The organism is Streptomyces sp. NBC_01571, from assembly GCF_026339875.1.
Classification (GTDB): Bacteria; Actinomycetota; Actinomycetes; order Streptomycetales; family Streptomycetaceae; genus Streptomyces.
Window position 1 is genome coordinate 57672 of sequence record NZ_JAPEPZ010000001.1, and the last position, 57671, is coordinate 115342.

A 57671-nucleotide genomic window follows, 5' to 3' on the forward strand; every position below is an offset into this window, starting at 1 on the left:
CGCATCCGCCGAGGAGATTCATGGACATAACTGGCACGGACACCGGAGATTCGCACGTCTCCGGTCCCCAGACGTGGTCTGGCGTCCTGCTTGGACCAACCCTGGAGGACGTGCAGACGGCTGTCATTGTCGTTGACGACGGCGGACTCATCGTCTCGGCCAACGACGCGGCCAAGAGTGGGCTGGGCCACAGCTTCGAGGAGCTCGCCGGGGAGGATTTTCACGAGCTGCTGCATCGCGACAGTCACGGGCACGCCACGCCCCGCACGCGCTGTCAGCTGAGAAACGCGATTCTCGCCGGGAGAACCGAGCACGGCGACTTGGAGTGGTTCGCCCGCGGGGACGGCACGCTCGTCCAGATGTCCTGGCTCGTCGCGCCCTACTCCTGCGGATCGGACAAGGCGGGTGCGCTGGTGCTCTTGTACGAGTCGAATCGGGGCGTATCTGACGAGGGCGTCAAGGTCCCAGCACCGCTGACGGAGCTGGACCGCCTGGCTCTGCTGGCGGAGACGACCACTCAGCTGACGTCCACCTTGGATGTGGAGGAGGCATTGCGCCGGCTGGCGGTCCTGACGGTGCCCCGGCTCGCGGACTGGTCGGTGATCGATCTGCTCACCGAAAAAGACGAGGTACGACGCGCCTTGGTGACGGAGTACAGGGACGGAATCCTGGTCGAGCGGGAGGACCTGCAAGGGCCCATGCCCCCCGTTCCGGAGGAGTCCCCCATGCCCCTGTCGCGGGCTCTGCGCGGCGCCGCCTCCTCGCTCGCCGGCCCTGCCACCTATCAGGGTCCGCCCGATTCCGGAATCGCTGTCGAGCAGGGGCGCTTGTTCACCGAGACGGGCATGCACTCCGCTGTCATCGCGCCCATCCGAGGTCTGCGCGACGTGCTCGGAGCGCTGACCCTGGGACGCTCGAGACATCCTCGCGCCTTCACCGCCTCCGATCTGCCGCTGCTGGAGGACATCACCCGCCGGGCGGGCCTGGCCCTGGACAACGCGCGCCTGTACCAGCGCCAGCGCAAGGTCGCCGAAACCATGCAGCGCCACCTGCTGCCCCAGCTCCCCACCGTGCCCGGGGTGGACATGACGGCACGCTACGTACCCGCTGCGCACGCGTCCTCCGTCGGCGGTGACTGGTACGACGCCTTCGCTCTGACCGACAGTTCCCACGCCTTGGTCATCGGCGACGTCGTCGGACACGACCTCGACGCCGCAGCCGGCATGGCGCAGGTCCGCAATATGCTGCGCGCCTTCACATGGTCCCAGCCTGAGGCCATGCCCAGCGCCGTCGTCACCCAGCTCGACAACGCCGTGAAACACGTAGCCGAGGTCCCTATGGCGACCATGATCCTGGCCACCCTTTCTCTCGGTGACGACGAGCTGTGGCAACTGTGCTGGACGAACGCCGGCCACCCTCCGCCGCTGCTGGTCAGCCATGACGGCCGTGCCCGCTACCTCACCGACGTCCACGGCATTCTGCTCGGGACCGGGGTGACCCGGCCTCGCCCCGATGTCTTCACCGTCCTGCCGCCCCGCACCACTGTCCTGCTCTACACCGACGGCCTGGTCGAGTCACCACACCACTCCATCGACCACGGACTGGAACGGTTGCGTCGACACGCTGCCTCTCTTGCCCACCGCCCCCTGGATGCTTTCTGCGACCTGCTACTGGAGCAGGCCCGGCCCGGCGACAACGACGACGACGTCGCCATGCTCGCCCTGCGCACGCCCGCTCGTGCATAGACCGGCGGCCACGATCAGCACATAGCGCCCCGCGGCTACTAGGGTCCGTCTTCAAACTGATCTTGCCCAGAGCAGGAATGACGCGAGACTGACCGCTGCCTCGTAGGAGGCGGCGGTCTTGTCGTATCTGGTGGCGATGCCGCGGAAGCCTTTGAGGCGGTTGAAGCAGCGCTCGACTACGTTGCGGCGGCGATAGATCTGTCGGTCGAATGCCGGTGCCGGCCGCCGCGACGGCCGCGGCCCAGCCGGTGTCGCTGCTGGTCGGCTTTCTCCGGGATGGTGCACGCGATACCGCGTTTGCGCAGGTAGGCGCGGAATCCTCGGGAGCTGTAGGCCTTGTCGGCGATGACCTGGTCGGGTTTGGAGCGGGGCCGGCCAGATCCTCGACGCCATCCAAGACCTGCTGAACTGTGAGGGCACGTGTCAGAGGCTGGCGGGACGAGGCAGGCGATGTGCCCAGGTGCCGAGGGCGCCGACGCACGCTACAACGTAGGGGTGAGGGACGAGAACATCCCTGCTGAGGATGCAGGGCCGCACCGTGCGGCGAGGCCGGGGATCGACTACCAGGCGTTGTTCGCGGTCACTCCCAGCCCCTATATGGTGCTGGGCCCGGATCTGGTGATCGCTGACGTCAACGAGGCGGCCTGCCAGGTGACCGGCTGCACTCGGGAGTATCTGCTCGGACGGCACCTCTTCGAGGCCTTTCCTGGCAATCCGGCGGACCCGGATGCTGAAGGGGTGCGAAAGCTGCACGCCTCCTTGCACCGGGTGCTGCGCTCGAAGGAGCGGGACACGATGGCGCCGATGAAGTACGACATTCCCGTGGCCGAGCAGCCCGGCGTGTTCGAGGAGCGGTGGTGGTCCGCGATCAACACTCCGGTGGTCGGGCCGGATGGGCAGGTGGCGTGGATCATCCACCGGGGGGAGGACGTGACCGCGTTCATCCTCTCCCACCCTCGCCTGCAAGAAGGCGAGGCGCTGAGCAACGCGGAGGCGATGGAGGTCGAACTGTACGTGCGGGCGCGCGAGCTTCAGCGGCTGAACGAGGAACTGCGCCAAGCCCACGCCCGGGAACGCCAGGTCGCCGTCACCTTGCAGGAGGCCATGCTCCACTCGCCCCACCTGGCCCGGCACCGGGACACCGCGGTGCGCTACCTGCCCGCCGCCGGGTCACTGAACGTGTGCGGCGACTGGTACGAAGTCATCGACCTGCCCGAGAACAGATTCGCCGTCGCAGTCGGCGACGTCGTCGGCCACGGCCTGGAAGCCGCCGCCGTCATGGGCATGCTCCGCAGCGCGTTGTCCGCCTCCGTCCGGGCCGTCGAAGATCCCGCGAGGGCCCTGGACTGCCTGGGCCTGTATGCACGCTACGTGGAGGATGCGATGGCCACCACCGTCGTCCAGGCCATCGTCGACACCCGCGCTCGCCGCGTCACGTACAGCAGCGCCGGCCACCCGCCCCCGGTCCTGCTCCACCAAGACGGAACCTGCGCCTTGCTCGATCAGGCCACCGACCCTCCGCTGGCAGCCCGTCCCAAACACGTTCCCCGCCCCCAGGCTGAGCTGCCCTACACCCCCGGCGACACCCTCGTTCTCTACACCGACGGCCTCATCGAACGCCGTGGCGAGGATATCGACGCCGGCCTGCAACGCCTCACCGACGCACTCGCCCGCTATACCCGCCACCAGCCCGAACACCTCGCCGACGCCCTGCTCGCGCACCTCGGCGTCAGCAGCGGCGCCCGCGACGACATCGCCCTGATCGTCCTCCGCCTATGACCCGGACCGCCAGCTGAGCACCACAGATAACCCCTCCAACTGAAGCGCCCAGTCACCGTTGAATTCAGAGATCGCGTATTAGCGCCTCATCAGTAATCGAGATCCAGATAGTCAGCGTCATTTGTTTCGACATCTGACAGTCCCAGAGCACGGCCTGTCGACGATCAAGTTTTCCCCAGGTTGGGCGGTTTGAGCGTCGTGTAATTCCCCATCCCGAATTCTCCTAATTGGCCATGGGTAGCGCGGAGGTCGGGATCGAGGGACCTGGTCGTCGCGAAGCTGGTCCTCGTCCCGTAGTTCGGATGGCCGATGGGCAGCCCGGATGGCGAGGAGAACGTTCGTCGTGGTCGACATCACCGAGATCTACGTCCACTGGTACGCAGGCCGCTCGAAGAGCGAGCTGGCCGCGTCCCTGGGGGTGGACCGCAAGACGGTCAGAAAGTACCTGGCCCCGGCGGAAGCGGCCGGGATCAGCCCGGGCGGGCCTCCGATGAGCGAGGCCGACTGGTCGAAGCTGATCAAGGAGTGGTTCCCCGGACTCATCGACAGACGGCTGAGGCAGGTGACTTGGCCGGACATCGATCAGTACCGCGACTACATCAAGAGCCTGCTCGGGACGGTGACCGTCACGACGATCCACCAGCGGCTGCGTGACGAGCACAAGCTGCAGGTGTCGATCTCCTCGTTCCGGCGCTGGGTGCACGCGACACTTCCAGACGAGGTGGCGAAGTCACAGGTCACCGTGTTGCGCGACGAGATCGAGCCCGGATCAGAGGCTCAGATCGACTACGGCTTCCTCGGGCAGTGGATCGATCCGCGGACCGGGAAACGCCACCGGGTCTGGGCGTTCGTGATGGTCCTGCCGTGCTCGCGGCACATGTTCGTCCGGCCTGTGCTGCACCTGGACCAGCACGCATGGACGGAAGCGCACGTCGCAGCCTTCCGCTACTTCGGCGGCGTCCCGCGCCGGCTCGTCCCGGACAACCTCAAGACCGGTGTCGACAAGCCCGACCTCTACGACCCGAAGATCAACAAGGCGTATGCCGAACTCGCCACCCACTACGGAGCGTTGGTCGATCCGGCCCGGGCGGCGAAGCCGAAGGACAAGGCGCGGGTCGAGCGGCCGATGCCCTATGTCCGCGACTCGTTCTGGCGAGGCCGGGAGTTCACCTCGATCGAGCACATGCAGACCGAGGCCGTGACCTGGAGCCAGCAGGTCGCCGGTCGGCGCAAGTGCCGGCCACTGGGCGGGGCCGCCCCGATGACCGTGTTCGACGCGTTGGAGGCGGCCGAACTGCTGCCTCTGCCGCCGACTCCGTTCGTGCTGGCCCGCTGGTCGACGGCCACGGTCGGCCCGGACATCCACATCAAGGTCGGCCGCACCCTCTACTCGGTGCCGTGGAAGCTGATCGCCCGCCGCGTCGACGTCCGCTCGACCGCCACGATGGTCCAGGTCTTCCACGACGGCTCCCTCGTCAAGACCCACGCAGCCCTTGACCAGGGAAAACGCACCGACAAGAGCGACTATCCGCCGGAGAAGATCGCCTTCCAGATGCGGACGCCGGTCTGGTGCCGCAGTCAGGCGTCCGAGGTTGGCGACGCCTGCCGCGAGGTCGTCGACCAGCTGCTGGAGGTGAACGTGCTCTATCGGCTCCGCGCTGCCCAGGGGGTCCTCGGGCTGCGGAAGAAGTACGGCGAGACGCGGCTGGAGGCCGCCTGCGCGAGGGCCATCGCGGTTGGCGACCCGTCCTACCGCACCATCAAGGGCATCCTCATCGCCGGCACCGAAACCGACCCCGAGCACGAGACCAGCGGTGATGCCGGGGCTGCCGCCTTCCTGCATGGCCCCGCCCGGCTCTTCGCCACCGTCGCGACCCCCGACGCGACGGATGACGACCACGACGACCAGGTGCACGACGAAGCCGAGGTGGAAGCCCGATGACCGTGATGGACGCCGCCCTGCGGGAGTCGCTCAAGGCCCTGCGACTGTCAGGCATGCTGGAGACCCTCGATGCTCGCCTCGCCCAGGCCCACGGAGGCGAGCTCGGCCACCTCGACTTCCTCAAGGTCCTCTGTCAGGACGAGATCACCCGCCGGGAGACCGTCGCGTTCCAACGGCGTTTGCAGCGGGCTAAGTTCGAGCAGCAGGTCACCCTGGAGGAGTTCGACTTCACCGCTTCCTCGAAACTGCCCGCCGCCCAGATCCGCGACCTGGGAGCCCTGCGCTGGCTCCATGCCGGCGAATCGGTCATCCTCTTCGGCCCCGTCGGCGTCGGCAAGACCCACATCGCCCAGGCCCTCGGCCACCTCGCCGTCCGCCAGGGCGCCCACGTCCGCTTCGCCAAGACCAGCCGCATCCTCGCTGACCTCGCCGGCGGCCACGCGGACCGCACATGGGAGAAACGCGTCCGCGAACTCGTGCGCCCCGACGTCCTCATCCTCGACGACTTCGCCATGCGCCAGCTGTCCGCGGCCCAGGCCGACGACCTCTATGAACTCGTCTCCGAGCGGCAGGGACGGTCTCTGATCATCACCAGCAACCTGGCGCCCAGCGACTGGTATCAACCCCGTCGTCGCCGAGTCCCTCCTGGACCGGCTCATCAACACCAGCCATCAGGTGATCATGAACGGGCCTAGCTACCGCCCGAACAAGCGGCCCAGGAACCCCACCGACAAGATCAAATAGGGAAAACCGGTGGACGTCGTCGGGATACGTGGCAGTAGAGGCGCTCCCTGGCGGTCCTTCATCCGGACGCGGCGTTTCGGCAATCAGTTTGGATGGCTGTGCCTAAAGCGCTCCGCAGTGAACGCGCGCTTGCCGGCCGCGGTCCCCATCGTGGCCGTTGGGGCGCCGGTGGAGTGGGGACCTGCGTCGGTGCGGCGTGTCGCGGTTTCCCACGAAATCCGGTGGAGTCTCAGCGGCCGGAAGTGATTGGGTCCTCCTCAATGCTTCGCTGACACGGCCCGGCACAGTGCGAGGCGCAAGGTCCGAATCGCAGGCGTGGTCTAGCCCGCGTGTCGTCGAGTGATGGAGGTTATCGCGGTGGCTGGTTATGGGGCGCTTTCCGACGTATACGAGTGGCTGATCGGGGACGACAGGTTGACCCCCGCCAAGGCAGCCGCGGTTTACTACAGCGATGTCGTGGGCTCTATGCCGCCCAACGCGCGCGTCCTCGACTGCGCGTGTGGAACCGGCCAGCTCGCCGTCGGCCTTGCGAGTCTTGGCCTTGACGTGGTTGCCGCAGACGCCAGCAGTGGGATGGTTCGCCGGACCGAGAAGGCCGCCGACGAGCAGGGTGTCTCGCTTCGAGCCCTCCGCGCGAGCTGGGACGAGCTGCCCGACCACCTGGAGGACTCCACGTTCGATCTGGTGTTCTGTGTCGGCAACTCGCTCGGGCACGCTGAGGGCGCAGCCGGGCGCCTGACCGCACTGGACGCGATGTCGCGGCTGCTGAATCCGGGCGGACGCCTCGTGCTCACGTCACGCAACTGGGAGCTCGTGCGCTCCGCCGGCTCACGGGTAGACGTCCGCGATCGACTCATCCGCCGCAACGACCGCGATGCGGTCGTCAGCTACTACTGGCAGATCGAGCAGCACTGGGAGCAGGAACACTTCCTCGAGATCGTGGTCGCCCAGATCGAGCCGGATGGGGCAGTGCGAGCCTGCTCGGAGCGGTTGTCCATCTGGCCCTACCGGTACGAGGACCTCGTGGCGCAGTTGCGGAGCGTTGGGCTCACGGTGCAGTCCACCACCTTCGACCCCGAGAGCGATGGATACCTGGTGGTCGCCAGCCGTGACCAGGCGCGAGGCACGTCTGAGCCGGCGCGCTGATCCGCCTTTCGTCGTCGTTGCCGACCTGCCAGCTCGCGACCGCCTGCAGCGCTTCGCGAAGTGTTCAGCGCTTGAAGCGGTTGCTGCGGGTGCGGTCCTCACCTTGCATCTGACCTGCTCAAGCTGAGGTTGGAAACAGCTCACGGTCTGCCTCACCGTCAGCTCACGTCAGTAGCTGGGGAATTACGTGAACTTCCGCCTGGGGAATTTCGCGGTCGTCCACACGGCCACCGCCATGCTGGAAATACACTTCGTTGAACCCTTCGGCAATGATTCCGCGCATCTCCTGGTAGCTAGCCCCCTCACCACGGGCCTCGAACAAGCGGCGGGCATACTCCGACGGAAGGTGCACGGTAAGTCGCCGGAAGCGTCCGTCGTCGGTACTGCCGACCGCCGCGGTGTAGCCGAAACGAGCCCTCGTCTCCACCTTGATGCCGCCCGTGGCGGCGGCCTGGCGGTGCCGGCGCTCGCGTACCAGCGACTGCCACCGCTGCTTCACCGCGTCATCGATCTTCGCGGCAACGTCGGCGGGAGGGTACTTCGGGAAGAGTTCGGGCTTGGCGTAGAGGTCGGCGTTGCCGCCACTGTCGGGGATGGCGACGAAGTTGAAGACCGCGCGCTGGGGGCGGGCACGTTGCGGGCTGATCCATCCTCGGGCCCGGTGAGCTGCTTGAGCGTCTCACCGGAGTCGGGGATGTACACGTCGACGTAGACGAGGGACTTCATGTTCTTGTTGCCGGTGGCGGCGTTGGAGGTCCGAGGTGGCCGGTTGACATATTTCGGACCGGTGTGAGGCTGAAGAAGACACGGTTCCGCCGTCGCGTCACATAGAGCCTGACAATGCCGACCACCCACCAGTTCGCAGCGGCGACAGATGAACCTAAACCCTGCTCCGTAGGGGAGCAACTCCGGGACGCGAAATGAGGCGATCGAATGGACCGGGTTCCCGAGGTGGCCGTGGTAGGAGCCGGCATCGTCGGCCTCTGCACCGCCTATGCACTGGCCGAACGCGGAACGACGGCGCGGGTGTATGAAAGCGGCGTTCCAGGCCACGGGCAGTCCAGTGGCCAGTCCCGCATCTTCCGCCACGCGCACGACGACGCCCGCCTGGTCGAATTCACCCGGCAGGGCCGCGCCGTCTGGAACGAGTGGGCCGACCGGTTGGGCGCCGAACTGATCTCCCAGGACGGAGTGGTCGCCCTGGGCGGTCCCGTTCCTGAGAGACTGCGCATTCTGCAGGATGCCGGCGGCATACCGGTCCGGACCGTGGACAGCGCCGAGCTTCACGCCCGCATGCCGCTGCTCGCCGACTACCGCGGTCCCGCGATGCTCGATGAGGACGGCGGCGCCATCCGCACCCGTGTCGCGGTCGAGAGCCTGGCCAACGCGCTGGGTGACTCTGTGGTGACAGACGAGGTCATCTCGCTGCATCCGACGGGCCGCGGCACGGTGGAGGTGCTCAGCGCCGTCGGCCGCGAAGAGTACGCAACGGCCGTGGTGTGCGCGGGGCTGAGCACCGCGCGGCTGGCACGCAACGTGGGGCTTTCGCTACCCATACGGCCGGCAGCCCACGTCCGCCTCACCTTCCAGGTCAGGGGAACGCCCCCGGAACGGGTCGCCTGCCTGCAGGACAGCAGCGGCGACTTCGGCGAGGTCGGCGTCTACGCAGCCCCCTACCCCGGCAACAGCCGATATGCGGTGGGCCTCAGCCAAACGGTCGAGGTACGGGAGGATGGCAGCTTCACGGACCCCGAAGCACTGGTGGCGCTCAACGACCGCGCCCGCGCGTATGTCTCCCGCGCATTGCCCGGCCTCGACCCCGAGCCCGTCGAGTACCTGCACTGCTGGGTGACAAGCCTGCCGTGGAGCGAAGACGGCATGGCGGTCTGGGAAGCCGACAGAATCTTTTTCGCCGCCGGGCACAACCTGTTCAAACAGGCACCTCGACTGGGACGGGCATTGGCCAGCGCGGCCATGGCCGAAGAACTCGAGGAGAACCTGCGTCCAGCGGCAGCACTCGGCCAGCCCCGCTGAACACCCCAACAGTTGGCGCATCCCGCTCCGACGACGCGGTACCTACGAGGGGCGAGGAAGCCGGTACGCCCCGGCCTTCCCGGAGGCAGCTATTTCGTGTCCCCGTTTCAGAGAACTCTTTCGTGTCCGGTGGGTTGCGCTCATTCACGATCTTGAAGGTTTGACGGCACAATCTTTCCGCTTGGAGAGCGACGTACGCCTTACGACGTACACCTTCGCGGTGGGGGCCGGCTGAGGGCCATCGACTCCTTGCTCAGCCGCGGTACACCGCCGGCATCCGTGTGGTGGGTGACCATGGCGATCTACAGCATGATGTGCCCGCACCTGGGGGATCGCGAAGACTCCCTCCTACGCTGGTCGCCCGGCCCGGGCCGAGGGACGCGTCGGTGATCGCGGTGCCATTCGGAAAGATCCCGATCACCTCGGTGCGGCAGCGGCAGCCGCGCGACGCGGACGGCCTTCGCTGGATGAACCATGGGCCCCTGGAGGTGGGCCTGACCGCCGAGGACCTCGCGACATCTGGTCGCGGGCCGCGGCGTCGGCGAGTTCAAGGCGTCCAGGCCCGCCCAGGAGCGGAACGCGGTCCAGCGGTCCGTCTCCACCCGGGCCCGGGTGAAGCGGAGCACCCGGGCCACCGCGGAGGTGAGGTTGTCATAGCGGACCTTGCCCCTGGGTATGCCGCCCAGCACCTGGCAATACTCTCCCGCGCCGTCGTGAACAAGACGGGCGACTTCCCCGCAGGCACCCGCTCCTGACCCCCGCGCCATCCAAGCGCCCGGCCGCCGACCCCTGCTCAGCGGCCGGGCGGACCCATGCCCCGACCAGCCTGGCACCCACACGGCCTGGAGGAGTGGAGGCAACATCGTCTGACTGGGCGGCAAGGGCTCGCGGGGCCTCGCCGGTATCCGCGGCGGCCACGTCCGTGAAGCCGCTGACCGCAGGCGCCATCGCCACCGCCGCGACTCCCGTCCCGCCCGCCAGCAACGCCCGCCTGACCAACTGCCAGGCAGCCGCACGCACGTCTCGCGGGACAGCAGTCACCGGAGTTCGACGGAGTAGTTGCTGCCGGAGAATTCCCAGCCGTCGGTGCCTTCGCCGATGTCGGCGACGATGACGTCGTCGGTGAAGCGGTCCTCGAAGTCGTCGTCGCGCAGGTCGCCGGCCAGCCAGAGCACCTCGATGTCGCTCCAGTCCCCGCGGCTCGCGTCGATGCGCAGAGGGGCGGCACGGCGGGTGCCGCGTTCGCGTTCGTCGGCGCCGGTCTTGACGAGGCCGCTGATCTCGAACTGGCCGTCCTTGATGTGGTCGGGGATGGGGTCGGCGGGGACGATGGCGACATTCTCGTACGCGGTGTGGATGAGGTCGCGGTAGCTGCGGCGGACGTTGTACTCGGGATCCGACAGCCACTTGAAGAGGGTGTCAGGGCGGACGTCGAGGCCGGCGGCGTCCAGGGCCTCGTAGCCGCGGCGGGTGCCGGTGAGTTGGCCGAGCTGGGCGTGCCAGTGCTTGGCGCTGTAGGAGGCGAGGCGGTGGCGGGGGGTGACCTGGGCGCGCAGGAGGTCGTTGAGTGCGGCGCCGAGGGAGTGGCCGTGTCCGGTGGGCCCTGCCATCAGTCGTCACCTTCGGGGATGAACTCGCCGGGCTGGAGGAACTTGGCCTTCACCTGGCCGAAGCCGGTCCCGACCCGGTACGTGCCGGGCGGCGTCTCGTCGGGGGTCCAGAAGATCGCGGCGTCGACGTTGCGCAGAGCGACGAGGGTGTGGCCCTCCTGGACGGCTTTGAAGGCGTTGAGCCAGTGCCGGACGGAGGCTTCGGCGACCATGCTCATGCGCCAGTCCGGCCGCCAGAACGGCGACCGCGACTCGGGCCGCTTGGGCCACAGCAGACGCAGTGCGATCGACAGGCGGGTCTTGTAGTTCTTGTACGGCTCGCCACCGGCCTGGATGAGCTCGGTGCGGGCCTCGCGGGCCGCGGCGTAGAACGGCTTGAACAGCGACTCGTTCGCCTTTCCCGTCCAGGAGTCGTGGATGGTCACGGGCGTGGTGAGGTGGCCCTCGCGGTGCAGGCGCTCCAGCTGCTTGATGTGCGGGGTGGTCACCCATACCCGTCCCTCGTCGTCGGGCCGGTCGATGAGCCGCCCGAGCGGGTGGGGCATCCCCGGGTGGTCCCACTCCGGAATGCTGATCTGGTAGATCCCGGCCTGACCCCGGTCGAAGGCGTCAAGGTGGCCGGTGTGCAGGAGCTTGTTCGGAGCGAGGGGGACGGCGGAGCAGGCGGAAGGGAAGGAGCCGTTGCGGTCGATCAGGCACAGCACGCCGTCCCCGAACGATGCGGGCACGTCGAGCTGGTCGCGCCGCACGCGCTTGCCGTTGCCGCGGACGTGCGCGACGCGGGTGCTGGTGACCTCGGGGTGGACCCAGCGGGGCTCGCCGTCCATGTCCTCACTGATCAGCGGCCACGGGCCGTCCTCCCGGTCTTCCTTTCGGATCACCGGGACCGGGTGCATCTTCGAACGCGTCACCGAGTCCTTGAGGATCCTCAAGGCCGGGAAGACCGTGCCCTGCGGCTCGTCCTCCTCGTCGCCCGGGACCAGGCCGTCGTCGTCGTCCCGACGGTCGTCATCGTCCGTGTCCGCGACGGCGCTGCTGCCGGCGGCAGGCCGGGCTGGTTCCGTGGGAGAAGGCTGCGCGGTTACGGCGACGGGGGCGGGCGCGTTGTAGGCGTGCAGCGCGGCGGCGAGGCGGCGCCCCTCGGTGTGGTCGGGCAGCCGGAGCCCGGCGGCGGCCAGGGCCCGCAGCGGGACGTGGAGTTCGTCGAGGTCCTTGATGTTGCCGGCGGCGAGCGCGGTGCGCAGTGCGGCGAGCAGGTGGGTTGCCTCGGCGGGCAAGCCTTGGAAGGCGCCGGAGGTGAAGGGAAGGGCGGCCGCTGCCAGTTCGCGGACAGTGTCGCTGCCCATCGTGTCCGGGACCGTGTCGCTGCCTGCACGCGTACCGGCGGCCGCGGTGGTGTCGGCGGCCGTGGGGGTGTCGAGGAATCGGGCGTGTGCGAGGTCGGGGCGCAGGCGGGCGTGGCCGATGATGCCCAGGTCCCGTTCGGCGACGGTGACGTTCGTCTCCCCGGTGTCGGGGTGCGCGGTGAGGGTGAGGATGACGTCGGCGTCCAGGAGGTTGACGATGGCCGGGTCGTCGGTGTCCAGGACGGCGAGAACCGGGACGTGCTGGGTGCGGGCCAGTTCCCGCAGGACCTGGCTGGCCGCCGGGAGGTGTTCCCCCGACAGCGGCAGGCGCGGGTTGCGGGCCCGCTGCAGGCGGTCGACGACGACGAGCGCCAGATCCCCGGCCACCGGCACGGTCTCGGCGATGGCCTCGGCGGTCAGGTCGCTGCCGTCGTCGATGAGCAGTGGCGCGTTGCGGAGTCGCTGGACGACTTCCTGTTCGTGCGGGGTGAGGGTGCCGGTCTTGAGGCGGGCGTAGTCGCCGCCTGCTTCCGCGGCGATGATGCGGCGGGTGATGTCGGCGCGGTTGGGGCCCGATGCCGCGTACAGGACACGGCTGTTGAGGGCGAGCGCCGTGTGCCGGGCCGCCCCGAGGCCGATCAGGCTTCCGCCGACCTGTGGAGGGGCGGCGACCAGGACCAGACGTCCGGGGTGCAGACCGCCGGTGGCCGCGTCCAGGCCCGCCAGGCCGAAGGAGAGGCCGGGAGCCGATCCGGAGGTGATGACATCGCCGAGGGCGTCGCCGAGCGTGGCGAGCCGGCGTCCGGGGTCACGAGTGGGCTGGCTGGTCACCACGCCTCCTGCGGTTGCCGCGGTATGCGCGGCCGTGTCGGATGGAGTGCTGCTGATCGGGCCGTTGGCGGGGAGCAGCACCGCGACGGGTGTGCTGTTCCTGCGGAGTACCTGGGGCTGTCCGCTGACTGCCCGGCCGATCAGGGTGCCGAAGTCCTTCTGCGCCGCGCTCAGTACCCAGGAGGGGAACGCGTCGGCCTTGCGTGCGGCCGGGAACCGGTCGAGCGGGGCGAGGAGAACACGGTCTTCCTGCTTCGAGCCGCGGTGGATCAGGGTGGGGACCCCGTCGTCGTTGGCGCGTTTGACCAAGGCGTACAGGTCCCTGCGGGCGTCACTCGCGTTCATCGCGGACTCTTGTGGTGACTGGCTCACTCACCCTCCCGGTACTCAACTCCCTTACAGGATAGCAAGAGTCACACACTGAGTTGACAAACGTCACACCTTTATTGATGTGATTTCACTAAAGTGGAAGGTGGGTGGGTGTTGGATCGGCGGCCTGCGGGTGTGCGGAACGCAGCCTTGCACGAAGGCCCGGTATGACGAAGGCCGGGGCCGTCAACCGGCCCCGGCCCGACTCACCGCGTCCCCAGGCGAGCGCGCCCATGCCGGGGAGACTCAGCCGCGCCCTGCTGGCCCCTGCTCGCTCGGTGTCTCCTTGTAGGCGAGGTGCCCGACGCAGGCGAGGTGCCCGACGGAGGAGAAGGCCTTGCCCGGGGCCACTGCGAGTTGCTCCGATCAGGGGGGCAACACCCGACCGTGTGCTTCCGCGCGCAGCTTGATGATCGTCAAAGGGCATCGTCGGCTTGATGTGCGTTCGATGATGCGCGAAGGCTGAGGTCCCGGCGTCAACTGGCTACCGGCGCCAAATGGCTAGTGGTCCACAGTTTCAGCCCGGTCCCGTAACGCTCTGGCGGGCCCGGGCTGACCACTTCTCGGCCCTGCCCGGGCTGGCCAGGTTCACGGGAGAGGGAAGAGAAGAGGGGCCCGACTGCGCCGGACCCCTCTTCACACGGTGGGATTCAACCCCAGGCTCTCGAAGGCCTGGGAACATCCACTCCGCGCTGTTCGTGTCAGCCGCGGACGACGTTCTCGGCCTGCGGACCCTTCTGGCGTTGGCCCAAGTCAAACGTGACCGTCTCGCCCTCGACGAGTTCCCGGAATCCGTTGCCGGAGATGTTGGAGTAGTGGGCGAAGACATCGAGTCCGCCGCCGACCTGCTCGATGAAGCCGAAGCCCTTCTCGGCGTTGAACCACTTCACGATGCCGCTGGCCCTACTGATGCCCTTCACATCCTGCCGGAATTCCCGGCTCGTCTGGGTGCAGGCCCGTCCGTAAGCGGACGGTACCCGGCGTCCGTTCTACCCCGCCGGCGGCTCAAGTACCCGGCTCTGCACGCGGCGTAGCGTGCCGCGTCCCAGCCTCGCACCTGTGCCGATCCGTGCTCCCGGTGCCCGGCAGGGCACCGGGAGGAGGCGGTCACTTGCCCTTGGCGGCTTCCTTGAGCTTGGAGCCGGCGGACACCTTGACGCTGTATCCGGCCGGGATCTCCAGCGGCTCGCCGGTCTGCGGGTTGCGTGCGGTACGTGCGGCGCGGTGCGTGCGCTCGAAGCTGAGGAAGCCCGGGATCGTCACCTTCTCGTCGCCCTTGGCGACGACATCGCCGACGCTCTCGGCGAGGGCGGTCAGCACCGCATCGGCGTCCTTGCGGGTCACCTGGGCGCGCTCTGCAAGCGCGGTGACCAGTTCGCTCCGGTTCATTGCTTTACTCCGTATTCCTGGATCAGCCCGGTCTGCGGCGTGCAGGCGGGACAAGCCGACCATGCTGCCATCGGCCACTGACAATGCGACCCGCGGGGCAAAGCAGCAGTATCAATCTCACCCATAAGTGAAATATGGATCCGCCTCGCGTGAGGGTGGCCCGGTGTCACTGGAGACCCGGCTCGCGGAAGTGGTGAAACTGCAACGGCGGCGCCAAGCCCAAATCTCCCCGCACGACAAGGAGAGCTTCTTCCTCGACACGCTGTCCGAGTACCGGTGGGCGCGCGACGCCGCAGGTCCGGCATCCACGACGCTGGACGGGCTCATCAAGCCGGTGATCGAGGTCTGCGAGTTCTACGGCGCCGTGCCGTGGCAGCTGACCTCCCGCGCGGTCGACCGGTACTTAGCCGGACCGGGCAAGCGGCCCAGTGGAGCGTCCAGCCGTGGCCGCCAACCCATGCACGAGTTCGTTAGGCGTCGGCGAGGAGCGGGTCGTACGGGGTGCCTGTGCGGCGGCCCGCCATGAAGGAGAGGAAGTCGCCCACGAAGGCGCTTTGGCCGTAGGTGCCGTCGGTGGTGGTGAGGTCGCGGTGGAAGGCGGTGCGGAAGAGGGTTCGGTATTCGTCCGCGTCGATGCTCCCGTTGCCGTCCTTGTCGGTGACGTCGAAGAGGACCTCGGCAACGCGGATGAGCGCGGGTCCGGCGAGGGAGGGGACGGCGGTGGCGTACTCCTCGGCGCTGACGCGGCCGTCGCCGTCCGTGTCGAGGGCCGCCTGGAGCTCGCGCCACCAGGCGGCGAAGGCGTCGTAGAGCCGGTCCTCCTCGGGTTCGTCCAGGTCGAGGCGGGTGGAGAGTTCGCGTGCCATGGCGGCGAGGTCAGGCCAGTCGAGGTGGCCGTCGCCGGTCTGGTCCAGCACTCGGCGGAAGAACTCCTCCGCCGAGCGTCGGTTCTCTTCTGTGCCCCCCGAAGGGTCCGGGTCGGGGTTGGTGTAGCCGCTCAGAGGTGTGAGGAGGCGGAGCAGGGCCGATGCCCGCTTCATGCGGGCACGCAAGGCGGTTACGGTGCGGGCGCGGGGGTCGTCGCTGTCGGGTGAGAGCGAGAGGGCTTCGATGATGCTTTCGGCGTTGATCCAGCCCTCGGGCAGGAATCGGGCGAGCCCGGCCGCGAGGTAGGCGCCCTGCATGAGGGTTGGGGCGCCGGGCATCTCGGGCAGGCCGGCCCGGCGCCGGTAGGGCTCGGGGAGCGAGGCGACGGTGATCGCGCCGAGGAGCGGACCGGCGACAGCGCGGCCGGCCGCCCACAGTGTCGGGGCACCGTCGAGCAGCGCAGGGGCGGGCAGGTGGTCGAAGAGCCGGTAGAGGATGACGCGGGCCGCCTCGGTGTTCTCCAGCTCGTTTTCGACGACCCGGTCGAAGTATCGCCAGAAGTCGTTCAGGTCCTCGGGGAGTTCTGCGGCGTCGCCGTCGAGCGCGGCGAGGAACGCGCGGTACTCGGCGTACATGCGCTCCATCGTGTCCTGGTCGAGCGGCTGGCCGCTCAGCCGGCACATGGTGACGGCGCTCTCGAAGAGGGTGGCGACCACCCAGGCGCGGGTCGCGCGGTCCATCGCGTCGTAGGCGCGGCCGCGGGAGTCGGAGCCGCTCATGCGGGCGTGCAGCCGGTTGAGTCGGGCGGCCTCCCGTTCGCGTGCCACTGGGTCGGTGCCGAACATGCGCCGCATGCTGAGGAAGGTGTTGCGCAGTCGGCGCCAGGGGTGGGCGACGAAGGTGGAGTTGTCGACGAGGGCGGCGCCGATCTGCGGGTGAGCGGCCTCCAGTACGGTGGCACGGATCATGGCCAGGGCCCAGCGCGGGTCGTCGAAGAAGGCGCTGAACTGCGATTTCGGGCCGAACAGGGAGGCCTCGTCGGCCGTTCCCGTGGTTTCGGTGGTCATGATGGGTCTCCGTTCGTCCGGGCGGGCACGCCGCCGAAGCGGCGGTCTCGGTGCCGGTAGGTGTGCAGGCAGGCGAGGAAGTCGGGAGCCCGGAAGTCCGGCCAGAGCGCCTCGGGGAAGATCCACTCGGCGTAGGCGACCTGCCAGAGCATGAAGTTGGAGATGCGCTGCTCACCGGAGGTGCGGATGACCAGATCCACATCGGGGGTGTCGGGGAAAGGCAGGTGGTCCGCGAAGAGCCGCTCGGTCACCTCGTCGGCGGGCGTCCCGCTGCGGATCAGCGACCTTGCGGCCTCGACGATGTCCCGACGCCCGCCGTGGTCGAAGGCGACGGTCAGCGTCATCCCCCGGTTGTCGGCGGTCAGCGCCGCCAAGTCGTCGAAGTCCTGCGCCAGTTCGCGGGGGATGCGCGGGTCGGCGACCCCGAGGAAACGGCAGCGGATGCCGCGCGCGAGCAGCAGCGGCGCATGCTTGCGCACAACCCGGCGCACCAGACGCATCAGGAATTCGACTTCGGTGCCAGGGCGGTTCCAGTTCTCGGTGGAGAAGGCGTACAGGCTGAGCCACTCCACGCCGGCGGCCCGGGCCGCCTCGATGACGTCGATGACGGTGGTCTCCGCGGCCCGGTGACCCGCCGTACGGGGAAGCGAACGCCGCTGCGCCCAACGGCCGTTGCCGTCCATCACGCAGGCCACGTGCCGCGGCCCCGCACGCGCCACCCCCTCGTCCCGCCGCTGCTCGCCGGGTCCGCCACCACGCTGTCGCCCGCCCGGCCGGTCCTCCGTCACCGCGCGTGCGCGCGGCACGCCATGGTCCGTCACGCTCGGCCCCGCCCCGTCCGGAGCGGCACGACCGGCCGAACCCCGCTCGGTCACGCCCACCCTGCCCCGCCGCTCCCGCTCGCCCACGCCCCACCGGCGCGTTCCCTCCCGGGAGTCTGACAGCGCGAAAGAGCCCCGCCCGGCCGAACGAGGAGGCGTCACCCTTGACTCGTACGATCGAATCCGTCCGAGTGCAAGAGCGGCGAACTCGCGCGCAGGTCCTTTCAAAGCTCCGATCGATGCGCGGGTCGGAGAGTGACCGCATCCAAGGATCCGCGAACTCGCGCGCTTCCCACCGGTCCAAGGCCGACCAGGACCCGGCCGACTGGCTGCCTCCCCGCGCGGAAACCCGCTGCACCTACACCGCGGACTGGGTTGCAACCAAGCTCCGCTGGAAACTGACCGTCGACGACCGGGAACGCGCCGTCCTGGCCGGCGAGTGCGGGCGGCACCCGGTGGAGGACAGGGCGGGGTTGCCCGCCTCGTCGGTCAACGGCGCACCCGATAGCGCAGGTGAAGCACCCGGTTGCCCTGAATCACCGCGTCAGGATCCTCCAGCAGGTGCTGCGCGTGGACCGACCCGAAGTAGCGCTTGCCGGACCCGAACACGACGGGTACGACGTCCATGCGCACCTCGTCGATCAGGCCCGCGGCAAGCACCTGGCCACCGACGTCGCCAGCGGCGACCTCGACCATGCGGTCACCCGCAAGCTCCTGCGCCTTGGCCACGGCAGCCTCGACGCCGTCGACGAAGTGAAACGGCGCCTCGGGGTCCCAGCCCTCGGGCATCGGCCGGTGCGACACGACGACCACGTGGTCGATCCCGCCCGGCGGCTTCCCGTCCCAGCCGTCCGTCAGGTCGAAGACGTGGCGGCCGACGATCGTGACTCCGATCTGGTCCCAGTACGGGCGGGTGTAGTCGTAGGACGTCTGCGACACCTTCAGCTCGCCGCTCTCGTCCAACGGGATGTCACCGCTGGACAACCAGTGGAACAGTGGTCCGGGCTGGTCATTCCCGTCCGCGACAAAGCCGTCCACCGACACCGAGCCGTACATGACCACCTTGCCCACGGGGCGCTCCTCTGCTTTGGGGTGCCCCGAATTAGCGTCTCGTGAGCTGTCGCAAGCTGTTCGGCGCCGGGCCGGCCAAGCCCCGCGAAGGCTACGCCAACTTCTCCGTCACCGAGCCGCCTTGCTCAAGTTCGTCCTCATCGAGGGCGTCCGCGAACACGCCTGTAGCCCGGCGAAGAACGCCGAGACCGGCTCTGCGTCGTCCCCGGCGGCGTCCAGCAGGACATACGGCGGCTCCGCCGGCTCCCGCCGAGCGTGCCCGGCGTCGGGCTCTGGCAGGGCCGCCCGTCCGGGCCGAGCAGGGTGTGGGTCCGCGGTGATCCGCCTCGGGCGTGGCCGCCAGTGGTCATGCCGCGTCGTGGAAGACGAGGCCGAGGGTGTGCCGGCTGCCGGAGCGGACGGTGCTCACGCCGTGCCGCATCGGCCCGTTGGACCATCCCCGCTTCGTGGCCACGGGGCGGTCACGTGTGGTGAAAACGAGGCCGTGTCCCTGCGGGAGGGTCGTCGCCGAGCCGCGGGACTGGGCGCGGGGCCGCTGCTCGGTCATCAGGAACTCGCCGCCGGTGAAGTCGGAGCCGGGCGCGTCGAGTCCGACGACGACCTGGAGCGGGAAGACCATCTCCCCGAACACATCGCGGTGCAGGGCGTTCCAGTCGCCTGGGCCGTAACGAAGCAGGATCTGCGCGGACTTCGCCTGGCCGGCCTCGTGGCACATCGCGAGCCACTTCTCCAGGCTGTCGGGCCAGGGCGCCGGTTTGCCGAGCTTCGCGGCCCAGTCCCTGGCCACCGGTAGCAGCCGGGGGTAGAACGCCTGGCGGAGCTCCGCGACGATGTCGGGCAGGTCGTGGGTGAAGTAGCGGTACTCGCCGGAGCCGAAACGGTGGCGGGCCATGTCGACGGTGGTGCGGAACCGGGGGGCCTCGTCGTACAGGGCGGCGATCCGCCGGCACTCGGCCGCGGTGAGGATCTGCCCGGTCAGGGCGTTCCCGTGCTCGTTGAGCTCGTCGGCCAGGGCGGTCCAGTCAGCCTGGGCGACCCGGTGCGCGACCGGCGCCATGAGCAGGGTGGTCTCGGTCATGGTGCAGTCCTTGGATAGGTGGTGCCGCCCCGGCCGGAATGGCGTCGGCCCGGGCGGCTGCGTCTCAGGCGGCCCGGTGCACGCTCTCGGCGTCGAGGAGCTGCCGCTTGCGCTCCAGTCCTCCGGCGTACCCGGTGAGCGCGCCGTCGGCGGCGACCACGCGGTGGCAGGGCCGTACCACCAGCACCGGGTTCGCGCCGATGGCTGCGCCCACGGCCCGCACGGCCTTCCTGGGGGCGCCCACCTCGTCGGCGATGCGGCGGTAGGTGGTCGTGGCCCCGTAGGGAACGGCGCCCACGGCCCTCCACACCCGCTGCTGGAAGTCCGAGCCGCTCGCCACGTACTCGATCTCGAAGCGTGTCAGGCTTCCGTCGAAGTAGGAGCGCAGCTGGGCGGCGATCTCGGCGAACGCCTCCGGTTCATGGGTCCAGCCCGCCTCGACGGTGGCTGCTCCCCTCTGCCCGGGCACCGACAGCGAGACGAGGGCGGTGCCGCCCCTTGCCGTGGCGGACTCCTCTCCCACCAGCAGCAGTTCGCCCAGAGGGCTGTCGATCGTCGCGCAGGCCGTCATCGGTCCGGTGTCCTTTCGAAGCGTCGTCCTCCGGTGTTCCGCCATCCACCTTGCGGCGTCGCCGCAGTCATGTCCGGCGGGATTCGGACACTGCTTTCGTACGGGACTGCCGGTGGCCGCCGGGCGGACGGTGTCCGGTCCGGGTCAGGTCGCGGGTTCCAGGCGCCGGTCGGCTGCCGCGTCCAGAAGTAGTGCATGGCGTAGGTGCGCCACGGGCGCCGGCACTCCGTGTCGACCGCTTCGGCGCCCGCCTGCCTCATGCCGGCCTGGCAGGCGACGTCGCATGTCAGCAGGAGGTCCGGGTCCCCGGGGCGCACGTCCGGATGTAGCCCGCCCTCCACGGCCCGAACCCGTGGAGGGCGGGAAGGGCCTTCTCCGCGGCGTCTCGGTCCACGCCGGTGTCGAGGCCCACGGAGGCGTGGCAGAGCGCGGCGGCGAGGACGCTGTCGGTCGCTCGGCGGGACCCGCGCATGCCGAGCTCGGCCAGGTCCGCATCGGCGGGTGCGGCCGCGGAGGGGAAGGCGTGGGTGACGGCTCCGCTCGGCAAGGGCCAGCGCCCACTTCAGCGAGTCGGCGCCGGAGCAGATCATCCCGTCCCAGGACAGGCGCTGGCTGGAGGAGCTGGAGGAGCACGACGACACGCCCGCCGACCAGCGTGCCCATCGCCCGAGCCCCCAGCCGGCCACATGCGTCGGCACAGCCGGGCGGCGGGAAGGCGTCGACCTGGATCGCGATCGACCGCAGTCGGCTGGCCAGCCCGGTACTGGAACGGTGGTTGCGCGCGGAGAGCCCCGGCACCTGCTCGACGAACGTCGTGCGGGTACAGCTTTTCCATGAGGTGATCCTTCGAAGTGGACACCCTGACAATGGATCTTGATGGTCCAGTGCGGGATGTCCAGGTGGGACGCAAGTCTTCGTATCCGGAGGAGTTCAGGAAGGACGCCGTCGCGCTGTACCGCGCTGCGGCCGGGAAACGGACGTACGTGGCGATGGCCGCGGATCTTGGCATCACCGCGGAGTCGCTTCGGACCTGGGTGCGTAAGGACGAGGCCCAGTCCGCGCCCGAGGACTGCGTGGCAGGGGGAACGCGGCGGAGGAGCTGGCCTGGCTTCGTTGATCTCTAGGAACAGCGTTTGGCGACCGGTTCCGGAGGCAGTTGCTGATCACCTGGCTCACGGATCTCGATGAGAAACGACGGGACTGCCGTGTCCACGAACGTGGGACGGCCGGCCTCTCGTCAGAGTGGCTGGCCGTCGAAGGGGTCGCCGGAGCCGGGCTTGAACGTCGTGCCGAGGTCGTACTGCGCGATCCCAAAAGGTTGAAAATCGGCATCGGCAAGGACGCGGTAGAGGAACTCCGAGGTGGACATGTCGTACCGTTGCCATGCGCCGACGTCATTGGACCGCGCGAGGATGGGGTACTCGCCCGGCCGCTCGGCATCGATCAGCCAGAAGTACTCGTCGGCCCATTCGGTGGAACCCCACTCAACCAGCCCCTTGCCGCCCGGCGCGTAGATTGCAGAGGGCTCGACGGCGGAGACGCTTCCAAGCGTGCTGTCCTGGTCGACCGACAGGTCGACCCGCCACTGTGTCAGGAAGTCGAACGCGGGGCCTTCGTCGCGCCCCAGAAAGTAGAGGGAATCACTGAAGACGCCGCCACCGAACACCTCGTAGAGCTCCTTGTAGTCCGCCGGTAGCGGAACACCCAGCTCTCCCTCGACCGCCGCCCAGTCGACGGAGATCCCGAGCGGCTCCCACCCGGTCAGTTCGATCACTCGCTGAACCCACATACAACAATCTTTTAGCACCGGTCTTCGTTCCGATGTCCCTCAACCCCCTCGAGCCCCGTGAGTTCAGAGAAACTGAAGCCTGTTCAGTGGGAACTCGGGGGTCGGTCCGTGTGCATCAGGTGGGGTCGCCCGTGGGTTCGGCGGGAACGCGGGGGTGTGCTTCGGCGAGGCGGTGGGCTTCGGGGGTGACCTCGGCATCGATCTGAGCTACTTCTTCGTCGCCGCCGTATTCGAGGAAGGCGTACTCGTCATCGAGTTCGGCGAGCCGTGCTGTCAGGGGCAGCTCGTGCCCGTAGCGCTGGTTGATCCGGAAAGTGAGCTCCCAAGGTTTCAGCTCACCGGCCATCATGCGTCGTGCGAGCTCTCGCGCGGCGGCTTCTCGGCCGGCCTCGCTGGCAATCGGATAGAGAATGAGGCCGAGCTCATCGAGCGCTTCGGGGAGCAAGTCGTGCACATCGTAGTCCGCCTCTGCGCGTGTGCAGGCTGCCAGCACCCTAACGACGTGGGGAGCGATTGAGGTCGGCGGCTGGCCTGGGGGCGTGCGTGGTGCTCGCGCTCGCCCAACCCGACCTGCCCCGGCAGCGCGCCGCGTACTGGGCCTGCGGGGTCGGAGTACTGGTCTGCTGGCCGAGCGGCGCGCTCGTCGGCGCGCTGGCGGCAACCTCATTCACGACACCGACGCGCTGGGGCTGGACGCCATGTTCCCCGCGGTGATCCTGGCGCTGATCCTGCCGGCCCTGCGGGAGCGGGGTGTGCGGCGGGCGGCGCTGACCGGGGCGGCGATCGCGCTGGCCACCACCCCCCTTCCTGCCGGCCGGGCTGCCGGAGCTGCTGGCGCTCGCCGGGATGGCGCTCAACCCGATCACCGCGGAGGCCATCTGATGCCGTACCACTTCGCCATGCTGGCCGCGCTGCTGGCACTGGCCGCCGGTACCTTCGCGTTCCGCCTGGTCGGGCCGTTGCTGTGGGCCAGAGTCGCCTTGCCGCCGCGCGCCAAGGACTTGCTCAAGACCGCGGCCATCGTGCTGCTGGCCGCGCTGGTGGCGACCGCGTCGCTGACAACGGGGCACGGCGCGGCGGGGATCGCCCGGCCGGCCGGAGTGGTGGTCGGCGGGCTGCTGGCGGCGCGCAAGGCACCCTTCCTGCTGGTGGTGCTGGCCGCAGCGGCCACCACGGCGCTGCTGCGCCTCGCCCACGTCAACTGACCCGCCGGCGCCGGGCACACGAGGAACGTACGCGGCCGTCGATGACCGGGAACCTGCCCCGGCGCGGCCCTCCGCACGGCCGGGGGCACCGGTTCAGGTCGGCCGGCAGGCCGGGGCACCGAGGGTGGTGTCATCCACAGGCTTATCGGGGCTCGGGTACGCCGCCTTCGGTCCGGGGACCGTCACCAGCGTCGTGCCCAGCGCCAGGCCCAGCGCGGGCAGCAGCGGGAACCGGCCGTCGTACGCGAAGCCGTGCACGGCGAAGCGGCTCAAAGCGGCGACGCTCACCGCCAGGCCGAACCAGAGCGCCCAGGACCGGCGCGGGCCGGCGTCCGGCCGTGTCCGCTCGTAAAGGAGCGTCAGCCAGTGTTCCAGCGGCCGCAGCGCCAGCAGCACCCCCGCCATGGCAACGCCGAGCACCAGCAGCCACGGCGCCCGTAGTTCCCACCATGCCGCGGACCCGAACGCGGGCTCGGGCGCGAGCCCGGTCAGATAGAACACGGCGGCGACGACCAGCACCGGCAGCATGTGCCAGAGGTAGAGCGTCATACTCGCGCCGCCCACCGGGCGCACCAGCCGCCATACCCGCGCCCGGTCCAGAAGCCGCCGCATCGCGGGCCCGGCCAGCAGGCACAGGCCGATCTCGGCCACCACCCACGCCAGCATGGCCGCCGACGGCGGATCGGTGTTGCCGGGGCTCTGCCCGGTCACCAGGATCAGGCTGACCGGGAACGGCCCGACGGTGATCAGCGCGGCGAAGGCGAGTCCGCCTGCCGCCGCCATCACGGCCGGCACCGGCCGACGCCCCGTCAGCAGGCCGTCGCGCCAGCAGAAGCCCAACTGATAGGCCACACCCCACACGAGCACATAGTTGAGCAGTCCGACGTACGGCGTCCGCGCTGTCTCCACCAGGGTGTCGGCTGCCAGCGCCACAGCGCCCATCGCCAGCGGGACGAGGGCTCCCCAGCGTCGGTGCGCCGCGTGCAGCGCCGGAGTCAGGGCGCTCAGGAGCAGATACACCGGAAGGAACCAGAACTGCATCCCCATCGCCCAGCCCACCAGCGCGAGGGTGTCCGGGTCCACGCCGACAGCCGAGCAGATCCCGACGGCCAGCAGCACCAGCGCGCTGTACACGGCCGCCGGAAGAAGCAGCCGCAGAGCCCGCCGTCTCACCCACCCGCCGGCCGTACCGCTTGAAGCGCGGACCCGCGACCAGGAGCCGCCCGCGGCGTGGCCCCCGGCCAGGAAGAACAGCGGCATGATCTGGAATCCCAGGGTCAGCCACTGGGTCCAGTGGATGGTCGCCAGCAGTTCCGGCGCGGTGATCTCCCCACCGGGCCCCCGCACCAGAGCGGTGATCAGCCAGTGGCCGAGTACGACCAGGACGATCGCCCACGCACGCAAGAAGTCGACGTACCGGTCTCTGCTCATACGGCGTCATGCTGCCGCAGCGCGGGCGCGCCGCACAACCTCTCCGAGGCGGCCACGCGGATCCGGCCGCGGGGAGGGTGGCGCCACGCCAATTTTGGGCATGGCCCTGCCAACGGAAGGGGTCGCCCCGGCATGCTTCGTAGCGGGTCCATCCGGCCCTCAACCCCAGGGCCGCCAACCGCGCCTGCGATCGTAAGTCCGGGGCTGTCTAGGCCGGCGACGAGCGCATCACAGGCCGCGCTGACAACATCGCTTGCGGGAATCTCGCCCACGCTCCAGAGAGTGGCGCGGTCCTGCAGTTCGCTGGCTGCTGCTTCGGGCGACGGCATCCGCCTATGATCCCTTCACTCTCGGGTCCTGGTCGAACAGGTTTCACCGGTGCTGCAGCTCGGCAGCTTGTTCCAGCAGGGCCCGCGCGGAGTCTGCGTAACGCATCGCGGTCTTCTCATCGAGCCCGAAGACCTCGGCGAGGTGAAGCGGATCAGGGCCTTGGATTATGGCCTCTTCGAGGTGCCGGTCGACGCGGAGCCTCTCCAGGGTCGCGGTCTGCCCGCGCATCGGCGCGCTGATCCAGTGGTTGCTGGCGCGGCTGGTCTTGGTGGCGGTCTGGTTGTTGATCAGCAGGTGGAGGTTCGCGGCGCGAGTGGGTGCTGCGGGACCGCGAACGCCGCGGTGTCACCGCCACGGCTCCCACTGGCGGTGTCCGCAGCGCCACCACACCGGGGCGAGCGGGCCGGATTCCTGGATGCGGTCGAGGGTGGTGAAGAGGACCGGGATGGCGTCGGTGAAGTCGAGGTAGCCGTCCGGCTCGCCGCCGTATCCGCCGAGCTTCTGATACGTGCCCGACCAGTGGGCGCGGGTCAGATCCAGTACCCGGTTCATGCGGTTCTTCAGCGCCTGCTCCCCCAGCCTGGTGCCGGGGTCGAAAACCACGGCGATAGCCGGGTACCCGTCCCGGCCGGTCGGCAGGTAGAGGCTCTGCCACAACAGGACGCTCAGGCTCGCATGGACCGCGTGGGCTGTGGGGATCGTGGGAGTGGTGGACGGCACGATCCGCGGGGACGTCGGGCACCTGGACCAGATCAGGTCCTGGTTCGGCCGACCGCCGTGGGACATGGATCTGGCCGATGCCGACGCGCACTTCGGGAAGATGCTGCGTGGCTCGCCGAGCGGCACCCGACTGGCCCGGTCGCAGGCGCTGACCACGCACTTCATGTTCCTGGAGCTGCGGCACAAGGTCGAAATCCACCTATGACCGGCCAGCTCATCGAGTGCCCGATCGACAAGATGAGCCGGCCGTGCGGCACCAGTTCGGCATCGACGATGTTGGATTTCTGTGGGTGCTATGCGCAGGTCGTCGGCGCTGGCCGCCCGGCGAACCGGTCGGACAGCCAGCTGACCGCAGCGGGCAGGCCGACGGTCTCGCCGGCGACGTGATCTCCGGGTACGACGGTGAAGACCGTGCGGACGCCTGCGGTGCACCAGGCTTGGTTCAGGGCACGGGCTTGGCCGATAGGAATGATTTCGTCCAGGGCGCCGTGGTACTGGAGCACGGGTACGGTCGGTGCCGGCCGAGTGATCAGGTTGTCCTGCACGTATACGGAGGCGACACCGGGTTGTGCGTCGAACTGCTGAATCGTCGCGCCCGTCGAGTAGTCGCTGAACTTCTTCAAGGGGTAACCGGCGAGGGTCTGCACGACGCATTGGGTTTTCAATGACGCCTCGGTGGCCTTGCCTGCAGCGCTGAGGGAGTCATCCAGTGGGAACTGGCCGGGGTAGGCCTGCTGGAGGCCGATCAGCGCGTAGAGCTGCAGGCCCTCGCCGGTGACACTGCCGTCCAGGGATTCGGCCACGTTCCGGACGTCCGCCGGCACACCCCCGGACACATCGGTGATCAGCTTGAGGTCCGCAGCATAGGAAGGGGCCAGCGACGCCGCCCAGCCCGACGCGCCTCCGCCCTGCGAGTAGCCCATCGTGGCCCAAGGAGTCGCCGCGGAGACGCCCGTCCCGGGGATCGAGGCAGCCGCGCGGGCCATGTCCAGCACGGTGTGCGCCTCGGAGACTCCGGCAACATAGGTAGGGGTGGAACCGGTGTTGTAACCCTCGTAGTCGCTGACAACGACACCCCAGCCCTTCGCCAGCAGCGCCTTGACCGGTTCGAGTTCCTGTTCGGTGCTGGCGACGAACTGTTTGGACGGCGCGCACTGTTGCCCCAGACCCTCGGTTCCGACCGCGAGGTCCACCCACGGCCGGGAACCGGCACCGAGCCACGGCAGCGTCGGTGTGAACACCGTGCCGGTGACCGCGATGTCGGCGTTCTGGGCGTTGCGGGAGTGGTACATCGCCGTAGTGGCAGTTGCGGTCACCGCGGTCGCGACAACCGTCGCGGGCTGGGTCCGGATGATCGCGCCAGGTTCACCGGCCGGCAGTGGCGACGGCGCCTGGTAGAAGTCTGCCGGCGCGGCAGTTTTGGCAGGCGCGGCGGAAACCGCGGCAGGAGACAGGACCGCCGCTGCCAGCATGGCAGAGCCGATCAAGCCGGCGACGACAGAACGACGCACCGCAACCCCATTCCATAAGGTGAGCTTGCCCCGGATTCCCGGGCGGTTCTCGTGCAATGTCACGCCGCGCGTGCGGTCGTTGTGTGGTGCATCCTCTCGTCATCCTCACGGATGGTGAGGACGACCGGCACGACGATCACCAGAAAGGGCGACGTCGCGTAGGCGGCCTGGCCGCGTTCGGGCCGAGCCGCTGCGCTGACGCCGGACACATGCCGAAATCACGGCCATACGTGGCCTCTCCTCGGGAGCACTCGCCGAGGTTCGACCTATCGATGCTCGACTGGCGGAATACCGGCGCGAGCACTGGCCGAACACGGCCAACCTCCACCTGCTGATCAACAACCAGACCGCCACGGAACCGGTCGCACCAGCAACCGCTGGGGCCGCGATCCCCTTCACGGCCAGGAGGCAACTTTGGAAAGGCTCCGCGTTGATCGACAACTCGAAGAGGCCATGATCCGGGGCCCTCACCCCCTCCACCTTGCTGAGGTGTTCGGGCTTCCACTAACCAGGTCCGTGCCTACGACCTGCTGCCATGTTCGGCCGCGACGGGCGCCCGACTCCGCTGGGATCGGCGTGCGCGGAGTACGGGCGGATCGCGAAGACCGCGCACCTGCTGCTCGCCGACACGGACACCATCCGCACTTACCTCCACCTGCAGCGCGAGGAGGTGCAGCACGCCCTCCACGCGGCCGGCCGACCGCCCCGCCCGTCACGGCCGCAGCTACGGCCCGCTCTGGCGCCACCGCCGTTCCCGCCCGAACGGTCTCCCAACGGCCCTACCGGGGCGGGAGACGGCTACATGCTGGAGATCAAGCGCCATCCCAAAGACCCCCAGCCTGCGGTCCTCCACACGGACAGCTGCACCATGGCCAGCCGGAAGACGTCGCCGATCTCCGCAGCCCAGTTCCGCGCCGCCGCCCGAGACACCGAGTTCATCGAGACCTGCAGCCTCTGCCGACCGGAAGCCAAGCCGGACGACACCTCCGGCTGAGGCGCAGCGCAGCCGGTGCACAAAGGGCCGACCCCAGCTGACCGCTCACTGCGCAACCCGGCTCTCGCACCGCCCCGTTGCGCATCGAGCGTTGCGCAACAGTCGGGCGCTGCCCAGGCCCGACCATGACCCCGACCACAGGACTGACCACGGCAGGTCACAGGGTTGCGCAGCCGACGTACACCGATTGCGCAGACCGTGCGCAATCAGCCGGTGACGCCTGCGCAACAGGCGGCCGTGGACGGGGCGCCCGTACCGGTGTGGGCTGTGGTGAGGCCACACCACAAGCCCACACCACGAGTGTCCTTTGACAGCGAAGTTAGCCTCGGGCTTTCACGAGGTGGGCTGTCCAAGAGTTGATCAGAAACACGGAAAGTGCCCTTGACCTGCAACGATAGGACTTGCTGAGGGTCCTGTTGGCTGCAAGGAAAAGAGCACTTTCCAGGTGAGAGAGCCTATCTCGTCGTACCCACGTGTCCGTGTCCAGGCAGACGGTCGGCAGGTGCTCTCGCAGGCCGGTGCGGTCCTGCTGCTGGAGACGGTCCGCAAGACGGGCCTTGACCAGGCGATATCCGCAGCTCTGGCTCCGTGGCGCAAACCGCGGGCCGTCCACGATCCCGGCAAGATCCTCCTGGACGTCGCCCTGGCGGTCGCACTGGGCGGGGACTGCCTCGCGGACGTCGCCATGCTGCGGTGTGAGCCGGCCGTCTTCGGCCCGGTCGCCTCCGACCCGACCGTCTCCCGCCTGATCGACACCCTCGCCGCATCCGGCGACAAAGCCCTGCAGGCCGTCCGGTCCGCACGCTCCGAAGTCCGTCATCGTGCCTGGTCGTTGGCCGGCGAGAACGCCCCGGACGCCGACGGCCAGGTCACTGTCGACCTCGATGGCGTCCTCGTGATCGCCCACTCCGACAAGCAGGACGCGGCCGCGACCTGGAAGAAGACCTACGGCCATCACCCGCTGACGGCTTTCGTCGACCACGGACCGGGCGGAACCGGTGAACCCGTCGCCGCCCTCCTCCGACCGGGAAACGCGGGCTCCAACACCGCCGCCGACCACATCACCACCGCCCAACTCACCCTGGCCCAACTACCCAAGCACTACCGGCGAGGACGGCAGACGCTGATCCGCACGGACTCCGCCGGCGGCACCCACGACTTCGTGTCCTGGCTCGCGAAGCGGGGCCGATGGCTGTCCTACTCGGTCGGCATGACGGTCACCGAAGCGATCCACGAACACGTGCTGAAGGTCCCCGCCTCGGCCTGGACCCCGGCCGTCGAGGCCGACGGTGAGGCCCGGGACGGGGCCTGGGTCGCCGAGCTCACCGGCAAGCTCCTGGACGACTGGCCCAAGGGCATGCGGCTCACCGGCCGCAAGGAACGGCCCCATCCCGTCGCCCAGTTGAGGATCACGGACGCGGACGGCATGCGGATCACGTGCTTCGCGACCAACACCACCGGTCGGCCGATCGCCGAGCTCGAGCTGCGTCACCGGCTCCGGGCACGGGCCGAGGACCGGATCCGGGCCGCCCGGGCCACCGGCCTGCGCAACCTGCCCCCGCACGACACCGCCCAGAACCGGGTCTGGATGGAGATCGTCCAGATCGCGCTCGACCTGCTGGCCTGGATGCCCATGCTCGCGCTGACCGGCCGGGCGAGGCTCTGGGAACCGCGTCGATTGCGGTTCCGCCTGTTCTCCGCAGCCGGCCAGCTCGTCACCACCGGTCGGCGCAGGATTCTCCGCCTCGCCCGGCACTGGCCCTGGACCGGCGAGATCACCGCCGCCCTTGAACGGCTCGCGCTCCTGCCTGACCCCGGCTGACTGGCAACCCATCGTCCCTGCGGCAGCATCACCCGCCCGGGCAGGAGCCCAACTCCGTCCTCAAGCCATGAGATTGGGCTCCCTCGTCCAAGTTCCTTGTCGACGGCAGCGCTTGGAGCCATCTGGGGGCAGGTACGCGCCCAATGTGACGCGCGTAAATTCTTGCCGCCGACTGCTTGCCGACCGCCTCGGAATAATCCAGCATTGAATTTGTCAGGAGCACGCCGATTTAACCCATCGGCGGACTCTCATCTCGTACCCCTGACCGGCACCAACACCTCCCCCCGCGCAGGAGGACCGTGTGCGGATCACGACATCCAGCACCGCGAGACGCGCCAGGCTCACCGCCATGGCGTCCGGCTTCTTCACGACGGCGGCCCGCACGATGGCCGCCGCCCCGACCGCCTCTTCGGCGAAGACCTCGCCGTCGGCCGCAGCCAGCCTCACCAAGTCCCCCGCCACCTCGACCGCCGATTGGCGCTACGACACCAGGGCCAAGACCACAGCCGCCGACGTCACGACGCACAGGGCCGCGCAGGATGACGGCGAGGCCGCCGGCGCGCCGGAGCTCGGCAGGCACGGCTGCGCCCAACCCGCCTCGGCCGGTGATGTCATCGGCATGCCAGGCACCTGGGCGGTTGACCCTAGGGGCAGCTCGCTCGCGGTGAGCGCCGGCACCAACGGCTCGCACCCGGAACCCGCCACACTCACGTCCACCTCCACCTCCGCCTCCCACGACGACACGGTCACCGGCAAGCGCGTGAGCGGCACCTTCACGACGCCGCGCAATCGCGGCACCGCCTCGCGCATCGACGGCAGTCGGCGCCGCTGCGCCGGCTTCGACGTCCGCAGCAGCTTCCACTCCTCGCCGACCGCGGGCCACCGCATCCCGGGCCACCCGAGGGGGTACCGCGAGACCGGTTCCAGCGCTCACACCGGACCCGCCTGCCAAGCCGGCTGCCCCGCCGACGACTGCGGCATCGTCCGCCGCGGCAGCGCCGGCATCCCCCACCCCGGCATCGTCCACCGCCGCGACGGCGCCGACGCGGACATCACCCCGGACAACCGCGCGATGGTCCGCGCCCTTCCCCAGCCCGATGTCCGTGCCGAGCCGGGCGACTTCGGCGGTTCCCTGTCCGACGACACCAACACGGTCGGCTCGAATTCCTGCACGGTCGACCCGACCTCCGATGACAGCCGCAACTGCACCGGGGACGGTACGGCCTTCTTCCAACTGGTGGCCGAGACGCTGAGTACGTAAGGCGTCTGCGCGTACTGATAGTCCCAGACCCCCGACCGCACGCTTCGCCGAACGCGCCTTCGCCGTGCGCTCGATGAGGCCCAGGCAGCCCGCCTCAGTCTCACTCCACCTCAGCGCGGCGGCCGTTCACGTTCAACCCGCCCGCGCCCCCGCACCGCCGGGGCGCGCACGCGGAGTCCGGTCAAGAAACCCCCTTTGTCATGCGCGCGCCCTTCTACGCGTTGCTGCCTGCTGCCCCCCCGGCAGCCGGTTCACCACTCCGGGAGGTTCCGTGAGACCCACCAAGTCCCTGTCAGCCCTTGCCACGCTGGGCTTCGCGACACTGCTCAGCTTCGCGCTGACCGTTCCGGCACAGGCCGCCGGGCCGTCCTATGTCGCGCTGGGAGACTCGTACGCCGCCGGCAACGGCGCCGGCAACTACGACAGTGCGAGCGGTAACTGCCACCGCAGCTTCAGCGCCTACCCCTATCTGTGGAAGAACGCCCACGCCCCGTCCGCGTTCGCCGACACGTCCTGCTCGGGTGCGGTGACCACGGACGTGACGAACTCCCAGCTCGGCCCCCTGAACTCCTCCACCGGAGTGGTCTCCCTCACCATCGGCGGCAATGACGCGGGCTTCTCCGACGTCATGACCACGTGCGTGACCGGTTCGGACACCGACTGCGTCAACCGCGTCAACCAGGCCGAGAGCTACGCCCAGAACACGCTTCCCGCCCGCCTCGACGCCACCTACAACGCGATCCGCGCCAAGGCGCCCAACGCCAAGGTCGTCGTCCTCGGCTACCCGCACGTGTACACGCTCGGCGTCATCTGCGTCGGGCTCAGCGACACCAAGCACCGCAAGATCGACGAGGCCTCGGACGTCCTCGACAGCGTCATCTCCAGCCGGGCCGCCGCCCACGGCTTCGTCTTCGGTGACGTCCGCTCCGCCTTCAACGGCCACGAACTGTGCTCCGGCGACGACTGGCTGCACTCCCTGGTGGTCTCGCCCAGCTGGGAGTCCTACCACCCCACCGCCACCGGCCACGCCTCCGGCTACTACCCCGTCCTCAACGCCAACAGCTGATCGGTCTCGTACGAACCCGTGCCAGGTAGGGCCTGTGTCCGCGGAAAACCGCGGACACAGGCCCTACCTGGCACCGTCGAGCCCAGCACCGGCACCTGTGAGGGCGCCGTTTCCCGCTCAGCCTCGGCCTCGGCAGTCGTCCCGGCCGGGGAAGCTGCCAACGCCTCGACCAGCTCCTCCCGCACGATCACCCGCCGGTCCAGCTCGATTTCCGCGGCCTCCAACACCTCAGCCACCGCGTGGCTTCCTCCCGCAGACCCTCTACCCGCACCCGGGCAGCCACCTCCCGCTCCTCCAGCATTCCCAGCACCGACGTCACCGCGCGCCCCTCGACCACGAAGCGGACACAAGACGACGCATGCCTCCCCCCACCCCGAGCGACCATGCCTGACGCGTAAATAGCAGCAGGTCAGGATGAAGGTGGGCAGGGCGGGGTGCCCGGCGGTCGCGGAGGGCCGCAGGGTATCCGGGCTGCTTGTCAGGAAGTTGCGGCCTCCCTCGGGTTGAGGGTGACGGTGTAGCCGAGCTGGTTGAGCTGGGTGATCGCTTGGCGGGTGGTACGTGCTGGTGGCACACATCTGAGCACGCCGCCCCAAAAAGCGTCGCCACGTGGGCGCCCGCGTGGGTCCCGGCGCCGTTCCACGCGGGCGGCCCGGGGGCAGGTGACTGCGGTGGCTCGGGTCGGGGGCCGGGGTCCGCGGATTCAGCGCACCGGCGGGAGCGTGCCATGGGCAGGCGGGCGCGCCGGTGCGGTCACATGGCCAGCAGTGCGCGGAACCGGCAGTCGCACCCCTGAGGGGGATCCCGATGGCCGCACCGACCGTTCGGCTTGGTCGCACCGTGCCGACGCGGGGAATCAAACGCGGCCGCCGGATGGTTTGACCTCGAGTGAAGAAGATAGGTTTCCTCTCGTTCGGCCACTGGTCGCCGAGTGCGCACTCCAAGACCCGGTCCGCGGCCGACTTCCTGCACCAGTCCATCGACCTGGCGGTCGCTGCGCAGGAGCTCGGCGTGGACGGTGCGTACTTCAGGGTGCACCACTTCGCGCGGCAGGCGGCCAGCCCGTTCCCGCTGCTCGCGGCCATCGGTGCACGGACCTCGAAGATCGAGATCGGCACCGGCGTGATCGACATGCGCTATGAGAACCCGCTGTACATGGCCGAGGATGCCGGCGCTGCCGACCTCATCTCCGGCGGCCGGCTGCAACTCGGCATCAGCCGCGGATCACCGGAACAGGTGATCGACGGCTGGCGATACTTCGGTAACACCCCCGCGGAGGGCGAGACCGGCACGGACATGGCCCGCCGACACACCGAGACCTTCCTCAAGGTGCTCGACGGCGAGGGCTTCGCGAAGCCGAACCCGCGGCCCATGTTCCCCAACCCGCCGGGGCTGCTGCGCATCGAGCCGCACTCCGAGGGGCTGCGCGAGCGGATCTGGTGGGGCTCCGGCTCGAACGCGACCGCCGTCTGGGCCGCGAAGCTGGGGATGAACCTGCAGAGTTCCACACTGAAGGACGACGAGACGGGCGAGCCGTTGCACGTCCAGCAGCGCAAGCAGATCGAGGCGTACCGCGAGGCGTACAAGGCGGCAGGCCACACACGAGAACCGCGTGTGTCGGTCAGCCGCAGCGTCTTCGCCCTGACCAACGACCTGGACCGGGCCTACTTCGGCCACGACCGCAACTCGCGGGACCAGCTCGGCATGATCGACGACACGACCCGGGCGATCTTCGGACGCTCGTACGCCGCCGAGCCGGACGTACTGGTGAAGCAACTCCAGGAAGACGAGGCCATCCAAGCCGCGGACACCCTGTTGCTGACCATCCCGAACCAGCTCGGTGTCGACTACAACGCCCATGTACTGGAGAGCATCCTCACCCACGTAGCACCGGAGCTCGGCTGGCGCTGAGTGTCTGCCGCCCTGCGTGCGGGCCGGCTCGGCACCATCGTGGTGCTGCGGTGTTGCGACAACCACTGGAACTCGAGGACGGGCTTGCGTATGCGGGCGTTCACGGACTCAATCGCGTTCGTCGAGCAGATGACCTTGCGGATCTCGACGTCGAAGGAGAGGAAGGGCACGAACTCGGCCCAGGCGCTCTCCCAGAGGACACAGCACAGTGTCCCTGTTCGTGATGTTTCTGCAGATGAGCTTCTGGGGACCGCGTTGGCTTTCTCCCAGCGACGGGACGGGGCCTGTCCGGTGCGCCGGTTGGGGCCGCGTCGGCGGGAGACGGTCCGGGAGACCTTCCGGAGCTGCGTGAGTGCCTGGTCGTAGTGTTTGGGGTTCGCGACCTCGCGGACCTCGCCAGCCGAGTCCGCCATGACGAGGAGAGTCTTGACGCCGAGGTCGATCCCGACTGCGGTGCCGGGGCGGCCGGCAGGGGCGATGGTGTGGCGTTCCTCGGTCTGCAGGACCGCGAACCAGCGGCCCCGCTCGGACCGCACCGTCACCGACAGAATCCGCGTCCCGCCTTCGGCGATGGGTGCAGATCCTTTGAGGGGCCGCCCCACGTCGCTGGCCTGCTGCGCTGAAGAAACGGCCTGCTCGTGGACCTTGGAACCCTGATTGGATCTGCACCCTTCGGCGATCGCGTCCACGAGGGGCTGAACGTCCTCGTGGAGGCGGATCCGGCCGAGGCGGGGCAGGACGATATGCCGCCGGTCATCGAGGCGGATGGTGCCGGTGGTGAACTTGCACGCCGGACGAGTCTTCCGCTTCGGCTTGAAACGGGGTCTGCCCATCCGGGCGCCCTTGCGCTCGCCGCGCCGGGACTTGGCGTAGTTGTCGAACGCGGCGGCAGCGTTCGCGAGGCCGGTGTTGTAGGCCTCCTTCGAGTTCTGCGCCCACCACTCCCGCAGGAACGGGTCGTTGTGTTTGGCCTCGTTGAACGCTTTCCGCAACGACGGCAGCGACCACGACCGCCACGCAACGCGCTCTGCCTCGGGAACGCCGTAGGTCTCCTCCGCTGCGCGCTGCGACCAACTCGCCAGCACATGCCGCACCGCCCAGTTGTAGGCGACCCGCGCCGCCCCGCAATGCGAGGCCAGAGCCTGCAGGGCGGACGCGCTGGGGTCGAGGGCGAGCCTGTGGCCCACGACGTGGAAGCCGGGCCGCGCCTCGAACCCCCGGCGCTTCTTCTTCCCGCTCCCGGCAGGCTCCGCCCCGCTCACCCGGTCGTCTCCGCAGCCGGAGCGGTGGCCTCGGCGATAGCGCGTGCGGCCCGGTTCTTCGCCGCTCGCTGCCCATACAGCCGGGCACACGTCGAGGTGAGGACTTCAGTGATGTCCCGGACCAGGTCGCTGGTCGTCTCCTGCGGATCGAGCACCACCAGACGCCGGCCGGAAGCCGACAGTGCCGATTCCAGATGCTCGACACCGAAACGGGCCAGCCGGTCGCGATGCTCCACGACGATGACGGCAACGGCCGGGTCCGACAGGACACGGTGCAGCTTGCGCCGATTCCCGTTCAGTCCCGACCCGACCTCGGTCACAACCTCGGCAACGGCGAGCCCCAGCCCGATGGCTCCCTGGACGACATGGGAGACCTGTCGGTCAAGATCCGCCTTCTGGTCGCCGGACGAAACACGGCAGTACGCCACCGTCCGCCCAACGACCTCGGGAGCAGACTCTTCGACCAGCCACATACCGGACGGCGTCTGCACGACAGGGACCGGCTTACGGCCCTCCTTCGCCCAGGCCCACGCGGTCTGGTAATGCACGCCGTTGCGCGCCGCCCACTCGGAAAGCTTCACGCAATCATGATAAAGACTGATGAAGGGAGATAACTACTGACGAAAAATGCGACTGTTGTACTGACCGGAGGGAACGGGGCGGGCACACCAGCGACGACGCCACCTTCCTCATGATCGAGTGGCACGGCGGCTCCGCCGACCACCTCGCAGTTCTTCACTGGCAACCTCGACGTCAACCGAATCCTCACCGGCCAGCACCACCCACGCGCACGACCGCCCGGGGCCGTGCTGCATGCAGCAGGCGTTGCTCCCCGGCCAGTAGCACGGTCTCCGTCCCGGCGGCTGCATAACAGTCCGCAGGACACCCCATTACCAGGAGACCAAGAAGGCCTGCCCAGGGCCTGCTCGCAGTTCGCCAGGACCGGGCGGGCGGTTCACCCGCGCAGGTCCTCCGGCAGTTTGAAGGGGCTCGACCGAGCCCCTTCGGCATCTGTTGAACCGCGCCCCTGCGGCCGCCGGTTACGAGATGTCCACCCGGTCTGCGTCGGCCGGTGCTCCCGTCGGGGCGCGCAGAGCCGGTCGCCGCGGGGCGGCAGCAAGGTGCCCGCCAGCGTTGCGGCGACGCCGAGGCCGGCGGCCACCGCCATTGCCGCTCCGAAGCCGTCGCTGAAGGCCGCCGCGGAGGTGTAGCCACCGGTGGCGGCGAAGACCGCGGCGGTGATCGCGACGCCGAAGGCTCCGCCGAGCTGTCGCATCGTGCTGTAGGCGCCGGAGGCCTTGCCGATGTCGGTGGGTGTGCTGGTGCTGACCACCGCTTTGGTGACGGCGGGGATCGCCAGGGCGAAGCCGATGCCCGCGAGGCTCAGCGGGATGACCTGGGTCGTGTACGAGAGGTGCGGGGCGGCGATCAGGGCGATCCAGGCCGTGCCGATGGTCTGCAGGGCGAGGCCGGCGACGACGAGAGAGCGTTCGCCCCAGCGGTCGGCGAGTGCTCCGGTGCGCGAGGCGAGCAGGACCACGAAGGTGCCCCACGGGAGCAGCCGCAGACCGGCGCCCAACGGGCCCTGACCCAGGGTAACTTGCTGATACTGGGCGATGAAGAACACCGAGGCGGACATCGAGCCGCTGAGCAGGAACATCACTGCGTTGCCCGCCGAGAACGCCCGGGAGCGGAACAGCCGCAGCGGCAGCATCGGCGTACGGGCCCGGGACTGCCACACCAGGAAGACAACGACCAGGACCGCTCCCCCGGCCAGCGCGCCCGTCACCTCCACGCTGCCCCAGCCCGCCGCATCCGCCCGGACCAGGCCCCAGACGAGCCCGAACGCGGCCAGGGTGAAGAGCAGCAGGCCCGGGAAGTCCACCGCCGTGCCCTGGCCGAAGCCCTCCTTGATCCGGGCGAGCACGAAGGGGATCGCGGCCAGGCCGACCGGTACGTTCAGCCAGAAGATCCACTGCCAGGCCAGTCCCTCGGTGATCACGCCGCCCAGGACCGGGCCGAGCAGCACAGCGAGGCCGGTGACGCTGCCGTAGATGCCGAGCGCCCAGCCGCGCCGCTCGGGCGGGAACGCGGCGTTCAGCAGGGTCAGGGCGAGCGGCATGACGGTCGCCGCGCCGATGCCCTGGACGGCGCGTGCCGCGATCAGGGTGCCGGTACTGGGGGCCAGCGCGCATGCGGCCGACGCCACGGCGAATAGGGTGAGCCCGGCGACGAACAGCCGCCTGCGACCGAAGCGGTCGCCGAGCGACGACGCGGTCATCAACAGGGCCGCGAAACTGAGGGTGTAGGCGTTGATCGTCCACTCCAGGTCCTCGATCGACGCATGCAGGTCGCGCTGGATCGCGGTCAGCGCCGTGGCCACCACCAGCAGGTCGAGGACGACCATGAACGAACCCACCGACGCCAGCGCGAGCGTCCACCGCTGCGCCGCTGTGACGGACTTCTCGTTGCTGTTCACTGGTGCTCCCGTCGCCGTGTGTCTGCAGTCGTGCTGTCGGTGGTGGAGACACGGGGTGGTCCGGAAACTGGGCGGCGAACGGTCGCGGATTCTGCGATCGGCTGTGGATTGCGCGGACGGTCGGGATGCGGCGACCAGTTTCGGCCGCCGTGGGTGTCATAACTGTCGACGGACTCGAATTGCCCAAACCGTCGACGAACCGGAGCCTGGGAGGCGACGTAATGCCGAGCGAGGAGACGCCGATGCCGATGCCCATGTCGACGCTCACGCTGGAGCGGGCGCGGGCGGGCGACGGGCAGGCGTTCCGTGAGCTCACCGAGCCCTACCGGCGCGAGCTGCAGGTGCACTGCTACCGCATCCTCGGCTCGGTGCAGGACGCCGAGGACCTGCTGCAGGAGACCCTGCTCGCGGCCTGGCGCGGGCTCGACGGGTTCGAGGAGCGGTCGTCGCTGCGCTCCTGGCTGTACCGGATCGCGACCAACCGCTGCCTGAACGCGCTGCGGGACGGCAGCCGCCGGCCCGGCGAGGGCTGGGCGTACCGCTTGGAGGTTCCGTTGCCCGAACCCACCCGCCGCGGCGACCCCAGCTGGCTGGAGCCCTATCCGGACGTGCTGCTCGCCGGGCTGCCGGACGCCGCACCCGGCCCGGAGGCCCATTACGAGACCAAGGAGGCGGTCTCCCTGGCGTTCCTCGTCGCGCTGCAGCACCTGCCGCCCCGGCAGCGGGCGGTGCTGGTCCTGCGGGACGTGCTCGGTTTCCGCGCGGCCGAGGTCGCCGCAATGCTCGACACCAGCGTCGACTCGGTCACCAGCGCGCTGAAACGGGCCCGCGCCACGCTCGCGACCCGGCTGCCCGCGCACGCCCACGCCGAGACGGAGCTGCCGTACTCACCCCGCGAGCGCAAGCTCGTTGACGACTTCTCCCTCGCCTTCGAACGCGCCGACGTCGACGCGATCCTCGCCCTGCTCACCGACGACGCGTGGCTGACGATGCCGCCGCTGCCGTACGAGTACCAGGGACTGGAGGCCATCGGCCACTTCCTGAGGACGGTCGCGCTGCGCGACGGCCGCCGCTTCCGGCTGGTGCCCACGCACGCCAACGGCCAGCCCGCGTACGGCGTTTACCTCGTCGATCCGAGGACGCCGATCGCGCACGCCCACGGTCTGCTCGTCCTCACCCTGTCCGGCCACCGCGTCTCGGCGCTGACCCGCTTCGTCGACAACGGCCTGCTCCCCCGCTTCGGCCTGCCCCGCTCGCTACGCGCCACCGGCGCCTAGTCGGATTGCTTCTCGAACTGGCCTGCCGCCGCCCCGGGTTGGATACGGACGACGGCCGGGCTGAGGAAAAGGCGATGGGTGTAGATCTTCTGAGGGTTGGTCATAGGCCTGTGCCCAGCAGGTTCGTCGTTGGTGGCTGATCAGGGAGGGCTCGCGCCCTGTCATTTCGGCACCGGAACATCCGAGCTGTGGTGACGAGTCGCGCCGACCAGCACGGACGCCGCCTGCTCGAGGCGCCCCACAGGACAGACGGATGTGTGACTGCGCAGGTCACGCCGGTCTTGTACGCACCCTCAGAAGATCTGCACCCATCACCTTTCGACCCGAGGCCGCCCAGCCGTATGACGACCGGTGCCTGAGCTGGCAGTACGACCAGCGGACCGTGTCCATCTGGACCGTGGACGGCCGGGTCAAGAACATCCGCTTCGTCTGCTCCGCCGACGCGCTCAAGATGCTCTAGGCACACCGGCAGGGCGAATCCGACCTGATCGAGCGCGACGGCGTGTTCTACCTTGTCGCCACCTATGACGTGCCCGAGGCCGAGCAGTACGAGCCGGACGGCTTCATCGGGGTCGACCTAGGCATCGAGAACATCGCCACCACCTCCGCCGGTTAGCTCGCCGCCGGGCGGGGGCTCAACCGGTACCGCAAACGACAGCACCGGATCAAGCCCATAATGCCGCACGCTTTGTGCCCGCACACAATCGCGTGCGTCTATCATCCGCGCATGACCATGCCGCTGGGCGCTGACGCGTGCATGACCGATCTGCTCGACCGGCTCTTGCTCTCGGTGGACTCACTGACCGACGAACTGACCGCCGAGATCCTCAACGGCGAGCGCTCGTACGCCGAGGGCATGCTGCTGAGCCACGAGCAGTTGCGCGCCCCCGTGCACGACAACCTGCGCACGCTACTGACAGCCTTGAGAAACGGGGGTGTGCCCACCAACATGGACGCCCCGCGTGCGGCGGGCCGACTCAAGGCCGAACAAGGCATCCCGCTGGCCGCTCTGCTGCATGCCTTCCGCCTCGGCGGGCGGTTCGTCTGGGACCGGCTGCTGGCGATGGCCCTCGCCAAGGAGAGCGCCGCCTGGCTGCTGCACAGGGCCTCGGACATCTGGTTGATCATCGACGAGTGCTCCAGCGCCGCTGCCGAGGCCTACCGCGCCGCGGTGGAGGAACAGGCATGCCACGATGCCTCCGCACGGAGCATCATGCTCACCACGCTGCTCGACGGCACCGCAGGGAACAGCTCCAGGGCCTGGGAGGCCATGCGGGTCCTGCGGCTGGACCTCAAAGGACCGTTCCTGGTGGTGTGCGCCGAGAACAACGACGGCGTCGGCCTTCTGCCGACGGTCGAGGGACGGCTGCGGGCGGTCGACATCGACGGCGAGTGGATCCACCGGGCAGGCAGCCTGCTCGGCCTCCTCGCTCTGCCGAACGAGCATCTGGTCGTCGCGGTGGAGGAGCGTCTCGGCGGCATCGCGCTCTCCCGCGTGGGCATCAGCCGGCCCTTCGCCTCGCCCATGGACGCGCCGAACGCTCGGCGGGAGGCCCAACTGGCGGCCCAGTGCCTGCCGCCCGGGGCCTCCGGCACGCATGTCTACGGGAGCTCGCCGATAGCCCTGCTTGCGGCGGCCTCACCCGACGCCGCTTCCGAGGTGGCCCGTACGGTCTTCGGGCCGCTGCTCACCCTGCCGGCGGCGGAACGAGCCGTCCTGCTCGACACCTTGGGCGTCTGGTTCGCCACCGGCGGCTCGACCACACGGGCCGCCGAGCACCTGCACTGCCACCGCAACACCGTCCTGTACCGGCTGCGCAGGATCACCGAACTGACCGGCCGGCGAACCAGCGACGCGGGCTCCTGCGCGGAGCTCTACGTTGCCCTGCAGGCCGTGCGACTGGGCTCCCTCCCTGAATGAGGCTCGGCTGGCCTGGACACCGGTACGCGCGGACGCGCCCCGGCGATCACGCCGAAGGCAGGCGCGGCGCGTCTTCCGGTGGCCCGGGAACTGACGGACTGAGGCACCCCCCGGCGCTGACAGGCCTCTGACTGTCTCCTTTCACAGTCCCCTTTCACTGTCCTTTTTCACTGTCTCCTCATTCCACTCTCTCCTCGTGCGAATACCGGCTTTCCATTGTGCTCACGCACAATCGGCTGCCCCGCTTCGCTGGTGCTCGGCCCAGTGACCAGGACTTTATGCGGTTCTAGGCTCTGATCCGCTCGCCGATGGTGAGCCGACAACTGGTTGTGCCCAGTGCTCCCTGCCGCGTCGCTCCCGGGAACGCAACTGTCTGCCGATCTCGAGAGCGGACGACTGGGAACAAGAAAGGAATGGCCGATGACCGACGTCCCTGCCAGGAGTGGCCGCACCACTGGACGTGGTGAGCGCGCGGGGGTCGGCCGCCGCGCGTTCATCGGCTATGTGCTGGGTGGAGCCACGCTTGCCGTGGCCGCCGACCTCGGGCTGGGCACCCCTGCCTACGCCGCGGTGCCCTCAGCACCCCAGATCCCGGAGCTGTACGACCTCGAGGATCTGCAGACCGACGCCGCGCTCCCCACATCCGCGCTGATCAAGATCGTGATCAACGAGGACGGCACCGCTTCGTTCGAGCTTCCGCGGATGGAGGTCGGCCAGGGAATCACCACCTCGACAGCGATGATCATCGCCGAGGAGCTCGACCTGCCAGTCGACAAGGTGCACGTGGCCTTGGCGCCGGCCCGCGCCGAGTTGATGCTCAACCAGCTCACCGGCGGATCGAACACCACGGTCTCGACCTTCACACCTGTACGAGTCGCCGCAGCCATCGCCAGGAAGGCGCTGCTGGAAGCCGCGGCGATCGAGCTCGGCTCGGCAGTGGCGCTGCTGAAGTCCAAGGAAGGGGTGATCTTCACGCCAGACGGGTCATCAATGACCTACGGCTCTCTGGCCACCAAGGCAGCCAGCCGCACCGTCAAGGCGGTGGAGGTCGAACTCAAGGCCACTTCAAGCTTCTCGGTGATCGGCAAGCCCTACCGGCGGGAGGACGCCCAACTTGCGGTCACCGGGCGGAAGAAGTTCACGCTGGACCTTCACGTGCCGGACGCGCTGCCGACAATGGTCTGCCGCCCGCCCACTCTGAACGGCTCGCCGAAGTCGGTACGCAACCGAGCCACGGTGCTTGCCATGCCGGGCGTAACGGATGTGGCGATGGTCGACACGGGAGTCGCTGTTCGCGCGGAGGCATTCGGGCAGTGCATCGACGCGGTGCGTGCCCTCGACGTGGAGTGGAACCCGGGCCCGGTCGCGGGCGAGTCCGACGAGACGATCCTGGCCCGGCTGAGAAAGGCCGAACTGCCGCTGGCGATCCCGAAGGTCCCTCTGCTGGCGGGCACGGTGGAGGCGGACTTCACCTTCATGTTCCGCAGCAGCGCCGCGCTCGAGCCGAACTGTGCGATCGCCGACGTCCGGTCGGACCGCGCGACCGTGTGGGCGGGACTGAAGGTGCCGATCGTGGCGCAGGCGGACATCGCCAAGGCCGTCGGCCTGCCGCAGAACGCGGTCACCGTCAACGTCGTCACCGGCGGAGGGTCGTTCGGACACAAGCTCTTCGCTGACCCCGCCATCGAGGCCGCCAAGATCTCCAAGGCGATGGGCAAGCCGGTCAAGCTGATGTGGCATCGCGCCGACGAGCCTCGACAAGGGCGGGTACACCCCATGGTGACCTCGCGGATCCGGGCCACGTACCTGGCCGGGCAAGTGCTGACCTTCGAACAGCGGCATACCAGTGTGGTCACCGACTTCAGCCACGGACTCGGCGAGATGATCACGGCGACGGCCGACAGGCTGCCCACCGGGCTCGGCGCGCTGGGGTTCTCCGAGACCATCTTCACGCTAACGCAGGAACTCCCCTACAACTTCGGCGTCGTCACCCAGCTGCTCAACGAGACCGACGCGCGCTTCAACACCGGGAGCATGCGCAACATCTACTCGCCCGATGTGGCGTGTGCCAATGAACTGGTGGTCGATCAGCTCGCCCGGAAGATGGGCAGGGATCCGCTGGCATTCCGGCTTGCGTTCCTCAAGAACGACAGGGTCAAAGCGGTGCTCCAGAAGGTCGCTGACGTGGGCAGGTGGGGCAGGTCGATGCCCGCCGGGGCGGCGCAGGGCATCGCGATCCACAGCGAGTACAAGGGCGCGACCGCGGTGCTCGTCGAAATCGACTGTCGACCCGAGACCGTGAACCGCAAAATCTACAACGCGGTCACCGGGCCCCGGGTGACCAAGGCCGTGATCGCCGTGGACGCCGGACTGGTGATCAACCCCCAGGGCCTGGAGGCCCAGATGCTGGGTGGTGTCTCGGACGGGATCGCGCTCGCCCTCACCAGCAGCCTGCACCTGCGCGACGGGCACTTCCTCGAAGCCAGCTGGGACAACTACTTCTACACCCGGCAGTGGAACGTCCCCTCTGACTTCGAGTGCATCGTGATGCCCTCCGACTCCGAGCAACCCGGTGGCGCCGGCGAAGCCGGAGTGGCCGCATCCGTCGCCGCGGTCGCGGGCGCCTACGCCCGTGCGACCGGCACGATGCCCACCGTGTTCCCGATCAACCACGGCACGGTGTCCTTCGAGGTCAAGCCCTTCATCCCACCCGTTCCCGAGTCACCGTCCGACGGCCTGAGCCACACCTACTGAGGAGCGCACCATGAGCACGCACACCTTCATCCTCAACGGCAAGCGCGTCACCGTCGACGTCGATGACAACCTTCGACTGCTGTGGGTCCTGCGTGACGTACTGGACGTCACCGGGCCGAAGTACGGATGTGGCATCAATGTCTGCAAGGCCTGCACGTCCCACTTCAACGGCAAGGCCTTCAATCCTTGCTCGGTGAAGGTCAAGGACGTAGGGCCGGAGGACGAGATCACCACGATCGAAGGCCTGCCCGACACGGTCGGCAAGGACCTGCACCCGATGCAGGAGGCCTGGCTGGAATACGACGTGGCGCAGTGCGGCTACTGCCAACCCGGGCAGATCATGGCGGCGGTCGCCAAGGTCAGGCAGGCACAGGCTGCCGGTCATGAGATCAGCGACTCCGACCTCGACGAGATCCGCAACATCTGCCGCTGCGGTACCTACAACCGCATTCGGGAAGCGATCAAGGCGGGCGCTGCGCACATGTGACCCGCCCTGCCCGAGTGTGCGCCGCACAGGGCATGACGCGGCACCTGAGTCAGCTCTCGCAGGTGACCCTGCACGTGGTGACCACCGTCAAGGGCCTCCCCCCACGGCCGGCAAGGCCCTGCGCCCGCCGCGGGAAGCATGCCTGGTACGCGGCGTCGCACGGTGCGGCGGCCGGACCGGACGAGTCATGGCCACCATCGCCGAGGTCAGGTAACTCCGGCGGCCACGAGAACGGCGACCCGGGCCACGCCGAGTCGTCTGCCGCTGTGGCTCCCTCCGCCGTATCCGCGAAGTCATCGCGGTGAACGCGCGAAAAACGCAGGGCGCCGCCGAACACGGAAAGGAGCATCGTGCTGGACATCGCTGACCAGTTGTCGCGCTGGTGCGAGCAGGGGCGGGCCTTCGCTGTCGCGACCGTGGTCGCGGTCCACGGCAGCGCTCCCAGGCAACCGGGCGCGGCGCTGGCCGTCGACGTCGACGGCGCCGTCATCGGGAGCGTGTCAGGAGGATGCGTGGAGGCGGCCGTGTACGACCTCTGCCGTGAAGCACTGGCGTCCGCCACCTGCACGCTCCAGCGGTTCGGCCACTCGGACGAGGATGCCTTCGCGGTCGGCCTGACCTGCGGCGGAGTGCTGGACATCTTCGTACAGCCGGTCATCCCCACCGAGCGCGCGGAGCTGGTGGGGGCCCTGGCCACCGCAGCTGCGGCAGATGCGGTGGCAGTGGCCAGGGTCGTCCGCGGGCCGGCCGACCTGATGGGCGGGGCGCTGTTCGTACGGGCAGACGGCTCTTGTGCGGGCGGCTTCGGCGATCCAGCCCTGGAAGCGACGGCGCGTGCCGAGGCCACTGTGTTCCTGGACACAGGGCGTACGGGCACGATCGAGATCGGTGCCCGAGGCAGCCGGTGCGGTGAGCCACTGACGCTGTTGGTGGAATCGATCGCTCCAACGCCTCGTATGTTGGTCTTCGGCGCCATCGACTTCGCCGCGGCACTCGTACGGATCGGCAAGTACCTCGGCTACCACGTGACCGTGTGCGATGCGCGCCCCCTCTTCGTGACTCCGGCACGCTTTCCGGAAGCGGATGAAGTCGTCGCCGACTGGCCGCACCGCTACTTGGAGTCACAGGCATTGGACGGCCGCACCGTGATCTGCACGCTCACCCACGACGCCAAGTTCGACATCCCGTTGCTGCAGCGGGCGTTGCGGCTCCCGATCGCCTACATCGGCGCGATGGGTTCGCGTCGGACCCACCTGCAACGGCTGGGGCTGCTCCGGGAGTCCGGTGTCACCGAGGCGGAGCTGGCACGGCTGCACTCGCCAATCGGCCTTGCCCTCGGCGCGCGCACACCGGAGGAGACAGCCGTGTCGATCGCGGCCGAGATCGTGGCACACCGCCGGGGCGGCAGTGGCCGGCCGCTGACACACACCGAGGGCCCGATCCACCGCGCCACAACATCGCAGCCGTCAAATCGGGCTCTCCTGCCGGATGAGTGGGTCACTCTGTGGCGGGTTGGCGGCCGGGGAGGGTGGGACGTTCCCCGGCGAGGGTGAGCATGACGAGGGCGATGATCGCGTCCGCGCTGTGGAAGCCGAAGCCGCGGCGGATGATCAGTCGGGTCTTGGTGTTCGTCGACTCGACCAGGCCGTTGCTCATGCCCGTCAGCAGAGCCGCGCGGATCGCCTCGCGGTGACGGCGGACGCGGCGTTGGAGGTCGACGAAGGCGGGGATGCGGCAGCGGCGGGCCCAGCCGATCCACCGGTCCAGAGCCTGTAGCGCCGCGGTGGGACGGGTCTTGGCCAGGGTGAACACGGCCCGCAGAGCTTCCTTGAGGCGGTAGGCGCGGTGGAGGCGGGGGTCGGTCGCGGCGATCCAAGTGAGCTTGGCGGCCTGGCGGTCGGTGAGGTCGGCTTCGTTCTTCCACAGCGCGAACCGGGAGTCCTTCAACGCGCGGGCCGTCTCGCGGCCGCCGGTGTCCTCGGCCTGGTGGCGGGCCCGGTTCCACGAGGTTCTGCGTTCGGTGTCCAGGGCATCGGTGGCCCAGGCGACCACGTGGAAGGGGTCCATCACCCGTACCGCCCTCTCAGCACGCTCGGCGAGGACGTCGGCGATCCAGCCGGCGCCGTCGGCGCTGCTGTGGGTGAGTGCGGCGGCCCGTTGGTCGCCGAGGTCGTCGAAGAAGCGGTGCAGGACGGTCTTGCCGTGCCCGTCGGCCATCCATATGACCTTCGCGGTGTCGTGGTCCACGACCACGGTCATGTACTTCTGTCCCTTGCGGTAGCTGATCTCATCGATCCCGATACAGGTCAGCCCCGCGAGCCGGTCGACGGTCCGGTCGCGGTCGGCGACCACGCGCGCCACGATGCCGCCGACCGTGCGCCACGAGGTCCGCATCAACTGCGCGGTCGCGGACTTGGAGCACTCCGCGGCCCTCCACGCGGTCTGCCGGTCGAAAGCCAGGGTGTGCCCGGCGTCGTGGCGGGCCAGGGCACGGCGGCCGTGACGACGCCGTGCGACCGGCAGCGTACCCGCGGCATGTCGGCTTCCAGGAACACCCGCACCGCTCCGTGGTCCAGGCTGGACCTGATGAGCACCAGCCACAACTGGGACGGCTCCCCAGGCGCTTGGGACGGCATCGACATCTTCGAACTCGAGAAAGCCCCGAACGACACCGTCATCGCCTTCCCCGTCCGCGCCTACAGTCCCCTGCTCCAGGAGGCCACCGGCCACCCCGCCACGTCCCCGGCCGGCACGTCATGAGCCCCACTGCCAGCGGCCGGGCCGACTGCCCTCAGCAGCTCTGCCACAACGGGGCATGCCGGAATGCCGATCTGACCACTCTGCTCTCACCCGACGTGCGATGGCTGTGGGAGCAGATCGCCCGGCGAGCCGACCAGCGCGGGGACGCCGCCATGGACAGCCGCACGATCACGGTCACCCCACCGGACGCCTCCGCGCAGCGTGCCGCCGTCGTCGGACTGCTGGCCCCGCGCCCGCTGCCCGCCGGCCGCACCCACCGCATCGACCTGCAGCGGTTCACCCACGCTCTGCAGCGCCGGGGACCGCACCTGACACCGGGCGCGGTGGCCGCCCAATCACTCGGCAGGTCCCTGGCCCACCGCGTCGCCGACAAGGCCCGGCTCACCGCCCGCCTCACCACCCTGCAGCACCTGCGCAGCCGCCTGGCGCGCGCCCTGCCCCCCACCGCGCCGTTGCGGCCGGACGACACCGGCTGGGACAGCCTGCGCCGCCGCGGCAGCCTCGCCCGCCTCCTGCAGCACCCGAACCCCGAGCGGCTGCTGACAACCGCCTTCGCCGTCCTGCACCAGCTGCCCGTCTCGGCACGCGCCGACCGGCGCCTCCTGGCCCACGCGGCCGCCGGCAACCCTCACGCCCTGGACGCCGGAACCGAGCTGGCAGCGCTCGTCCTCGCCGAAGCCGCCACAGCCCGGGCCGACGCCGGGGCCAGCACCTCGGCCCGGGATGCCTGGGACCGGCTCGGTGTCGACCTCGACACCTTCACCGGCGGACTGCTCACCCTGGGTGTCCATCCCACCGGCTGGCACATCCCTCCGGGCCAGCCCAACGTCCTGATCCCGTGGGTGCTGCACCGCGCCGTCTGGCCCGCTCCCTGGCACAGCGAGGACCGGTGGGTCTTCCTCACCGAGAACCCCTCGGTCGCCGCCGCGGCCCTGAACGGCGTCCCGGGCACCGTACGGCTGCTGTGCACAGTGGGGACGCCATCGCGTACGGAACTGGACGCCGTCGCACGCCTGGCGGCGGCGGGGTGGCGCATCGCCGTGCGGGCCGACTTCGACTGCGCGGGCGTCGCCCTCGTACGCGCCGTCCTCGCCACCGTCCCCCAAGCCGTGGTGTGGCGCATGACAGCCGCCGACTACACCGCCAGCCTGCACCCAGAACCCTTCGAACCAGGCGTCCTGGACGCCGACTGTCTCGGCGAGACCCCGTGGGACCCCGCGCTCGCCACCGCCATGCGCGCATCCGGACGGCCTGCCTACGAGGAGGCACTCATCGAGGAGCTACTCGCCGACCTCCGCCGCGCATACCCGTCCTGGCGTTGTGAGGTCTCAGGACACTCTTGACGTCTTGTCACCAGGATCCGCTTGTCGTACTGATAGGCGATTCAGGAGATCTTTGACGGTATTTCGCTCGGTCACTCCGGTTCCCTGGGGCTGGCTCAGCGTGGTGCTCACCTCATTGCTGCCTGAGGCCTCGGCGGTCGAGATAGTCGATCAACGCGGCCTCCTTGCGGAGCAGCCGGTCGCGATCGCCGGGAGGAAGCGACGCAAGGGCGTCGACCAGGACCCGCTCGCGAGGAACGTGAACCATGTTGCCCGAGTAGATCCGGCACCCGGAGCACCAGGCCAGCCCGACGCAGCGCTCGAAACTGGAGGACTCGGGCGGATGGAAGCGGTACTGGTAGGAACGGACAGGCAGGGCGGCTGCAAGTTCCGGGGTGGTGAGGGTTGGCCGGGCTGTCGTCGGTTGGGGTGGATAGCAGGGCAGGCACGGGTTTCGTGATCATTGTGGTTCCTACGCCCGATGATCACGAGGTGGCCCGTGCCTGCTGCCATATCTTCTCCGGTCCCTGCCGTGCTGATGAGGCTGGGTCCGCTGGACGCCGGTCAGGTCGCCGATCTGCGTTCCTACCTCGATGCGGTGCCCGATCCGCGCTCGCGGCGGGGCCGTTGGTACTCACTGACCGCGATCTTGCTGGTGTGCGCCTGTGCGGCCGTGTCGGGAGCGAGGAGCATCGAGGAACTCGCCGAGTGGGGCCAGCGCGCCTCGAACGCACTCCTGGTAGTGATCGGGATCCGGCGTCACCTGCTCGGCTGGCGACGCACTCCGTCACCGGCCACGATCGGCCGGGTGCTGGGGACCGTTGACGGTGACGCCCTGGACCGGGCGGTGGGCGCCTACCTCGCCGACCGGCACCGCGTCGCCACCGAGCCGGCCCACAGGCCATCGCCCTCGGCGTCCGGGCGGCCGTGTGTGATCGCTGTCGACGGCAAGACACTCAAGGGATCAGCCCGTCTGACCGCGAAGCGCCGGCATCTGCTCTCCGCGGTCACCCACGCCCCGGTCGTCACCCTCGCGCAGGTGGAAGTGGGCGCGAAGACGAACGAAACCACACATTTCCAACCGCTCCTGGCACCGCTGGACCTGGCCGGCACCGTCGTCACCTTCGACGCGCTGCACTCGGTCAAGGCGAACGTCTCCTGGCTGGTCGAGACGAAGAAGGCCCACTACATCGCCGTGATCAAGACCAACCAGCCGACCGCCCACAGCCAGCTCGCGGACCTGCCGTGGCGCGATATTCCCGTCCAGCACACCGCCTCCACCACCGGGCACGGCAGGCGCGAGTCCCGCTCGATCAAGACCTGCGCCGTCCCGGACGAACTCGGCGGGATCTCCTTCCCCCACGGCCGCCTGGCCATCCGTGTCCACCGCCGCCGCAAGCAAACCGGCCAGCGCGAGACCCGGGAGAGCCTCTACGCCGTCACCAGCCTCGACGCCCACCAGACCGGCCCCGCCGGCCTTGCCACCGCGATCCGCGGGCACTGGGGGATCGAGAACTCCTCACACCACATCAGGGACGTCACCTTCGCCGAAGACGCCTCCACCGTCCACACCGGCACCGCACCCCGCGCCATGGCAACCCTCCGCAACCTCGCCATCGGCGTCCTGAAGACCCTCGGATCCGACCAGGGCGGCTGCAAGTTCCGGGGTGGTGAGGGTTGGCCGGGCTGTCGTCGGTTGGGGTGGATAGCAGGGCAGGCACGGGTTTCGTGATCATTGTGGTTCCTACGCCCGATGATCACGAGGTGGCCCGTGCCTGCTGCAATATCTTCTCCGGTCCCTGCCGTGCTGATGAGGCTGGGTCCGCTGGACGCCGGTCAGGTCGCCGATCTGCGTTCCTACCTCGATGCGGTGCCCGATCCGCGCTCGCGGCGGGGCCGTTGGTACTCACTGACCGCGATCTTGCTGGTGTGCGCCTGTGCGGCCGTGTCGGGAGCGAGGAGCATCGAGGAACTCGCCGAGTGGGGCCAGCGCGCCTCGAACGCACTCCTGGTAGTGATCGGGATCCGGCGTCACCTGCTCGGCTGGCGACGCACTCCGTCACCGGCCACGATCGGCCGGGTGCTGGGGACCGTTGACGGTGACGCCCTGGACCGGGCGGTGGGCGCCTACCTCGCCGACCGGCACCGCGTCGCCACCGAGCCGGCCCACAGGCCATCGCCCTCGGCGTCCGGGCGGCCGTGTGTGATCGCTGTCGACGGCAAGACACTCAAGGGATCAGCCCGTCTGACCGCGAAGCGCCGGCATCTGCTCTCCGCGGTCACCCACGCCCCGGTCGTCACCCTCGCGCAGGTGGAAGTGGGCGCGAAGACGAACGAAACCACACATTTCCAACCGCTCCTGGCACCGCTGGACCTGGCCGGCACCGTCGTCACCTTCGACGCGCTGCACTCGGTCAAGGCGAACGTCTCCTGGCTGGTCGAGACGAAGAAGGCCCACTACATCGCCGTGATCAAGACCAACCAGCCGACCGCCCACAGCCAGCTCGCGGACCTGCCGTGGCGCGATATTCCCGTCCAGCACACCGCCTCCACCACCGGGCACGGCAGGCGCGAGTCCCGCTCGATCAAGACCTGCGCCGTCCCGGACGAACTCGGCGGGATCTCCTTCCCCCACGGCCGCCTGGCCATCCGTGTCCACCGCCGCCGCAAGCAAACCGGCCAGCGCGAGACCCGGGAGAGCCTCTACGCCGTCACCAGCCTCGACGCCCACCAGACCGGCCCCGCCGGCCTTGCCACCGCGATCCGCGGGCACTGGGGGATCGAGAACTCCTCACACCACATCAGGGACGTCACCTTCGCCGAAGACGCCTCCACCGTCCACACCGGCACCGCACCCCGCGCCATGGCAACCCTCCGCAACCTCGCCATCGGCGTCCTGAAGACCCTCGGATCCGACAACATCGCCAAAACCACCCGAGCGATTCGAAACGAACCCGAACGAGCACTCCACATCCTGGGCATCACAACCGAACCAGACACCTACGGAACTTGATCAAGCCCTGGGATCCGACAACATCGCCAAAACCACCCGAGCGATTCGAAACGAACCCGAACGAGCACTCCACATCCTGGGCATCACAACCGAACCAGACACCTACGGAACTTGATCAAGCCCTGACGGACAGGTTCCCGGCACGCAACGCAGATCCAGCGTTCATCGTCGAAGACGGACCAGCCGATCCCCCTCTTGCGCCAGGCCGTGCGGCCTGCCGGCGCTCTTCAAGTCGTCATGGCGATCATTCTGCCTCGGGGCGGCCTCAGCGGATACTCGATTACCTCTGGCTGTCCTCGCGTTTCGAGACGATGCGGACACGGTCGAGCGACCCTGGCTTCCTTCGTTCCTTGTGCTCGACCGCGTGATGGGCGGGTGTCCAGTAGTCACTCACCAAGGCATTCAACCGCCATCGCAACCCGTCTGTCAGCGACTATCTCCGTCGGCAATGACCAGCGGCTGGGGGACGGCACGGTCAAGGTGTTGCGAAGGCGACATGGACGGCAGTGTGGATCACCACATCGACACAGCGGTCGTCCGCAGACATCGCCAAATTCAAGTTGTCGGGGCAGGGCGCAGCAGGTTGGGGTTTTCGCGTCCTCCTGGGACGCGGATGATGACGACGCGGCATGGCTCGGCTTCGCCGGGACGCTGGACGGGTTCGATCCAGATGCTGTCGAAGAGGTTGACGGCGCCTTCGGCGTCTACGGTTTTATCGAGGGCGAGCAGGATGGCGAAGCCAGCATTGGTGTTTTGGTATTCGGCGGCTTGGGCGACGTATTGACGTAGTGCGGTTTCGCTGGCGCCATCTTCTTCAATTTTGCATTCGACGTTGAATTGCACGGCGCCGAAGGAGACAAGGATGTCGGTTCTCCCGCCTGCCTTGTCGATGACTTCTGAGTTGACGACGCTGAAGAGCGCCGAGAACTGCAGTACTTCCCGGTAGTGCTGATGGAAGAGGGCTTCGTCTACTTTCTGCTTCTTGCTGTCTTTGTCGCGTTTACGTAGGTACTCAGTGAGTCATTCCCGGTAAGCGATGGTCGCTCGCTGTGATCGCGAGGCTGGCGCTATGGCCCGTGGCATCCCCAAGTCCGGGCAGGAGTAAGGCCCCAGGTAGGAACGATCTTGCCAAGAAAAGATCCGACTGAGGGGCCTCACGTGTCGACCAGTGTCACCTACACCGCCGTGCTCGATGTGAAGCTGTCCACCGCCGAACACCTGTCCCGACTGCTGCGCGACCACCGGATCGCGGCCAGGACCCGCAAGGGGCGGCGTGCGCTGGGCTGCTTCAAGCAGGCGGTACTCATCTTGCGTTGGTTCCTCGACGGCACCAGGATGGCCCAACTCGCTTGTGACAACGGCCTGTCGACCACCACCGCCTACCGGTACCTGCACGAAGGGCTGACCGTGCTGGCGGCCGGGGCGCCGGACCTCGCGACCGTGCTGGAGCGCGCAAAGACGGCCGGGCTGACGCATCTGAACCTCGACGGCACCGTCATCCGCACCGACCGCGTCGCCGCCCCAGGCCCCAACGGCGCGGACTTGTGGTGGTCCGGGAAACACAAGCATCACGGAGGAAACGTGCAGGTCATCTCCACTCCAGACGGCTGGCCGCTGTGGGTCTCGCCGGTGAGGCCCGGCCGAGAACACGACACCACCTGCGCCCGCCACCATGGCCTGATCGACACCCTGGGCCGCCTCGCCGCCGAACTGGACATGCCCACCCTGGTCGACCTCGGCTACGAGAACGCCGGCGACGGCTTCCGCCACCCCTTCAAGAAGCCGGCAGGCGGCAAGCTGACCGAGGCCCAGCAGACCTATAACAAGGTCATCCGCGGCATCACGGCATCTGCGAGCGCGCCAACTCCCTCCTCAAGACGACCTTCAAGGCCCTACGCAGGGTCAGCCTGGACCCCAGCCGAATCACGCAGATCGCCGCCGCAGCCCTCGTCCTGCTCCAACTCGAGTACGACCGCACCATCTGAACATCACACAACGTTAGGATCCGTCACTGGGAAGGGCTCAGTGGACGGCGCCGCCCGGCGGGAAACGGAAGGGAGGCCGTCATAGCCTGCGACGCTTCCCCCTGCACTGTCTCATCGCGGGTCACCGCCTCCGCCGCTTCCCCCCGTTATTCGCGGACTCGGCCGCCCGAACGCGCTGCTCCATCGACTTCGCCGCCCGGACGCACAGCAGGCCCACCACAGCGAGGAGAGCTCCTACCACTTCCATAACGGAGGCCGATGACACCGGGGCGTTGAGCAGGACGTAACCGGAGACCAGCAGCACGCCCCCGCCCAGGGCGCCACCGAGTCGTGCCACGGTGCCGCGCGGTGACCAGGGCCGATTAGCGCGGAGGAAGGCACCCATGAGGCACCACATCGCACCGGCGAGGGCGCCGAGCGTGAAGCCGAGATTCTGGGTGGAGTCCATGGACGGGGTGTCCTCCGTCGGCACGCTGAGACCGGCGGCCTCGACCTCGACCACCGATCCGCGCCACCACACCAGGTCGACCGTCTCCCCTGGAAAGGCGTCCTCCAGAAGCGTGCTGTCCTTGCCGAGTTCCACCCGTGCGGTGCCGGCACCTGGCGCGAAGGTCATGGCGTGGGCCGGGACCCGGCCGCCGACGTCATAGGTCTGCGCGACGGTCGCGACGGTCACTCGTGCGCAGTCCGGCGAGTTGGGCGCCAACGGCGGGCACACATGGGCGCGCGCGAAGTCCTTCTCCAAGGAAAGTGCACGGATCGACTCAACACTGGAGAACACCGCGATGCCCAGCAACAGGATGCCGGCCGCGGCCGCGATCCCCCGCTTCGTTCGGGACGTCACGTTCAAGTTCTAACCCCCAGCTTCCGAAAGATGGTAGCCAGCCGTCGACGAACCGGAAGCACCACCGTCTCCCTGGGCATTCCGTCCCGACGGAGGAGTCGTATTGGCGCGGACGCCGGAAGGCGGACGCTGTTCCGTACCGATTCCGCGGTGGCACTCACGCCTTTCTGGCCTTACTCCTGCCCGGACTTGGGGATGCCGCGGGCCACATCACCAGCCTCGCGATCACAGCGAGCAACCACCGCTTACCGGGAATGACTCACTGTGTAGCGGGGTCAAACTGTTCCCTATTTCACACCCAATGACACGTAGTCATAGCGGCCGTAATAGGAGTCGGCGGTGTATGCGTTGACCAATCGGGGGCCTCTCCACATCATGATCTTCTCGTAGGTGATGGGCATGTACACTGCATTCTCGGAGACTTTACGGTTGATCTGTTGGTAGATTCTCCCCGCCTTCACCGGATCTCGTTCGGAAATTGCACGGTCAAACAGTGCATTGATCTCTGGATCGTCGAGTTCACTGTAGTTATTATTACCCGCCTCCAGGATGAATCGCCCGTCAACCAGAGGTCGCAAGAATCCTTGACCGGTTGGAAAATCTGCGGCGAAACCCATGAGGATGATGCCGTACCCCCTATCCTTCACTGCACGTGGTGACTCAAATACCCCAAAGGTCGCAGCCCCGTCGATCCGGTCGATCGTCGTGTTGATATCGACTTTCCTGAGCTCCTTCTGCAGGGCTATAGCGGTGTTCAGCTCGGCTGGCGTGTTTTTACGCACGGCCATGGTCGTGGAAAAACCGTTCGGCTTGCCACACGCCCGGAGCTCTTCCTTAGCTTTTTCGAGATTTGACCTGCCATTACCGCCGAGTACGCCATACGGATCAAAGGTCCGGTCGGATCCCGCAATGGACAGAGGGAGCATATTGGGAGCGATATCACCACCGCCAATCGATCCACCTCGGGCAGTTTGAAGGTCCTTATGGTCGGCGGCGAAGATGACGGCCTTGCGGCAGTGAATATTATCCAGCGGCTTGACTGATTTCGGAAAAGCCGCGTATCTGATGTATCCAGTTCTCGGATTATCCAGATTCTCCATGAGATCAGAGTTTCCCAGCGCCTTGGAGACGGCGGCCTGACTGAGTCCAGTCCCGTTCAAGTCGAGATCAAATTCGCCACTGAGGAGACGGCTGTCCATGTCATTCGCATCGTTGACAAAAGTGACCTCAATGCGATTGGGAAGCGCCGAACGAATCGGATCCGAATTCGAGCTCCACTGTTCGTTACGGACCAAGACCAGTTTGCGATTCGGGTCATATGATGCGAACTTGTACGGGCCCGATGAAAAAGGCCTCAGTTCGTATAGGCTGCCAGTGTCACGCTCACTTTTGACCGGAGACGCTGTCGGCAGAGCAAGCATCTGCTCGAAGTCCCCGTTCGGCTCGGCCAAATGGAAGACGATGGTCCTCTCGTCCGGGGTCTCGATGGCTCGCAGACCCAGCTTCTGCGGATCCTTGTCGTTATATGGCCCCTTGTAGACTTTCTTTGGATCGAGTGCCTTCTGGAGGTAGGCAGGGCCCCCTGAGATGACGTCATCCGCCCAGCTCCGCTCGATGCCGTACTTGATGTCCTGTGAAGTGATGGGCGAGCCGTCCTCCCAAGTGATGCCGTCACGTAGGGCGTAGGTATACGTGGTGCCACTATCCGAGACCTTGGCCAAACCAGCAGCAAGGTCAGGCACTAGGGTGGTGCTCCTGCGCCCTGGCTGAGGTGCGAAGCTAACCAACTGGCGGGTGTAGTAGCGGGCGAAGTCCCACACGAATCCGTAGTAGGTGCGCTGCGGGTCCCAGGAGTCGGCCTCCTGCGTGGAGACAAACCGCAGTGCGCCTCCCTTGGTCTTTGATGGATGGGCGATGCCTTTGGTGGCGGCGTTGTACCCGGCGCCGGATTCGGTTGTCCGCTCCGATGACTTGTGAAGCCAGTTCAGGGCGACTGGAATCCCCGCGGCCAGCAGACTAATGGCTGCAATCCCGGATATGAGGGCACGTGTGAGAACGCGTTTGCTGCGACGCCGGTGCCGGGCGCCGGCCGCACCCTGATCCGTCGGGTCCTGCGCGGTGATGGCTGCGCGGCGAGAGCGCACCATCGTAAGCAACTCGTCCGGGGTAGGTCGACGGGTTGGGTTTTTGTCCAGGCACTTTTCAATGATGGGCCGCAGAGGATCGGGGAGGTCGCTCAGATTGGGGTCGCGATGGACGATCTGGTATGCGGTCACATAAGGATGATCCGCGTCGAAGGGACCGCGCCCCGTGGCCGCGTAGACCAGGAGTGATCCGAGCGCAAAGACATCAGTGGCTGGACTGATTTCCGGCGGAACCTGCCACTGCTCAGGGGCCATGAAGGGTGGCGTTCCGATTACTTGGCCAGTTTTAGTGTGCACTTCGCTGGCGTTTCGGCCGATGGCTTTGGCAATACCGAAATCGATGACTAATGGCCCGTCATCGGTAATGAGTACGTTGCTAGGTTTAAGGTCCCGGTGGATCACCTGGGCACGGTGGATGTCACGCAGAGCTTCCGCTAATCCACCAAAGAGTTGCCAGAGCTCTTCCACAGGCATGGGACCATTATCATGGATATGCCTCGAAAGGGTCGGGGCCGGTACATATACCGTTGCCATCCAGGGTGGCTGGGCGTCCGGATCGGCGTCTACCACGGGGGCGGTAAAGGCCCCGCTGACTCGCCGGGCGGCTGCCACCTCTTGGCGAAACCGAGCCCGGAACAGGGGATCCTCCACCAGATGTGAGTGCACCACCTTGACGGCCACACGGCGCCCCGAAGGGGCATGGGCCAGGTAGACCTCGCCCATCCCGCCCGCACCAAGTCGGGAAACCAGCTGATAGATGCCGACTGTTCCATTTTCAGGACCGTCGGAATTTTTGTCCTTATTTGACATATTCTCCCCCACCCCACGCTTGCCGTCGGACAGATTACGGCGCTGATGCACTGCAGGAGCCCGATCACGCAGGGGCGGACAGTACCGTTACAGGGGCTGCACCTCGCCGGGGCGACCATCGGACGTAGTACGAGGTCTGCTCAGCACGCAGACCGGGTGCGCC

The 57671-nt window shown here is 68.4% G+C and carries 46 protein-coding genes and 9 pseudogenes; 28 read left to right on the forward strand and 27 right to left on the reverse strand.

Translation table 11 applies throughout. The features are described 5' to 3' along the window. Positions 1 to 20 precede the first annotated feature (20 nt). On the forward strand, positions 21 to 1745 hold the full coding sequence (locus OHB41_RS00230; RefSeq protein WP_526024867.1) for a SpoIIE family protein phosphatase: 1725 nt from the start codon (positions 21 to 23) through the stop codon (positions 1743 to 1745). Positions 1746 to 1796: 51 nt separating this feature from the next. Here OHB41_RS00230 and OHB41_RS52505 read toward each other — a convergent pair. Continuing rightward, positions 1797 to 2134, reverse strand: a pseudogene (locus OHB41_RS52505) (transposase); the annotation flags it as partial. Positions 2135 to 2240: 106 nt separating this feature from the next. Here OHB41_RS52505 and OHB41_RS00240 point away from each other — a divergent pair. From OHB41_RS00240 to OHB41_RS00255, 4 genes and pseudogenes are all read left to right on the forward strand, one after another. Further along, positions 2241 to 3524 (forward strand): PP2C family protein-serine/threonine phosphatase, encoded by a 1284-nt coding sequence (locus OHB41_RS00240; RefSeq protein WP_266695933.1) that lies wholly within the window; start codon positions 2241 to 2243, stop codon positions 3522 to 3524. 343 nt (positions 3525 to 3867) lie between these two features. Beyond that, positions 3868 to 5466, forward strand: a complete 1599-nt coding sequence (gene istA / locus OHB41_RS00245) for an IS21 family transposase (protein ID WP_266695934.1) — start codon at positions 3868 to 3870, stop codon at positions 5464 to 5466. Next, a pseudogene (istB, locus tag OHB41_RS00250) lies at positions 5463 to 6210 on the forward strand (IS21-like element helper ATPase IstB). The gene istA and the pseudogene istB overlap by 4 nt, the downstream one beginning before the upstream one ends. A gap of 342 nt (positions 6211 to 6552) precedes the next feature. Beyond that, a complete protein-coding gene (locus OHB41_RS00255; protein ID WP_266695935.1) occupies positions 6553 to 7356 on the forward strand; it encodes a class I SAM-dependent methyltransferase in 804 nt (267 codons plus the stop codon). Positions 7357 to 7519: 163 nt separating this feature from the next. Here OHB41_RS00255 and tpg read toward each other — a convergent pair. Further along, positions 7520 to 7897 (reverse strand): annotated as a pseudogene (gene tpg, locus OHB41_RS00260) (telomere-protecting terminal protein Tpg); the annotation flags it as partial. A 392-nt stretch (positions 7898 to 8289) separates the two neighbouring features. On the opposite strand from tpg, the gene OHB41_RS00265 reads away from it, so the two are divergent. Then, the gene (locus OHB41_RS00265; RefSeq protein ID WP_266695936.1) at positions 8290 to 9390 is read left to right on the forward strand and encodes an NAD(P)/FAD-dependent oxidoreductase; all 1101 of its coding nucleotides are present in this window, start codon (positions 8290 to 8292) and stop codon (positions 9388 to 9390) included. A gap of 1037 nt (positions 9391 to 10427) precedes the next feature. Here OHB41_RS00265 and OHB41_RS00270 read toward each other — a convergent pair. The 4 genes from OHB41_RS00270 to OHB41_RS00285 all read right to left on the reverse strand — a co-directional run bounded on the left by OHB41_RS00270 (position 10428) and on the right by OHB41_RS00285 (position 14935). Beyond that, complete coding sequence (locus OHB41_RS00270) at positions 10428 to 11000, reverse strand: hypothetical protein (RefSeq protein ID WP_266695937.1); 573 nt, start codon at positions 10998 to 11000, stop codon at positions 10428 to 10430. Then, entirely contained in the window at positions 11000 to 13522 is a 2523-nt protein-coding gene (locus OHB41_RS00275) for a DnaB-like helicase C-terminal domain-containing protein (protein ID WP_266695938.1), read from the reverse strand. The genes OHB41_RS00270 and OHB41_RS00275 overlap by 1 nt, the downstream gene beginning before the upstream one ends. A gap of 725 nt (positions 13523 to 14247) precedes the next feature. After that, positions 14248 to 14457 carry a cold shock domain-containing protein gene (locus tag OHB41_RS00280; RefSeq protein ID WP_266705544.1) on the reverse strand — a complete coding sequence of 70 codons (210 nt, stop codon included), beginning with the start codon at positions 14455 to 14457 and terminating at the stop codon, positions 14248 to 14250. Between the two features lie 196 nt (positions 14458 to 14653). After that, positions 14654 to 14935 (reverse strand): HU family DNA-binding protein, encoded by a 282-nt coding sequence (locus tag OHB41_RS00285; RefSeq protein ID WP_054230207.1) that lies wholly within the window; start codon positions 14933 to 14935, stop codon positions 14654 to 14656. Positions 14936 to 15098: 163 nt separating this feature from the next. Here OHB41_RS00285 and OHB41_RS00290 point away from each other — a divergent pair, with 163 nt between their 5' ends. Next, positions 15099 to 15461, forward strand: coding sequence for a hypothetical protein (locus tag OHB41_RS00290; protein ID WP_266695939.1), 363 nt, complete (start codon positions 15099 to 15101; stop codon positions 15459 to 15461). Here OHB41_RS00290 and OHB41_RS00295 read toward each other — a convergent pair. The 3 genes from OHB41_RS00295 to OHB41_RS00310 form a co-directional block, all read right to left on the reverse strand. Further along, positions 15406 to 16869, reverse strand: coding sequence for an oxygenase MpaB family protein (locus OHB41_RS00295; RefSeq protein ID WP_266695940.1), 1464 nt, complete (start codon positions 16867 to 16869; stop codon positions 15406 to 15408). The two genes, OHB41_RS00290 and OHB41_RS00295, sit on opposite strands and share 56 nt — an antisense overlap. After that, positions 16866 to 17552 carry a polyprenyl diphosphate synthase gene (gene uppS / locus OHB41_RS00300; RefSeq protein ID WP_526025022.1) on the reverse strand — a complete coding sequence of 229 codons (687 nt, stop codon included), beginning with the start codon at positions 17550 to 17552 and terminating at the stop codon, positions 16866 to 16868. The genes OHB41_RS00295 and uppS overlap by 4 nt, the downstream gene beginning before the upstream one ends. A gap of 627 nt (positions 17553 to 18179) precedes the next feature. Beyond that, the gene (locus tag OHB41_RS00310) at positions 18180 to 18761 is read right to left on the reverse strand and encodes a dihydrofolate reductase family protein (RefSeq protein ID WP_266695941.1); all 582 of its coding nucleotides are present in this window, start codon (positions 18759 to 18761) and stop codon (positions 18180 to 18182) included. Positions 18762 to 18814: 53 nt separating this feature from the next. Here OHB41_RS00310 and OHB41_RS00315 point away from each other — a divergent pair. Then, positions 18815 to 18909: pseudogene (locus OHB41_RS00315) on the forward strand (glyoxalase/bleomycin resistance/dioxygenase family protein); the annotation flags it as partial. A gap of 198 nt (positions 18910 to 19107) precedes the next feature. On the opposite strand, the gene OHB41_RS00320 reads toward OHB41_RS00315, so the two are convergent. From OHB41_RS00320 to OHB41_RS00330, 3 genes are all read right to left on the reverse strand, one after another. After that, a complete protein-coding gene (locus OHB41_RS00320) occupies positions 19108 to 19839 on the reverse strand; it encodes a 2OG-Fe(II) oxygenase (protein WP_266695942.1) in 732 nt (243 codons plus the stop codon). A 64-nt stretch (positions 19840 to 19903) separates the two neighbouring features. Beyond that, positions 19904 to 20410: a methylated-DNA--[protein]-cysteine S-methyltransferase gene (locus OHB41_RS00325; protein WP_266695943.1), complete on the reverse strand. Its 507-nt coding sequence runs from the start codon at positions 20408 to 20410 to the stop codon at positions 19904 to 19906. A gap of 286 nt (positions 20411 to 20696) precedes the next feature. Beyond that, the gene (locus OHB41_RS00330) at positions 20697 to 20957 is read right to left on the reverse strand and encodes a hypothetical protein (RefSeq protein ID WP_266695944.1); all 261 of its coding nucleotides are present in this window, start codon (positions 20955 to 20957) and stop codon (positions 20697 to 20699) included. A gap of 352 nt (positions 20958 to 21309) precedes the next feature. Between OHB41_RS00330 and OHB41_RS00335 the strand changes: the two are divergent. Next, positions 21310 to 21524: pseudogene (locus tag OHB41_RS00335) on the forward strand (transposase); the annotation flags it as partial. Between the two features lie 123 nt (positions 21525 to 21647). Here the strand turns inward: OHB41_RS00335 and OHB41_RS00340 are convergent. Next, positions 21648 to 22184 carry an SMI1/KNR4 family protein gene (locus tag OHB41_RS00340; RefSeq protein WP_266695945.1) on the reverse strand — a complete coding sequence of 179 codons (537 nt, stop codon included), beginning with the start codon at positions 22182 to 22184 and terminating at the stop codon, positions 21648 to 21650. A gap of 130 nt (positions 22185 to 22314) precedes the next feature. Next, the gene (locus OHB41_RS00345) at positions 22315 to 22653 is read right to left on the reverse strand and encodes a hypothetical protein (protein WP_266695946.1); all 339 of its coding nucleotides are present in this window, start codon (positions 22651 to 22653) and stop codon (positions 22315 to 22317) included. Positions 22654 to 22909: 256 nt separating this feature from the next. On the opposite strand from OHB41_RS00345, the gene OHB41_RS00350 reads away from it, so the two are divergent. Beyond that, positions 22910 to 23404, forward strand: coding sequence for an AzlD domain-containing protein (locus tag OHB41_RS00350; protein WP_526024868.1), 495 nt, complete (start codon positions 22910 to 22912; stop codon positions 23402 to 23404). Positions 23405 to 23497: 93 nt separating this feature from the next. Here OHB41_RS00350 and OHB41_RS00355 read toward each other — a convergent pair whose 3' ends face one another. The 3 genes from OHB41_RS00355 to OHB41_RS00365 form a co-directional block, all read right to left on the reverse strand. Beyond that, the gene (locus tag OHB41_RS00355; RefSeq protein ID WP_266695947.1) at positions 23498 to 24835 is read right to left on the reverse strand and encodes an acyltransferase family protein; all 1338 of its coding nucleotides are present in this window, start codon (positions 24833 to 24835) and stop codon (positions 23498 to 23500) included. 372 nt (positions 24836 to 25207) lie between these two features. Beyond that, positions 25208 to 25393 (reverse strand): hypothetical protein, encoded by a 186-nt coding sequence (locus OHB41_RS00360; RefSeq protein WP_266695948.1) that lies wholly within the window; start codon positions 25391 to 25393, stop codon positions 25208 to 25210. Between the two features lie 117 nt (positions 25394 to 25510). Continuing rightward, on the reverse strand, positions 25511 to 25885 hold the full coding sequence (locus OHB41_RS00365) for a hypothetical protein (RefSeq protein WP_266695949.1): 375 nt from the start codon (positions 25883 to 25885) through the stop codon (positions 25511 to 25513). On the opposite strand from OHB41_RS00365, the gene OHB41_RS00370 reads away from it, so the two are divergent. Next, positions 25875 to 26090: a hypothetical protein gene (locus OHB41_RS00370; RefSeq protein WP_266695950.1), complete on the forward strand. Its 216-nt coding sequence runs from the start codon at positions 25875 to 25877 to the stop codon at positions 26088 to 26090. The two genes, OHB41_RS00365 and OHB41_RS00370, sit on opposite strands and share 11 nt — an antisense overlap. An 88-nt stretch (positions 26091 to 26178) precedes the next feature. Here OHB41_RS00370 and OHB41_RS00375 read toward each other — a convergent pair whose 3' ends face one another. Further along, positions 26179 to 27459 (reverse strand): lipase family protein, encoded by a 1281-nt coding sequence (locus OHB41_RS00375; protein WP_266695951.1) that lies wholly within the window; start codon positions 27457 to 27459, stop codon positions 26179 to 26181. Between the two features lie 440 nt (positions 27460 to 27899). Here OHB41_RS00375 and OHB41_RS52510 point away from each other — a divergent pair. From OHB41_RS52510 to OHB41_RS00395, 5 genes and pseudogenes are all read left to right on the forward strand, one after another. Further along, positions 27900 to 28096, forward strand: a pseudogene (locus tag OHB41_RS52510) (Tn3 family transposase); the annotation flags it as partial. A 102-nt stretch (positions 28097 to 28198) separates the two neighbouring features. Next, positions 28199 to 28390 carry a DUF6233 domain-containing protein gene (locus OHB41_RS52225; protein WP_353962915.1) on the forward strand — a complete coding sequence of 64 codons (192 nt, stop codon included), beginning with the start codon at positions 28199 to 28201 and terminating at the stop codon, positions 28388 to 28390. Between the two features lie 445 nt (positions 28391 to 28835). After that, the gene (locus OHB41_RS00385; protein ID WP_266695953.1) at positions 28836 to 30212 is read left to right on the forward strand and encodes an IS1380 family transposase; all 1377 of its coding nucleotides are present in this window, start codon (positions 28836 to 28838) and stop codon (positions 30210 to 30212) included. Between the two features lie 301 nt (positions 30213 to 30513). Further along, entirely contained in the window at positions 30514 to 31473 is a 960-nt protein-coding gene (locus OHB41_RS00390; RefSeq protein WP_266695954.1) for a hypothetical protein, read from the forward strand. A gap of 271 nt (positions 31474 to 31744) precedes the next feature. Continuing rightward, entirely contained in the window at positions 31745 to 32539 is a 795-nt protein-coding gene (locus tag OHB41_RS00395; protein ID WP_526024869.1) for an SGNH/GDSL hydrolase family protein, read from the forward strand. Here OHB41_RS00395 and OHB41_RS00400 read toward each other — a convergent pair. Beyond that, positions 32512 to 32775 (reverse strand): hypothetical protein, encoded by a 264-nt coding sequence (locus OHB41_RS00400; protein ID WP_266695955.1) that lies wholly within the window; start codon positions 32773 to 32775, stop codon positions 32512 to 32514. The two genes, OHB41_RS00395 and OHB41_RS00400, sit on opposite strands and share 28 nt — an antisense overlap. A 652-nt stretch (positions 32776 to 33427) precedes the next feature. On the opposite strand from OHB41_RS00400, the gene OHB41_RS00405 reads away from it, so the two are divergent. After that, positions 33428 to 34450: an LLM class flavin-dependent oxidoreductase gene (locus OHB41_RS00405; protein WP_168532777.1), complete on the forward strand. Its 1023-nt coding sequence runs from the start codon at positions 33428 to 33430 to the stop codon at positions 34448 to 34450. A 77-nt stretch (positions 34451 to 34527) separates the two neighbouring features. Here the strand turns inward: OHB41_RS00405 and OHB41_RS00410 are convergent. The 3 genes and pseudogenes from OHB41_RS00410 to OHB41_RS00420 form a co-directional block, all read right to left on the reverse strand. Beyond that, positions 34528 to 35712 (reverse strand): annotated as a pseudogene (locus OHB41_RS00410) (transposase); the annotation flags it as partial. Beyond that, on the reverse strand, positions 35709 to 36293 hold the full coding sequence (locus OHB41_RS00415; RefSeq protein WP_266695956.1) for an IS607 family transposase: 585 nt from the start codon (positions 36291 to 36293) through the stop codon (positions 35709 to 35711). The pseudogene OHB41_RS00410 and the gene OHB41_RS00415, both read right to left, overlap by 4 nt. A 374-nt stretch (positions 36294 to 36667) precedes the next feature. Further along, entirely contained in the window at positions 36668 to 38191 is a 1524-nt protein-coding gene (locus OHB41_RS00420) for an MFS transporter (protein ID WP_266695957.1), read from the reverse strand. A gap of 242 nt (positions 38192 to 38433) precedes the next feature. Here OHB41_RS00420 and OHB41_RS00425 point away from each other — a divergent pair, with 242 nt between their 5' ends. The 6 genes from OHB41_RS00425 (at position 38434) to OHB41_RS00450 (ending at position 46183) form a co-directional block, all read left to right on the forward strand. Beyond that, a complete protein-coding gene (locus OHB41_RS00425; RefSeq protein ID WP_248002391.1) occupies positions 38434 to 39468 on the forward strand; it encodes a sigma-70 family RNA polymerase sigma factor in 1035 nt (344 codons plus the stop codon). Positions 39469 to 39721: 253 nt separating this feature from the next. After that, entirely contained in the window at positions 39722 to 39928 is a 207-nt protein-coding gene (locus tag OHB41_RS52515) for a hypothetical protein (RefSeq protein WP_526024870.1), read from the forward strand. Positions 39929 to 40195: 267 nt separating this feature from the next. After that, positions 40196 to 41389 (forward strand): PucR family transcriptional regulator, encoded by a 1194-nt coding sequence (locus OHB41_RS00435; protein WP_266695958.1) that lies wholly within the window; start codon positions 40196 to 40198, stop codon positions 41387 to 41389. A 420-nt stretch (positions 41390 to 41809) separates the two neighbouring features. After that, positions 41810 to 44143: a molybdopterin cofactor-binding domain-containing protein gene (locus OHB41_RS00440; protein ID WP_266695959.1), complete on the forward strand. Its 2334-nt coding sequence runs from the start codon at positions 41810 to 41812 to the stop codon at positions 44141 to 44143. 10 nt (positions 44144 to 44153) lie between these two features. Then, the gene (locus tag OHB41_RS00445) at positions 44154 to 44630 is read left to right on the forward strand and encodes a (2Fe-2S)-binding protein (protein WP_168532769.1); all 477 of its coding nucleotides are present in this window, start codon (positions 44154 to 44156) and stop codon (positions 44628 to 44630) included. Between the two features lie 350 nt (positions 44631 to 44980). Then, a complete protein-coding gene (locus OHB41_RS00450) occupies positions 44981 to 46183 on the forward strand; it encodes an XdhC family protein (protein WP_266695960.1) in 1203 nt (400 codons plus the stop codon). On the opposite strand, the pseudogene OHB41_RS00455 reads toward OHB41_RS00450, so the two are convergent. Continuing rightward, positions 46128 to 47209, reverse strand: a pseudogene (locus OHB41_RS00455) (ISL3 family transposase); the annotation flags it as partial. The gene OHB41_RS00450 and the pseudogene OHB41_RS00455 overlap by 56 nt on opposite strands. 7 nt (positions 47210 to 47216) lie before the next feature. On the opposite strand from OHB41_RS00455, the gene OHB41_RS00460 reads away from it, so the two are divergent. Both OHB41_RS00460 and OHB41_RS00465 read left to right on the forward strand, forming a co-directional pair. Next, positions 47217 to 47390 carry a hypothetical protein gene (locus tag OHB41_RS00460; RefSeq protein ID WP_266695961.1) on the forward strand — a complete coding sequence of 58 codons (174 nt, stop codon included), beginning with the start codon at positions 47217 to 47219 and terminating at the stop codon, positions 47388 to 47390. Continuing rightward, positions 47387 to 48733 carry a DUF2399 domain-containing protein gene (locus OHB41_RS00465; protein ID WP_266695962.1) on the forward strand — a complete coding sequence of 449 codons (1347 nt, stop codon included), beginning with the start codon at positions 47387 to 47389 and terminating at the stop codon, positions 48731 to 48733. The genes OHB41_RS00460 and OHB41_RS00465 overlap by 4 nt, the downstream gene beginning before the upstream one ends. A 112-nt stretch (positions 48734 to 48845) precedes the next feature. Here OHB41_RS00465 and OHB41_RS00470 read toward each other — a convergent pair whose 3' ends face one another. Further along, positions 48846 to 48980: a hypothetical protein gene (locus OHB41_RS00470; RefSeq protein ID WP_266695963.1), complete on the reverse strand. Its 135-nt coding sequence runs from the start codon at positions 48978 to 48980 to the stop codon at positions 48846 to 48848. A gap of 270 nt (positions 48981 to 49250) precedes the next feature. Between OHB41_RS00470 and OHB41_RS00475 the strand changes: the two genes are divergently transcribed. Then, positions 49251 to 50444: an ISAs1 family transposase gene (locus tag OHB41_RS00475; RefSeq protein WP_266705554.1), complete on the forward strand. Its 1194-nt coding sequence runs from the start codon at positions 49251 to 49253 to the stop codon at positions 50442 to 50444. A 78-nt stretch (positions 50445 to 50522) separates the two neighbouring features. Next, complete coding sequence (locus OHB41_RS00480; protein ID WP_266705556.1) at positions 50523 to 51725, forward strand: ISAs1 family transposase; 1203 nt, start codon at positions 50523 to 50525, stop codon at positions 51723 to 51725. Positions 51726 to 52280: 555 nt separating this feature from the next. Here OHB41_RS00480 and OHB41_RS00485 read toward each other — a convergent pair. Further along, a complete protein-coding gene (locus OHB41_RS00485) occupies positions 52281 to 52568 on the reverse strand; it encodes a hypothetical protein (protein ID WP_266695964.1) in 288 nt (95 codons plus the stop codon). A 315-nt stretch (positions 52569 to 52883) separates the two neighbouring features. Here OHB41_RS00485 and OHB41_RS00490 point away from each other — a divergent pair. Then, a pseudogene (locus OHB41_RS00490) lies at positions 52884 to 53710 on the forward strand (transposase family protein). Positions 53711 to 53831: 121 nt separating this feature from the next. Here the strand turns inward: OHB41_RS00490 and OHB41_RS00495 are convergent. Further along, positions 53832 to 54554, reverse strand: coding sequence for a hypothetical protein (locus OHB41_RS00495; RefSeq protein WP_266695965.1), 723 nt, complete (start codon positions 54552 to 54554; stop codon positions 53832 to 53834). A 287-nt stretch (positions 54555 to 54841) separates the two neighbouring features. Further along, complete coding sequence (locus OHB41_RS00500; protein WP_526025023.1) at positions 54842 to 57508, reverse strand: ABC transporter substrate-binding protein; 2667 nt, start codon at positions 57506 to 57508, stop codon at positions 54842 to 54844. Positions 57509 to 57671 lie beyond the last annotated feature (163 nt).

Bases quoted from the DNA above. Each gene is read 5' to 3' on its own strand.
- OHB41_RS00230 (WP_526024867.1), top strand. From the start codon at position 21: ATGGACATAACTGGCACGGACACCGGAGATTCGCACGTCTCCGGTCCC.
- OHB41_RS00255 (WP_266695935.1), top strand. From the start codon at position 6,553: ATGGAGGTTATCGCGGTGGCTGGTTATGGGGCGCTTTCCGACGTATAC.
- OHB41_RS00265 (WP_266695936.1), top strand. From the start codon at position 8,290: ATGGACCGGGTTCCCGAGGTGGCCGTGGTAGGAGCCGGCATCGTCGGC.
- OHB41_RS00270 (WP_266695937.1), bottom strand. From the start codon at position 11,000: ATGGCAGGGCCCACCGGACACGGCCACTCCCTCGGCGCCGCACTCAAC.
- OHB41_RS00275 (WP_266695938.1), bottom strand. From the start codon at position 13,522: ATGAACGCGAGTGACGCCCGCAGGGACCTGTACGCCTTGGTCAAACGC.
- OHB41_RS00285 (WP_054230207.1), bottom strand. From the start codon at position 14,935: ATGAACCGGAGCGAACTGGTCACCGCGCTTGCAGAGCGCGCCCAGGTG.
- OHB41_RS00295 (WP_266695940.1), bottom strand. From the start codon at position 16,869: ATGACCACCGAAACCACGGGAACGGCCGACGAGGCCTCCCTGTTCGGC.
- uppS (WP_526025022.1), bottom strand. From the start codon at position 17,552: ATGGACGGCAACGGCCGTTGGGCGCAGCGGCGTTCGCTTCCCCGTACG.
- OHB41_RS00320 (WP_266695942.1), bottom strand. From the start codon at position 19,839: ATGACCGAGACCACCCTGCTCATGGCGCCGGTCGCGCACCGGGTCGCC.
- OHB41_RS00325 (WP_266695943.1), bottom strand. From the start codon at position 20,410: ATGACGGCCTGCGCGACGATCGACAGCCCTCTGGGCGAACTGCTGCTG.
- OHB41_RS00355 (WP_266695947.1), bottom strand. From the start codon at position 24,835: ATGAGCAGAGACCGGTACGTCGACTTCTTGCGTGCGTGGGCGATCGTC.
- OHB41_RS00360 (WP_266695948.1), bottom strand. From the start codon at position 25,393: ATGCGCGGGCAGACCGCGACCCTGGAGAGGCTCCGCGTCGACCGGCAC.
- OHB41_RS52225 (WP_353962915.1), top strand. From the start codon at position 28,199: ATGCTGGAGATCAAGCGCCATCCCAAAGACCCCCAGCCTGCGGTCCTC.
- OHB41_RS00425 (WP_248002391.1), top strand. From the start codon at position 38,434: ATGCCGATGCCCATGTCGACGCTCACGCTGGAGCGGGCGCGGGCGGGC.
- OHB41_RS52515 (WP_526024870.1), top strand. From the start codon at position 39,722: ATGTGTGACTGCGCAGGTCACGCCGGTCTTGTACGCACCCTCAGAAGA.
- OHB41_RS00435 (WP_266695958.1), top strand. From the start codon at position 40,196: ATGACCATGCCGCTGGGCGCTGACGCGTGCATGACCGATCTGCTCGAC.
- OHB41_RS00440 (WP_266695959.1), top strand. From the start codon at position 41,810: ATGACCGACGTCCCTGCCAGGAGTGGCCGCACCACTGGACGTGGTGAG.
- OHB41_RS00445 (WP_168532769.1), top strand. From the start codon at position 44,154: ATGAGCACGCACACCTTCATCCTCAACGGCAAGCGCGTCACCGTCGAC.
- OHB41_RS00460 (WP_266695961.1), top strand. From the start codon at position 47,217: ATGAGCACCAGCCACAACTGGGACGGCTCCCCAGGCGCTTGGGACGGC.
- OHB41_RS00465 (WP_266695962.1), top strand. From the start codon at position 47,387: ATGAGCCCCACTGCCAGCGGCCGGGCCGACTGCCCTCAGCAGCTCTGC.
- OHB41_RS00470 (WP_266695963.1), bottom strand. From the start codon at position 48,980: ATGGTTCACGTTCCTCGCGAGCGGGTCCTGGTCGACGCCCTTGCGTCG.
- OHB41_RS00475 (WP_266705554.1), top strand. From the start codon at position 49,251: ATGAGGCTGGGTCCGCTGGACGCCGGTCAGGTCGCCGATCTGCGTTCC.
- OHB41_RS00480 (WP_266705556.1), top strand. From the start codon at position 50,523: ATGAGGCTGGGTCCGCTGGACGCCGGTCAGGTCGCCGATCTGCGTTCC.
- OHB41_RS00500 (WP_526025023.1), bottom strand. From the start codon at position 57,508: ATGTCAAATAAGGACAAAAATTCCGACGGTCCTGAAAATGGAACAGTC.